General features: G+C 71.5%; 43 protein-coding genes and 2 tRNA genes (1 of these 45 cut by a window edge). 31 read left to right on the forward strand and 14 right to left on the reverse strand.

The annotated features are described in order from the left end of the window. Positions 1–3,063 carry the 3' portion of a BTAD domain-containing putative transcriptional regulator gene (locus ABZ470_RS19720; RefSeq protein ID WP_362912682.1) on the forward strand. It extends 186 nt beyond the left edge of the window, so the window shows 3,063 of its 3,249 coding nt (coding positions 187–3,249); its start codon lies off the left edge, out of view; the stop codon is at positions 3,061–3,063. A 6-nt stretch (positions 3,064–3,069) separates the two neighbouring features. Here ABZ470_RS19720 and ABZ470_RS19725 read toward each other — a convergent pair whose 3' ends face one another. Further along, positions 3,070–3,723 carry a hemerythrin domain-containing protein gene (locus ABZ470_RS19725; protein WP_362912684.1) on the reverse strand — a complete coding sequence of 218 codons (654 nt, stop codon included), beginning with the start codon at positions 3,721–3,723 and terminating at the stop codon, positions 3,070–3,072. A 203-nt stretch (positions 3,724–3,926) separates the two neighbouring features. On the opposite strand from ABZ470_RS19725, the gene ABZ470_RS19730 reads away from it, so the two are divergent. The 8 genes from ABZ470_RS19730 to ABZ470_RS19765 all read left to right on the forward strand — a co-directional run bounded on the left by ABZ470_RS19730 (position 3,927) and on the right by ABZ470_RS19765 (position 8,917). Then, positions 3,927–3,999: transfer RNA gene (locus ABZ470_RS19730), tRNA-Thr, on the forward strand. 200 nt (positions 4,000–4,199) lie between these two features. Continuing rightward, positions 4,200–4,273, forward strand: a tRNA-Met gene (locus tag ABZ470_RS19735). A gap of 73 nt (positions 4,274–4,346) precedes the next feature. Further along, positions 4,347–4,511, forward strand: coding sequence for a 50S ribosomal protein L33 (gene rpmG, locus ABZ470_RS19740; protein WP_036325591.1), 165 nt, complete (start codon positions 4,347–4,349; stop codon positions 4,509–4,511). A 231-nt stretch (positions 4,512–4,742) separates the two neighbouring features. Beyond that, positions 4,743–5,189, forward strand: coding sequence for a MaoC family dehydratase N-terminal domain-containing protein (locus ABZ470_RS19745; RefSeq protein ID WP_352010781.1), 447 nt, complete (start codon positions 4,743–4,745; stop codon positions 5,187–5,189). Further along, positions 5,189–5,617: a MaoC family dehydratase gene (locus tag ABZ470_RS19750; protein WP_352010780.1), complete on the forward strand. Its 429-nt coding sequence runs from the start codon at positions 5,189–5,191 to the stop codon at positions 5,615–5,617. The genes ABZ470_RS19745 and ABZ470_RS19750 overlap by 1 nt, the downstream gene beginning before the upstream one ends. Positions 5,618–5,719: 102 nt before the next feature. After that, positions 5,720–7,009: a hypothetical protein gene (locus ABZ470_RS19755; protein WP_362912686.1), complete on the forward strand. Its 1,290-nt coding sequence runs from the start codon at positions 5,720–5,722 to the stop codon at positions 7,007–7,009. Between the two features lie 52 nt (positions 7,010–7,061). Beyond that, positions 7,062–8,111: a UDP-N-acetylmuramate dehydrogenase gene (locus tag ABZ470_RS19760; protein ID WP_362912688.1), complete on the forward strand. Its 1,050-nt coding sequence runs from the start codon at positions 7,062–7,064 to the stop codon at positions 8,109–8,111. Positions 8,112–8,347: 236 nt separating this feature from the next. Beyond that, positions 8,348–8,917 carry a TMEM165/GDT1 family protein gene (locus ABZ470_RS19765; protein ID WP_352010777.1) on the forward strand — a complete coding sequence of 190 codons (570 nt, stop codon included), beginning with the start codon at positions 8,348–8,350 and terminating at the stop codon, positions 8,915–8,917. Positions 8,918–8,925: 8 nt separating this feature from the next. Here the strand turns inward: ABZ470_RS19765 and ABZ470_RS19770 are convergent, their stop codons facing one another. After that, the gene (locus ABZ470_RS19770; protein ID WP_362912690.1) at positions 8,926–9,192 is read right to left on the reverse strand and encodes a glutaredoxin domain-containing protein; all 267 of its coding nucleotides are present in this window, start codon (positions 9,190–9,192) and stop codon (positions 8,926–8,928) included. Positions 9,193–9,318: 126 nt separating this feature from the next. On the opposite strand from ABZ470_RS19770, the gene ABZ470_RS19775 reads away from it, so the two are divergent. The 5 genes from ABZ470_RS19775 to ABZ470_RS19795 are packed head-to-tail and all read left to right on the forward strand — an operon-like array spanning position 9,319 to position 16,661. Beyond that, positions 9,319–10,938, forward strand: a complete 1,620-nt coding sequence (locus ABZ470_RS19775) for an ABC transporter substrate-binding protein (protein WP_362912692.1) — start codon at positions 9,319–9,321, stop codon at positions 10,936–10,938. Further along, positions 10,935–12,851, forward strand: a complete 1,917-nt coding sequence (locus ABZ470_RS19780) for a prolyl oligopeptidase family serine peptidase (protein WP_362912694.1) — start codon at positions 10,935–10,937, stop codon at positions 12,849–12,851. Before ABZ470_RS19775 ends, ABZ470_RS19780 begins: the two co-directional genes overlap by 4 nt. After that, the gene (locus ABZ470_RS19785; RefSeq protein WP_362912696.1) at positions 12,851–14,008 is read left to right on the forward strand and encodes an ABC transporter permease; all 1,158 of its coding nucleotides are present in this window, start codon (positions 12,851–12,853) and stop codon (positions 14,006–14,008) included. Before ABZ470_RS19780 ends, ABZ470_RS19785 begins: the two co-directional genes overlap by 1 nt. After that, positions 14,005–14,892 carry an ABC transporter permease gene (locus tag ABZ470_RS19790; RefSeq protein WP_362912698.1) on the forward strand — a complete coding sequence of 296 codons (888 nt, stop codon included), beginning with the start codon at positions 14,005–14,007 and terminating at the stop codon, positions 14,890–14,892. The genes ABZ470_RS19785 and ABZ470_RS19790 overlap by 4 nt, the downstream gene beginning before the upstream one ends. 2 nt (positions 14,893–14,894) lie before the next feature. Then, positions 14,895–16,661, forward strand: a complete 1,767-nt coding sequence (locus ABZ470_RS19795; RefSeq protein WP_362912700.1) for an ABC transporter ATP-binding protein — start codon at positions 14,895–14,897, stop codon at positions 16,659–16,661. Positions 16,662–16,682: 21 nt separating this feature from the next. Here ABZ470_RS19795 and ABZ470_RS19800 read toward each other — a convergent pair whose 3' ends face one another. Further along, complete coding sequence (locus ABZ470_RS19800; protein WP_362912702.1) at positions 16,683–16,823, reverse strand: hypothetical protein; 141 nt, start codon at positions 16,821–16,823, stop codon at positions 16,683–16,685. Between the two features lie 331 nt (positions 16,824–17,154). Here ABZ470_RS19800 and ABZ470_RS19805 point away from each other — a divergent pair, with 331 nt between their 5' ends. Together ABZ470_RS19805 and ABZ470_RS19810 are read left to right on the forward strand one after the other, a co-directional pair. Further along, the gene (locus ABZ470_RS19805; protein WP_362912704.1) at positions 17,155–17,574 is read left to right on the forward strand and encodes an SRPBCC family protein; all 420 of its coding nucleotides are present in this window, start codon (positions 17,155–17,157) and stop codon (positions 17,572–17,574) included. Between the two features lie 3 nt (positions 17,575–17,577). Further along, positions 17,578–18,003 (forward strand): MarR family transcriptional regulator, encoded by a 426-nt coding sequence (locus tag ABZ470_RS19810; protein WP_362912707.1) that lies wholly within the window; start codon positions 17,578–17,580, stop codon positions 18,001–18,003. A 132-nt stretch (positions 18,004–18,135) separates the two neighbouring features. Here ABZ470_RS19810 and ABZ470_RS19815 read toward each other — a convergent pair whose 3' ends face one another. Both ABZ470_RS19815 and ABZ470_RS19820 read right to left on the reverse strand, forming a co-directional pair. Continuing rightward, positions 18,136–18,762 (reverse strand): hypothetical protein, encoded by a 627-nt coding sequence (locus tag ABZ470_RS19815; RefSeq protein ID WP_352010767.1) that lies wholly within the window; start codon positions 18,760–18,762, stop codon positions 18,136–18,138. Between the two features lie 170 nt (positions 18,763–18,932). Further along, the gene (locus ABZ470_RS19820) at positions 18,933–19,547 is read right to left on the reverse strand and encodes a hypothetical protein (protein ID WP_362912709.1); all 615 of its coding nucleotides are present in this window, start codon (positions 19,545–19,547) and stop codon (positions 18,933–18,935) included. Between the two features lie 172 nt (positions 19,548–19,719). Here ABZ470_RS19820 and ABZ470_RS19825 point away from each other — a divergent pair, with 172 nt between their 5' ends. Together ABZ470_RS19825 and ABZ470_RS19830 are read left to right on the forward strand one after the other, a co-directional pair. After that, positions 19,720–20,124 (forward strand): RidA family protein, encoded by a 405-nt coding sequence (locus ABZ470_RS19825; RefSeq protein WP_352010765.1) that lies wholly within the window; start codon positions 19,720–19,722, stop codon positions 20,122–20,124. Between the two features lie 109 nt (positions 20,125–20,233). Continuing rightward, complete coding sequence (locus ABZ470_RS19830) at positions 20,234–21,481, forward strand: MFS transporter (RefSeq protein ID WP_362912711.1); 1,248 nt, start codon at positions 20,234–20,236, stop codon at positions 21,479–21,481. Between the two features lie 7 nt (positions 21,482–21,488). Here ABZ470_RS19830 and ABZ470_RS19835 read toward each other — a convergent pair whose 3' ends face one another. From ABZ470_RS19835 to ABZ470_RS19850, 4 genes are all read right to left on the reverse strand, one after another. After that, positions 21,489–22,127, reverse strand: coding sequence for an XRE family transcriptional regulator (locus tag ABZ470_RS19835; protein WP_362912713.1), 639 nt, complete (start codon positions 22,125–22,127; stop codon positions 21,489–21,491). Between the two features lie 47 nt (positions 22,128–22,174). Further along, a complete protein-coding gene (locus ABZ470_RS19840; RefSeq protein ID WP_362912715.1) occupies positions 22,175–25,069 on the reverse strand; it encodes an AAA family ATPase in 2,895 nt (964 codons plus the stop codon). A 116-nt stretch (positions 25,070–25,185) separates the two neighbouring features. Then, positions 25,186–25,359: a hypothetical protein gene (locus ABZ470_RS19845; RefSeq protein ID WP_352010761.1), complete on the reverse strand. Its 174-nt coding sequence runs from the start codon at positions 25,357–25,359 to the stop codon at positions 25,186–25,188. Positions 25,360–25,545: 186 nt separating this feature from the next. Further along, positions 25,546–26,688, reverse strand: a complete 1,143-nt coding sequence (locus tag ABZ470_RS19850; RefSeq protein WP_352010760.1) for an FAD-dependent monooxygenase — start codon at positions 26,686–26,688, stop codon at positions 25,546–25,548. Positions 26,689–26,910: 222 nt separating this feature from the next. Here ABZ470_RS19850 and ABZ470_RS19855 point away from each other — a divergent pair, with 222 nt between their 5' ends. The 5 genes from ABZ470_RS19855 (at position 26,911) to ABZ470_RS19875 (ending at position 32,049) form a co-directional block, all read left to right on the forward strand. Continuing rightward, entirely contained in the window at positions 26,911–28,458 is a 1,548-nt protein-coding gene (locus tag ABZ470_RS19855) for a M4 family metallopeptidase (RefSeq protein ID WP_362912718.1), read from the forward strand. Between the two features lie 166 nt (positions 28,459–28,624). Further along, entirely contained in the window at positions 28,625–29,563 is a 939-nt protein-coding gene (deoC, locus tag ABZ470_RS19860) for a deoxyribose-phosphate aldolase (protein ID WP_352010758.1), read from the forward strand. Positions 29,564–29,566: 3 nt separating this feature from the next. After that, positions 29,567–30,994 (forward strand): aldehyde dehydrogenase family protein, encoded by a 1,428-nt coding sequence (locus tag ABZ470_RS19865; RefSeq protein ID WP_362912720.1) that lies wholly within the window; start codon positions 29,567–29,569, stop codon positions 30,992–30,994. Next, positions 30,987–31,184, forward strand: a complete 198-nt coding sequence (locus tag ABZ470_RS19870; RefSeq protein WP_362912722.1) for a hypothetical protein — start codon at positions 30,987–30,989, stop codon at positions 31,182–31,184. The genes ABZ470_RS19865 and ABZ470_RS19870 overlap by 8 nt, the downstream gene beginning before the upstream one ends. Beyond that, positions 31,177–32,049, forward strand: coding sequence for an aldehyde dehydrogenase family protein (locus ABZ470_RS19875; protein ID WP_362912724.1), 873 nt, complete (start codon positions 31,177–31,179; stop codon positions 32,047–32,049). The genes ABZ470_RS19870 and ABZ470_RS19875 overlap by 8 nt, the downstream gene beginning before the upstream one ends. A gap of 48 nt (positions 32,050–32,097) precedes the next feature. Here ABZ470_RS19875 and ABZ470_RS19880 read toward each other — a convergent pair whose 3' ends face one another. The 5 genes from ABZ470_RS19880 to ABZ470_RS19900 all read right to left on the reverse strand — a co-directional run bounded on the left by ABZ470_RS19880 (position 32,098) and on the right by ABZ470_RS19900 (position 38,282). Continuing rightward, entirely contained in the window at positions 32,098–33,537 is a 1,440-nt protein-coding gene (locus ABZ470_RS19880) for an amidase (RefSeq protein WP_362912726.1), read from the reverse strand. Between the two features lie 47 nt (positions 33,538–33,584). Next, positions 33,585–33,782 carry a hypothetical protein gene (locus tag ABZ470_RS19885; protein ID WP_352010753.1) on the reverse strand — a complete coding sequence of 66 codons (198 nt, stop codon included), beginning with the start codon at positions 33,780–33,782 and terminating at the stop codon, positions 33,585–33,587. Beyond that, entirely contained in the window at positions 33,775–34,626 is an 852-nt protein-coding gene (locus tag ABZ470_RS19890) for an SPFH domain-containing protein (RefSeq protein WP_352010752.1), read from the reverse strand. Before ABZ470_RS19890 ends, ABZ470_RS19885 begins: the two co-directional genes overlap by 8 nt. 233 nt (positions 34,627–34,859) lie before the next feature. After that, positions 34,860–37,358, reverse strand: a complete 2,499-nt coding sequence (gene hrpB, locus ABZ470_RS19895) for an ATP-dependent helicase HrpB (protein WP_362912728.1) — start codon at positions 37,356–37,358, stop codon at positions 34,860–34,862. Positions 37,359–37,442: 84 nt separating this feature from the next. Beyond that, positions 37,443–38,282 carry an undecaprenyl-diphosphate phosphatase gene (locus tag ABZ470_RS19900; RefSeq protein ID WP_362912730.1) on the reverse strand — a complete coding sequence of 280 codons (840 nt, stop codon included), beginning with the start codon at positions 38,280–38,282 and terminating at the stop codon, positions 37,443–37,445. Between the two features lie 149 nt (positions 38,283–38,431). Here ABZ470_RS19900 and ABZ470_RS19905 point away from each other — a divergent pair, with 149 nt between their 5' ends. The 8 genes from ABZ470_RS19905 to ABZ470_RS19940 form a co-directional block, all read left to right on the forward strand. Then, entirely contained in the window at positions 38,432–38,923 is a 492-nt protein-coding gene (locus ABZ470_RS19905; RefSeq protein WP_352010749.1) for a SigE family RNA polymerase sigma factor, read from the forward strand. Beyond that, positions 38,920–40,038 carry a hypothetical protein gene (locus tag ABZ470_RS19910; protein WP_362912732.1) on the forward strand — a complete coding sequence of 373 codons (1,119 nt, stop codon included), beginning with the start codon at positions 38,920–38,922 and terminating at the stop codon, positions 40,036–40,038. Before ABZ470_RS19905 ends, ABZ470_RS19910 begins: the two co-directional genes overlap by 4 nt. A 184-nt stretch (positions 40,039–40,222) precedes the next feature. Beyond that, positions 40,223–41,197, forward strand: a complete 975-nt coding sequence (locus ABZ470_RS19915) for an alpha/beta hydrolase (protein ID WP_352010747.1) — start codon at positions 40,223–40,225, stop codon at positions 41,195–41,197. Positions 41,198–41,448: 251 nt separating this feature from the next. Further along, positions 41,449–41,634 (forward strand): PspC domain-containing protein, encoded by a 186-nt coding sequence (locus ABZ470_RS19920; protein WP_352010746.1) that lies wholly within the window; start codon positions 41,449–41,451, stop codon positions 41,632–41,634. Between the two features lie 16 nt (positions 41,635–41,650). Further along, the gene (gene lipB, locus ABZ470_RS19925) at positions 41,651–42,292 is read left to right on the forward strand and encodes a lipoyl(octanoyl) transferase LipB (protein WP_352010745.1); all 642 of its coding nucleotides are present in this window, start codon (positions 41,651–41,653) and stop codon (positions 42,290–42,292) included. Positions 42,293–42,415: 123 nt separating this feature from the next. Next, positions 42,416–43,237 (forward strand): MEDS domain-containing protein, encoded by an 822-nt coding sequence (locus tag ABZ470_RS19930; RefSeq protein ID WP_352010744.1) that lies wholly within the window; start codon positions 42,416–42,418, stop codon positions 43,235–43,237. Then, complete coding sequence (locus ABZ470_RS19935) at positions 43,234–44,193, forward strand: sensor histidine kinase (protein WP_362782780.1); 960 nt, start codon at positions 43,234–43,236, stop codon at positions 44,191–44,193. The genes ABZ470_RS19930 and ABZ470_RS19935 overlap by 4 nt, the downstream gene beginning before the upstream one ends. A gap of 603 nt (positions 44,194–44,796) precedes the next feature. Then, positions 44,797–45,175 (forward strand): hypothetical protein (locus ABZ470_RS19940; protein ID WP_362912735.1); only part of this gene is annotated, 379 nt, incomplete at its 3' end.

The following is a 45,175-nucleotide window of genomic DNA, read 5'->3' on the forward strand; positions in this document are numbered from 1 at the left end:
GTGTACGTGTCCAACCTGCGGCGGACCCTCGAACCCGACCGGCGGCCCCGTACCCCCGCGACCGTGCTGGTCAGCGCCGCGCCCGGCTACCGGCTGCGACTCGACCCCGAACTGGTCGACGCCTGGGCCTTCGCCGCGACGGTCGAGGAGGCCGCCACGGCGCTCGCCGGGGACGGGGCGGCACGGGCGCTCGACCTGCTGGACCGGGCGCTGGCGCTGTGGCAGGGGCAGGCCTACGCCGAGTTCGCCGACCAGGAATGGGCCGTAGCCGAGGCCGCGCGCCTCGACGACCTGCGGCTGGCCGCCGTCGAACACCGCGCCGAGGCGCTGCTCGCCCTCGGCCGCAACGCCGAGGTACGGCTCGAACAGCACGTCCGCGCCCACCCGCTCAGAGAGAACGCCGTACGGCTGCTCGCCCTGGCCCACTACCGGGCGGGGCGGCAGGCGGACGCGCTGGCCGCGATCAGGAGGGCCCGCGAGACCCTCGCCGAGGAGCTCGGCGTCGATCCCGGCCCCGAACTGCGCGCCCTGGAGAGCGACATCCTCACCCACGCGGCCCGGTTGCGCTCGGCCGTACCGGAACGTCCCCTGCCGTCCCCACGCCCGATGCCGTCCGAGGAACCGGCCGTCGAGATGGTCGGCCGTACGGCGGAGCTGGCCGCGCTCGACGCCGTCGCCGACGGCCGTGGGCCGCGCACGGTCTGGCTGGGCGGGGAGGCGGGCGCGGGCAAGAGCACGCTCGCCAACGCCTTCGCCCGGCGCCTGGCGGGGAGGGGATGGCTGACCGTCACCGGACGGTGCCCGGAGACCGACGGCGGGGCGCCGCCGGCATGGGCGTGGAGCGAGGCCCTGCGCGCCCTGGCCGCCGTCCGCCCGCCCCAGGAGGACCTCGCCGTACGGCTCGCGCCCCTGCTGGCCGACGAGACCCCGGCGACCGGCCGGTTCCGGCTCGCCATGGCGGCCGAGGACTACCTGACGCGCGTCGTGACCGGCGGGACCCGGCTGCTGGTCGTGCTTGAGGACGTCCACCGCGCCGACGCCGAGACACTGCGCCTGCTGCGCCACCTGGCCGTACGGCTCGCGACCGTGGAGATCATGGTGCTGGCCACCTACCGGAGCGCCGAGACGACCGACGACCTTGAGGCGACCTGGGCCGCCCTGGCCGGGCGGGAGACCCACCGGCTCGCCCTGGGCGGCCTGGACGTCGCGGACGTGGCCACACTGCTGCGGGAACGCTCGGGACACGACGTCGATCCGGAGACCGTCCGCGCGGTCGCCGAACGGACCGGGGGCAACCCGCTCTTCGTCTCCGAGACGGCCAGGCTGATCAGCACGGACGGCACGGGAGCCGCCCTGGCCCTGCCACCCGGGGTGCGGGACCTGATCAGGCGCAGGATCGCCAGGCTGCCCGCGACCGCGCGGACCACGCTGCGGGACGCGGCGGTCGTCGGCAGGGACGTGGACGTGGACGTGCTGCTCGCGCTCGAAGGGTGCGACGAGGACACCGTGCTCGAAGGGCTTGAGGCGGGCGTCATGACGGGGCTGCTGACCGAGCCGGCCCCCGGGCGGGTGCGCTTCGCCCACGTCCTGGTCCGCGAGACCCTCTACGAGGACACGCCGGGGCTGCGCCGTACCCGGTTGCACGGCAGGGTCCTCGGGGCGCTCGAACGGGCCAGGCCGGGTGACGTCCTGGCCCTGGGACACCACGCGCTGGCCGCCGCGACCCCGGCCACGGCCGGGCGGGCGGTGCCGTACGTGGTGGCGGCGGCGCGGCGGGCGGCGGACCTGCACGCCCACCGGGAGGCGGGGGCCCTCTACCGGGGCGCGCTCGGCCTCGTCGAGGACGACAGGGAACGACTCGACCTGCTGTGCGGCCTGGTGGGCGCCGAGGCGCACGTGGGCGACGTGCTGGCCGCCAGGGCGGACCGGCGGCGGGCCATCGAGGTGGCGCGGCGGCTCGGGACGGGGCTCACCCGGGCGCTGACCGCCTACGACGCCCCGGTGACCTGGTCCATCCAGCCGGCCCGGCGGGTGGACGAGGAGTTCGTCGCCGCCGTCGAGGAGGCCCTGACCGGCGAGAACGACGACGAGACCCGCTGCAGGCTGCTGGCCACGCTCACCTTCGAGCTCGAAGGGCACCGGGAGGAGGAGTGCGAGGTCCACAGCGCCGAGGCGCTGCGCCTGGCCAGGGAGTCGGGCCGCGCCGAACTGGTCTGCCTGGCGCTCAACGCGCGCTACTTCGTCCTGCTGACGCCGCACCGGCGGGCCGAGCTCGAAGCGGTGGGGCGGGAGCTGGTCGAGCTCGGCGGGCGCGCCGGGCTGCCCGGATACCGGATGCAGGGCCACCACGCGCTCTTCATGGTGAGCCTGGGCCGCAACGACCTGGCCGCCGCCCGTCACCACGCCGACCGGGCGCTCGAACACTCGACCACCGGCCAGCTGGGGCTGGCGCTGAGCGTGCTGGCGATGCTGGACGCCCTGGTCCTGCTGGTCAGGGGCGACTTCGCCGCCGCCGAGCGCTCCTACACGCGTACGGCGGAGCGGATGGCGGCGGCCGGGGGGCCGCAGGCCCTGGCCGTCGGTGTCTTCGGCCGGTTCGTGACCCGCCTGGCCGGTGGGCTGCCCCAGGACGTCGAGGAGATCAGGGCCGTCTACGAGCTGCTCCCGCCCGACACCTCGGAACTGCTGGTCGCGGCGCTGGCCGCCGAGGGGAGGCACGAGGAGGCCAGGGCGGTCTGGGAGCCGTACTGGCGGGCCAGGCAGGACTACTACTGGCTGATCCGGCTGACGCTGCGGGCCCGTAACGCCGTGACCCTGGGCGATCGGGAGGTCGCCCGGCGGTGTTACGAGGACCTGCTGCCGTGGGACGACGAGCTGGCCGGGCTGTCGTCGGGCTCGGTGACCCTGGGGCCGGTCGCACACGTCCTCGGGGACCTCGCGGAGCTCCTCGGCGAGGACGGGGCAGGCCATTACGCCAGGGCCGTACGGGTCGCGGAACGGATCGGTTCCCCGCACTGGGCGCGTGAGGCGGCCCGAGCCCTGGCCTCGGCGCGCGAGACCTGAGAGCGCTCAGCCGTCCGCGAGGGGGCCGTAGATCATCCGCCTGCGGCGGCGGTGGCCGCCGCGCAGCAGGGAGAGCAGCACCGTCAGCACGGGACCCGCCATCCTGCGCAGCCGGACCAGCTCCTCGGGCCTGGCGTACTCCTCGATCCTGGGCAGCTCGGTCCTGATGTCACCGCCCTTGCGGACGGCCTTCTCGACCTTCTCCCAGTCGGCGACGGACACGTACTTCATGATGATCGGGAAGAGCAGCCGTTCCTCCTCCTCGATGTGCTCGTCGAGCATGTCGGCGAGCCTGGTGAGCAGGGCCGCGAGGCGGGAGGCGTCCCCGGCCGAGACGGTCGAGGCGAAGGCGGCGGCCTGGCCGACGACCTCCGCGAGCAGCGGGTCGAGTTCCGAGTGGTCGTCGCTCAGGTCCCGAAGGTCGACCTCGGCCCCCGCGGACCGTTCGATGACGGGCCAGAGCACCTCGTCCTCCGACACGTGATGGTGGTGGATACCCGCGCACAGCCGGGTGACGTAGGCGCCGACGGCCGCCGCGCGGGCCACGTCGGCCGTCTGCCTTCCCTCGGCCAGCTCGGTGGCGAGTACGGACAGGCGGCGGGTCTCCCCTCGCATGGCGCGATGGGTGATCTGGAAACCCAGAAGTTCGGGGGTCGTCACGGCTCTCTCCTCGGTGGTGTGTCTCGTGGTGAGACCACGATGCGAGAGGCCGCTTATGTGGCACTTGGTGACCACTTGGCGTGGGCGCGGGCCCCGGTCCCGTGATGATCCGGATTGATTTCGCATCACGCCGCCGAGCCGTGTATGGTTACACCTGTCCGCAGCGACGAGGCGAAGAAAAGACGCCAAGTCAGAGCGGGCAGGCCCCTTTAGCTCAGTCGGCAGAGCGTCTCCATGGTAAGGAGAAGGTCTACGGTTCGATTCCGTAAAGGGGCTCGACAGCCTCCAGGCCCTGACCAATCGGTTGGGGCTTTCGGCTTGGGTGGACGTTGAGGCCCACCGCAAGACGCTCAAGGACCCGGCGAGTGGACGGGGCATAACCGGGGAAACCCGGAAGATGGCCCTGACCTGCGCAAGTACGCAGTCAGTCCACAGGTCGGGTATCCTTGCGGGGGCCGTCACTCAGATGGCTCCAAGGCGGAGTAGCTCAGTCAGGCAGAGCAAACGGCTCATAATCGTTGTGTCGCCGGTTCAAGTCCGGCCTCCGCTACTACCCTCCCGGTCTCCCTTACGGGGCACCGGTGCGGGTTGTCCCAGTCCCGAACGTAGAAAGGCACTCCCAAGTGGCTGCCACCGACGTTAGGCCGAAGATCACGCTGGCCTGCCAGGAGTGCAAGCACCGCAACTACATCACGCGGAAGAACCGGCGCAACGACCCGGATCGGCTTGAGCTGAAGAAGTACTGCCCCAACTGCAAGACGCACCGGGCGCACCGCGAGACCCGCTAGTTCTCGCGAGGACTCCCGCATCTCTTCGGGAGACGGCTGCCTCGGTAGCACCCGCAAACTCAACGCGAACCGGCGTCCTCTTCGAGAGGGCGCCGGTTTGTCGCGTTCGCACAGCTTTCCTGTCCGGGTGTTGACCATGACCGACAGCCGCGCGGGGGCCGGGGAGGGCTACGGTTTCCTGGTGGCCGTACCGGCGGCCCCCAACCAGCTCGATATCCGTAAAGGAGCACGATGGCTCTGAACCGCGATTTCGTCGGGCGGGCGTCCACGCCCTCTCCGCCCTACGAGGTCAGCCGTGTGAAGATCAGGGAGTTCGCGGCGGCGATCGGGGACGACAACCCGGTCTACCGGGACGCCGAGGCCGCGCGGGCCGTCGGTCACCCGGACGTGATCGCCCCTCCGACCTTCCCCATCGTGTTCAGCCTGGCGGGCGGCTCGATCCTGGCCGACCCGGAGCTGGGGCTCAACTTCGCCATGGTCGTCCACGGTGAGCAGCGTTTCGAGTACCAGCGGCCGATCCACGCCGGCGACGAGCTGGTCACCGTCTCGACGGTGACCGACATCCGCAGCGTGGGCCGCAACGAGCTCATCACCGTCAGGAGCGACGTCTCCACGGTCGAGGGCGAGCCTGTCTGCACGACCTACAACACCATCGTCGAGCGCGGAGGGGCGGGCTGATGGCCGCGACGGTCAAGTACGACGACGTCGAGACGGGGCAGGAGATCCCCGCGGTCGACTACCCGGTCCGCCGCGTCAACCTGGTGATGTACGCCGGGGCCTCCGGCGACTTCAACCCCATCCACTGGAACGAGCGCTTCGCCAAGGCCGTCGGCCTGCCCGACGTCATCGCGCACGGCATGTTCACCATGGCCCAGGGCGGCCGGTTCGTCACCGACTGGGCGGGCGACCCCGGAGCCGTCGTCGACTACGGCGTGCGCTTCTCCTCCATGGTGGTCGTCCCGGACGACGAGCAGGGGGCGGTCATCACGGTCAGCGGCCTCATCGAGCAGAAGCTTGAGGACAAGCGCGTGGTGGTCGCGCTGACCGCCCGTTCCGCCGACTCCAGGGTGCTCTCCAAGGCCCGCGCGGTGGTCCAGCTGGCCTGACGGTACGGCCTCCCCGGGCCCCGGGGTCCGGGGGTGGAGTGTCGTGCCCGGCGGGATTTGTTTCGCCTGATTTCTCCTTCCGTGCGTGGGTAGCGTCCTGGAATGAGCGAAGTACCACCTCACGTGACCGCTCTCGCCGAGCGGTGGGTCAGGGCCAGGACCGGTGACGATCTCGCGGGGGCGGAGACGCTGCGCGGGGAGATCGAGGCCGAGGGCTGGCTCGTCCGCGCGCTCGGCGAGGGTTTCGACCTGGTTCCCCGGCCGTCTTTCGAGGTGTGGCCGACGGTCAGCGCCGTACCGGTACCCGAAAAGCCGATGAATCCGGAGAATGCCGAGGGATCGGTGAAAGCGGGCCGGGTGACCGGCACCGTACCGCTTGAGGAGGGCACCTCGGAGGCCGAGCGGGTGCGGGAGGCCGCGGCACCCGGCGCCCGCCCGGAACGGCTCGGTGACCTGGAGGCCGAACGGGTCGCCGGGACCGAGGCCGCTCCCGCCCAGGAGCCCGAGGGCGTCGAACTCACCGGCAGAGCCGGGAAGAACCGTGGGCCGGGGAACGCCTCCGGAGCCGGTGGCCGCGACAGGACCGGGGAGGACCGCGGGGACCCCGAGCGGATGATCGAATCCCAGCTGCTGTGGGACGCCAGCCTGTCGGTCTCCCGGCTGGACGAGGAGGTCACCCCGGTCGAGCCCGAGGAGCCGGTCGCGCCGCCGAGCGTGACGGTCGCGCTCGTGGTGGACGGCTGGCCGGAGGACCTGCTTGAGTGCGTCAGGGCCGTGGTCGCCCGCACCGAGGCCAGGATCATCGCCCTCGACCTGGGCAACGTCGACGGGGCAGGCGAGGTCCTTGAGGAACTGGTCAAGGAGTACCCCCACCGGGTCGAGGCCTGGCATGTGGCCGAGATCGCGCACTGGCGGGGAGGCACGGCGGGGTGGGGCGAGAGCCGTACGAAACTGCTGAAGCTCGACGGCGCGGACGTGCACGTGGTGATGGAGACCTCCACCATCCTGGACGGCGACGCGATCACCCCCCTGATCAAGGTGCTTGAGGACGACGTGGTCGCGGCAGGCTGGAAGGGCGTCGACCCGGGGGAGGACGGCCACGACTGGCACGAGGCGGGGCCCGGGGAGGTCAAGGGGGTGCTCGGCCACCTGTTCGCCGTACGCCGCGACGCCGCGCTCGCGGCGGGCGGTTTCTCCCGTGACGCGCGTTACTACCGCAACGCCGACCTGGAGTTCTCCCTGCTGCTGCCCGGCACGGTCGTCGCCCTCGACCGGGACCTGCCCGTCCACCAGGAACGGCACCGCGGCTACCACGACGTCGATCCGGCCTACCGGGACAGGGAGTCGCGCAGGACCTACGACCGGGTGCTCGGCCTGCTCCGCTCCACATAGCGGCTCCCCGTAGGCTGGTCGCCGGATTGTCGCACCGGGCGTGGGGAAGCGCATGACTGAGCGGGTCGCAGGGGTACGGCTGGCGCCGTACACGACGTTGGGGCTGGGCGGGGCCGCGAGGGCGTTCGCCGAGGCCGGGTCGGCGGAGGAGATCGTCGAGCTGGTCGCGGCGGCGGACGCGGCGGGGGAGCCGGTGCTCGTGCTCGGTGGCGGCAGCAACCTGGTGGTGGCCGACGAGGGCTTCGACGGCCTGGTGGTGCGGGTGGCGTCCAGGGGTGTGCGGACCGAGGCCGAGGGTGGGAGGGTCCGGGTCACCGCGCAGGCGGGGGAGGACTGGGACGCCCTGGTCGCCCTGACCGTCGCCGAGGGGTGGTCCGGGGTGGAGTGCCTGTCCGGCATTCCCGGGCTGGTCGGCTCGACGCCGATCCAGAACGTCGGCGCCTACGGGCAGGACGTGTCACAGACGATCACCGGGGTGCGGGTCTACGACCGCGGGACGGGCGAGGTCAGGGACATGGACGCGGCGGAGTGCGGCTTCGCCTACCGCGACAGCGCGTTCAAGGAGGAACTCGGCAGGCACGTCGTGCTCTCGGTCACCTACGAGCTGGCCGCCGACGACCTGTCCGGGCCGGTCGCCTACAAGGAGCTGGCCCTCAGGCTGGGTGTCGAGCTGGGGGAGCGGGTGCCGCTCGGGCGGGCCCGTGAGGCCGTGCTCGCCCTGCGCGCGGGCAAGGGCATGGTGCTCGACCCGGCGGACCCGGACACCCACAGCGCGGGCTCGTTCTTCACCAACCCGGTCCTCAGCGCGGCCGAGGCGGCCGAACTCGACCTGCGCGTGCCCGGTTTCCCCCGCTGGGACATGCCCGGGGGCTCCGTCAAGGTCCCCGCGGCCTGGCTGATCGAGAACGCGGGCTTCCCCAAGGGCTACCGGCGCGGCCCGGCACGCATCTCGACCAAGCACACCCTGGCCATGACCAACCCCGAGCTTTCTGCGACCACCGAGGAACTGCTCGACCTGGCCCGCGAGGTGCGCGACGGCGTGCTGGAGAAGTTCGGGGTCACGCTGGTCAACGAGCCCGTGATGGTCGGAACCGGCCTGTGAGGGCATTTGCGGGCGCCTGTTATCGTGGACCGGTAACACCCGAGGGGGAGTAGTCCCAATCGCGTGATCGACATACTGGCGCCACGGCGCCCGGTCGCGCGGGCCTTGAGGCGGAGACGCCGAGGCGGACGAGACCTTCGGCCTGGCAGGCATACATCGATGCCGCCGGGCCGAAGTCGTGCCCGAGACTCCCCGGGTGCCCCTTCCGGCCCGGCCGCGCGCGGAAGGGCAGCTCGTTGGAAGCATTCTGGATCAGTCTCGCCGTGATCTTCGTCGCCGAACTCGGCGACAAGAGCCAGCTCATGGCGATGACCTTCGCGACCAGGTTCAAACCGTGGCCGGTCCTGGCCGGTATCACCCTGGCCACCGCGGTCGTCCACCTCGTCAGCGTCGGCCTGGGCAGGCTGGCCGGTGACCTGATCCCCACCACGGCCATCACGATCGTGGCGGGCCTGGCGTTCCTGGGGTTCGCCGTGTGGACACTGCGCGGGGACGAGCTGACCGACGAGGAGGAGCAGAAGGCCAGCCGTACGACCAGGTCGGCGATCGTGGCGGTGACCGTGGCGTTCTTCCTCGCCGAACTCGGCGACAAGACCATGCTGGCCACCATCACGCTGGCCACGCAGTACGGCTGGTTCGGCACCTGGCTCGGCTCGACGGTCGGCATGGTCGCCGCGGACGCGCTGGCCATCCTGGTCGGCCGCATGCTCGGCAAGCACCTGCCGGAGAAGGTCATCAAGTACGGCGCCGCCGCCGCGTTCGCCGTCTTCGGCGTCGTGCTGCTGGTCGAGCCGCTGTTCGCCTGAGCCGGGGCTCACGGGGCGGCCGGTGCCCCGCCTTCTGCTGACCCGAGCCGTTCGCGGATCTCCCGCAGGCTCGGGTTGACCAGGCCGGTGCCGTCGGGCATGACCACGGTCGGGATGAGCCAGGAGCCACCGCCGATCTCGGTGATGCGCTCGATCGCCCCCGGGGTGTGGTCGACGTCCACCTCCGTGAAGGGGATGCCGGCCCGGGTGAGCTGGGACTTCAGGCGTTGGCAGTGGCCGCACCAGGGGGCGCTGTAAACGGTGAGGGAGTCCATGCATTTCCCATTCGGAAGGTGGGTTTGACCGGGGCGCCGTCGGGCGAATACTCTCCAGAGCCAAGTGGATAGTAATGGTAGACGCAGCAGCTAGACAGGCTGGCTGGTCGCAGAAAGTAGGTCTCCGTGACCGGTCTCCCCGACGTCGCCCTCACCCGGCGTTCCCTCCTGAGATCCCTCGCCATCGTGGGCGGCCTGGCCGCGATCCCCGGTCTCGCCGCCTGCGGCTCGACCCCTCCCCCTCCCGCCGCCGGGAAGACCGACCTGCTCAGGGTCGCGCTGCCCTCCTCGATCGGCTCACTCGACGCGAGCAAGGAGGCGGGCATCATGAACTACGTCGTCGCCCTCCTCTGCCAGGAGGCGCTCGTCGGCGTCGGGCAGGACGGCGGCCTCCAGCCCGCCCTCGCCGAGTCGTGGGAGCGCAAGGACCCGAAGACCTACCTCTACCGGATCCGCTCCGGGGTGACCTTCACCGACGGCACCCCGCTGACCGCCGACGACGTCGTGGCCAGCCTCGACCTGCACGCCAGGAAGGGCTCCACCTCGGCCTACGCCTACGCCTACGCCAACGTGGACGAGATCAAGGCCGACGGCTCCACGGTCACGATCACCCTGAAGGAGCCGGACGCCTCCTTCGCCTGGACCCCCTCCCCGGGCACCCTGCAGATCACGAGCAGGAAGTTCGTCGAGACGACCGGCGAGAACATCGGCACCCCGGCCGGGAAGATCCTCGGCACCGGGCCGTACAAGGTGACCGAGTTCGCGCCCGACTCGCACGTGACGCTGGAGCGCAACGACGCCTGGTGGGGCGGCAAGGTCCCCTACCGGCAGATCAGGCTGGACTTCGTCCCCGAGGAGTCGACCCGGCTGCTGGCCATGCGCGGCGGCTCCGTCGACGTCGCGCTGAACGTCCCCGCCGAGCAGATCGACCAGTGGAAGGCGATCTCCGGCGTCGAGGTCCGCACGGCCAGCGACCGGTCCCTGGTCACCCTGGCCTTCAACACCGCCAAGAAGCCCTGGAACGACGTCCACGTCCGTAAGGCGGTCGCCCACGCCGTGGACCGCGAGGGCATCGTGCGCAGCGTGCTGCGCGGCCACGGCCAGGTCGCGACGACCGTCCCCGACCCGGCCCAGTGGGGCGGCGTGCTCGACGAGGCCCAGGTCAAGGACCTCTACGCGCGCATCCCGCAGTACGGCTTCGACCTCGCCAAGGCCAAGGAGGAGCTGGCTCTCTCCTCGGTGCCGGGTGGCTTCTCCGACGTGCTGACCTACCCAAGCAGCGGCCCCCAGCTCGGCAGGGCGGCCCTCACCCTCGCCGAGAACCTCAAGACCATCGGCATCACGCTGGAGGTCAAGGAGATCCCCCTCGAACAGTGGATCTCCGAGCTGGGCAAGCACGACTCCGGCGTCTACCTCGGGTGGTACTTCGCCACGACCGGTGACCCCTCCGAGTACGTCCAGCAACTGCTCAACGGCGCCTACGCCGGGGAGAACGGCTCCAACATCGCCGAGTACGCCAACGCCGAGGTGACCGGGCTGCTCGACGACGCCAAGAAGAGCACCGACGACGCCGCCAGGGGCAAGCTGCTGGGCGACGCGCTGGTCAGGGCCGCGGCCGACGTTCCCTACCAGCCGCTGTGGTGGGGAGAGGCGGCCACCGCGTTCGGGCCGAAGATCGGCGCCGGGGAGTTCGGCCCCTACTTCTTCGTCGGCCCCTGGGCCGCCAAGCTCACCACCCGCCCATGACCGTCGTGGACCTCTCGCGGGACGCGGGACTGCGGGCGCACGCGGCCCTGGCGACCCTCCGGGTGCCCGACGCCGTCGCGCTGCACCCCGAGGGCACCCGCGTCGCCTGCGTCCTGCCCCCGTCCGAGGCCGAACCCGTCGCCCACGTGCTCGACCTCACCCGTGCGGACGCCGTCCCCACCCCGGTTCCCGAGGTCGCGGGACGCGGGCACGCGCTGACCCGCTGGCTGCCCGACGGGCGGCTGCTGCTCGCCTCGGGCGACGGGCAGGCCCTCGACCACGTCGAGGTCCGCGCGGGCGACGACCTCGTCACCGTCTGGCGGGCCGGGGTCGACGGGGAGATCGAGGACCTGGTCGCCGACGCCGACGGCACCGTCCTCGTACGGCTCGCCGACCCCGGAAGCGAACGCGACGGCAGCCACCTCGGGCTCCGGGTGGCCGACCCGGCCGCCGACCCGTTCGTCAGGACCCCGGGCGGACGGCTGCGGCGGCTCGCCCTGCTCAGGGTCGGGGACCCGGCCCCGAGGCCCGTCCCCACCCCCGGTCTGACCGTCTGGGAGGCCGACTGGCGCGACGGCCTCGCCCTGGCCGTGACCTCGGCGGATGAGACCCCCGGCGGGTACTACCGGCCCGGCCTCGTCCTGATCGACCCGGCCACCGGGGGGACCCGGACCCTGCTGACCACCTCCTGGCAGCTCAGCCGCCCCAGGCTGGCCCCCGGTGGACGCGCCGCCGTCGTGGTCGAGGGGCTGTCCATCGTCTCGGGACGGGTCGTCCACCTCGACCTGGAGAGCGGTACGGTGACCCGGCTGACCACCGTGGACGACGTCACCGACCTGGGCTGGCTCGACGAGCACACCCTGTGGTTCACCGGGTGGTCGGGAACCGGCACGCACGGCGGCACCATGACCGCCGAAGGGCGGGTGCTGAGCCGCTGGACGGCCTGGGGCACCCTCGGCGGGCGCGACGGTCAGCCGTCGCTGTCGCCGGACCGCACCGGCACCCGTGCCGCCGCCGTCTGGGAGACGGCCGGGCGACCGCCGGAGATCGCGCTCTCCGTCCTCACCGAGGGTGCGTGGCACCAGGTCACCGCCCTCAACACCGACCTCGCGCGGCTGGCCGTACGGCAGGAGGAGGTGAGCTGGACCGGGCCCGACGGGCTCACGGTCCAGGGGCTGCTGCTGACCTCGGGGGAGGCGCCGGGGCCGAGGCCGCTGGTGGTGATCGCGCACGGCGGGCCGACCTGGCTGTGGTCGAGCGCCTTCGCCCCCGCCGAGTCCAACCAGCTCGCGCTGCCGCTGGCGCACGCGGGCGCCGCCGTACTGCTGCCCAACCCCCGGGGCAGCAGCGGACGCGGGCAGGACTACGCCCGCCGGGTCATCGGGCACGTCGGCGAGGAGGACCTCGGGGACGTGCTCGCCGGGACCGACCACCTCGTGGCGGCCGGGATCGCCGACCCCGGGCGGATGGCGGTGCTCGGGCTGAGCTACGGCGGCTATCTCAGCGCGTGGGCGGTGACGCGGACCAGGAGGTTCAGGGCGGCGGTCGTGATGTCCGGCGTCGCCGACTGGCTCAGCTTCACCACCGCGAGCAACCTCGCGGGCGGCTTCGACCCGCTGTACCACCGGGGCGCCGACGCGACCACCCCGGAGGGCAGGGAGTTCCTCGCCGCGCGTTCCCCGGTCTGTCACGCCGGAGCCGTGACCACCCCGACGCTGATCCTGCACGGCGCCGAGGACAGAACCACCCCCGCCGGGCAGGCGGACCAGCTCTATCGCGCCTGGTCAGCGGCCGGAGTGAGGACTCAGCTCGTCGTCTACCCTCGGGAGGGCCACGAGCTGACCGAGCCGGGACACCGTCACGACGCGGCCGGCCGCGTGCTCGCCTGGTTGACGGAGAACGGGGTGCTGTGATGGACGGGCGGAGCCGGGACGGCCTCCCGCCGGACGGGGACGACGGCTCTCACGGGGACGTCCGGGAGGCCGCCGTGGGAGGCGGCGCTTACGAGGGCGTCCGGGAGAACGGCTCGCGCGAGGACGCCACGGGGGACGGCTCTCACGGGGGCGTCCGGGAGGCCGCTCCGGGAGAGGGCGGTCACCGTGTCCGGCGTGCCGGGCGGGGCTGGGGCGCCTTTCTGGCGCGCAGGCTGGCGGGGACCGCCGTCGTCGTCGCGCTGGTCTCCGTCGGGGTGTTCGGCCTGCTCTACCTCGCCCCGGGCTCGGTCCAGCAGACCCTGCTCGGCACCCGTCCCGCCACGCCGGAGACCATCGCCGCCATCCAGGCCCGCTACCACCTCGACGACCCGCTGCCGGTGCGGTACCTCACCTGGCTCGGCGGCGTCCTGCGCGGCGACCTCGGCGTCTCCATCAGGACCGGCTCCCCGGTCGCGGACATGATCGGCGAACGGCTGCCGCTCACCTTGGCGCTCACCGGGTACGGCACGCTGCTCGCGGTGCTCGTCGGCGTCCCCCTCGGCGTCGCGGGAGCCGTACGGCGGGGCAGGGCGACCGACCGGTTCACGGTCACGGCCGGAGTGGTAGGGCTGAGCGCCCCGCCGTTCGCCGTGGGACTGCTGCTGCTCGTGGTCTTCGCCGCCTGGCTCGGCTGGTTCCCCGTGTACGGCACCGGCGAGGGCCTGGCCGACCGGATCTGGCATCTGACGCTGCCCGCCGCCGCGCTGGCCGTGGGCGCCGTGGGCATGCTCGTCCGTTTCAGCAGGGCCGCGCTCATCCGCGAACTCGACCAGGACTACGTGGTCTTCGCCAGGGCACGCGGCCTGGGCGGCGCCGGGGTCCTGGCCTACGCGCTGCGCAACTCGCTCGTGCCGATCCTCACCGCCGCCGGGCTGGTCGTGACCGGCATGCTGGCCGGGACCGTACTGGTCGAGGTGACCTTCGCGCTGCCCGGCCTCGGCTCCCTGCTGGTCGACTCGGTCACCTTCAAGGACGTGCCCGTGGTCCAGGCGCTCGCGTTGCTGCTCACCCTGCTCATCGCCGCCGTCAACCTCCTGGTCGACGTCGGCTACTCCCTGGCCGACCCCAGGGTCAGGTTCGGCGGGAGGGCCTCGTGAGGCGCCCGTTCACCGGCCGTCGTCCGCGGGAGGCCGTGGAGGTCCGCAGGAGAGGCGTGGCGCGGCCCGCGTGGCTGCGCGCCCCGGTGAGTGTGGCCGTCGCGCTCCTGGTGCTTGTCCTGGCGGCCGTCGCCGCCGCCTTCTCCCCCTGGATCGTGCCGGACGCCACCGCCCAGGACCTGATGCTGGGCATCAGCGGCCCCGGCCCCGGCCACCCGCTCGGCACCGACGACCTGGGCCGCGACGTGCTGGACCTGCTGGTCGCCGGAGCCCGTACGGCCGTGCCGGGGGCACTGTGCGTGGCCCTCGGCTCGATGGTCGTCGGCAACCTGGCCGGGCTGCCCGCCGGATACCTCGGCGGCTGGGTGGACGCGCTGGTCATGCGCTGGGCCGACCTGGTGTTCTCGCTGCCCGCCCTGCTGGTCGCCATCGTCGTGGCGGGTGTGCTCGGCGGCGGGTACGGCCTGGCCATCGCCGTACTGGTCGTGCTGTTCTCGCCGACCGACACACGGGTGGTGCGCGGAGCCGTACTCGAACAGCGGCACCGTCCCTACGTCGAGGCCGCCCAGATGAAGAACCTCTCCTCCTGGCGGATCATGACGCGGCACGTGTGGCCGAACATCGCGCCCGTCGCACTGGCCAACGTGTTCCTCAACTTCGCCTACGCCCTGGTCTCGCTGGCCTCGCTGTCCTTCCTCGGTCTCGGTGTCGCGGCGGGCTCACCCGACTGGGGGCGGACGCTGTCGGACAACCGCACCCAGTTCCTGGCCAACCCCTGGACGGTGATCGCCCCCGGCCTGGCGATCATCGCCGTCGCCGCCGCGCTCAACATCGTGGGTGACTGGCTCTACGAACGCGTGGACGCGCGGGGAAGGGCGCGCTGAGGATGGCACAAGAGGGTGGGATCACGGTCGAGGGGCTGACCGTACGGCAGCCCGCGACCGGCAGGACCCTGTTGTCCGAGGTCTCCTTCGACGTCGCGCCGGGGGAGTCCCTCGCGATCGTCGGTGAGTCCGGTTCCGGCAAGTCGCTCACGGTCAGGGCGACGCTCGGCCTGCTGCCCAGGGGACTCGACGCCTCCGGCCGGGTGAGCGTCGACGGCGTGCGGGTCGACGACGACCCCCGAACCCGCGCCCGGCAGCGCGGCGGCGTGGTCTCCCTCCTCATGCAGGACCCGTTCACGCTGCTCAACCCGCTGCGCCGGGTGGGGAGGCAGATCGCCGACGGGCTGCCGAAGGGGGCCGACGCCGCGACCGAGGTGCCCAGGCTGCTGGCCGAGGTCGGGCTGCCCGGGGACGTGGCCGGGCGCTACCCGTTCCAGCTGTCCGGCGGTATGCGGCAGCGTGTCGGCCTGGCCGCCGCGCTCGCGGGCGGGCCCCGCGTGCTGGTCGCCGACGAGCCGACGACCGCGCTCGACGCGACCACCCAGCGTGAGGTGCTCGCCCTGGTCCGGCGCATCCAGCGGGACCGGGGCATGGCGTTCGTGCTCATCACCCACGACCTGCGGCTGGCCTTCTCCACCTGCGACCGGGTCATGGTGATGTACGCCGGGCGGATCATGGAGAGCGGTGGGGCGGCGGCCGTACGGGACGAGCAGCTCCACCCCTACACCCGGGCCCTGCTGGCGGCCGAACCGCCCGCCGATCGGCGTCTGGCCGTCATCCCGGCCGTCCCCGGCTCCGTGCCGGCCCACGACGCGGTCGCCGACCGGTGCGCCTTCGCCGCCCGCTGCTCCCTGGCCGTGCCCGGGTGCCTGGCCGTACGGCCCTCGGCTCTGCCGGTACGGCCTGGCCGGGAGTCGGCCTGCCTGCGCGCCGCCGAGCTGCCCGCCAGGCCCGCGCCCGCACCGGGGGTCGCGCCTGGCGCCCCGGTCACGGCCGCCCCGGTGCTCGACCTGCGTGACCTGCGCAGAACCTTCGCCGGATCCGCCCGGCCCGCCCTCGCCGGGGTGAGCCTCACCGTCGCGCCCGGCGAGGTGGTCGGCGTGGTCGGTGAGTCGGGGTCGGGCAAGACCACGCTCGCCCGCTGCGTCGCCGGGCTGGAACGCCCCGACGCGGGCACGGTCCTGCTCGACGGGATCGACTGCTCCGACTACGGCAGGCTGAGCCGTACGGCGGTGCGCCAGGCCCGGCGCACCGCGCAGATGATCTTCCAGGACCCCTATTCGACGCTCAACCCCGCCCGCACGATCGGGGCGACCCTGGCCGAGGCCCTGCGCGCCGACGGCCGCCCGGCCACCCCGGGAGACGTCGCCCGGCTGCTCGAATCGGTCGGCCTGAGCCGCGACACGGCCGGGACGCGCCCCGCCGGGCTGTCCGGCGGCGAACGTCAGCGGGTCGCGATCGCCCGTGCGGTGGCGGGTGAGCCCCGGCTGCTGATCTGCGACGAACCGGTCTCCGCGCTCGACGTCTCGGTGCAGGCGCAGATCCTCGCCCTCCTGGCCGAACTGCGGGAACGGCTGTCCATGGCGATGCTGTTCATCACCCATGACCTGGCGGTCGTCCGTCAGGTCGCCGACCGGCTCTACGTGCTTGAGGCGGGCCGGTGCGTGGAGACGGGCCCCGTCGACCAGGTCCTCGACGCCCCCTCCCACCCCTACACGCGGACGTTGCTGGCCAGCGTCCCCGACGGCTCCCCGGGCTGGCTCGGTTAACGCCGCAGTGGCCTGCCCGGGTCACCCGGGGGTCAGGGCGGCCTCCGCCTCGGCGAACTCCCTCGCCGGGTCCACCATCCTGGTCAGCAGCTCAAGGTCGTCCGGGTCGTAGCGCCGCCTGACCTCGCGCCGGCGTTCGGCGGCGACGCGCAGCGGCGGCACCGCCTCGGCGTACGCGCCGCGCCTTCAGCTTGCCCGCGAACATCGCGGCCGGGCCCCCGCCGCTCCCGGCCGAACGCAGGTACCGGCGTTCTGACTCCTGCCAGTCCTTGTGGTGGCCGAGTTCGGCGTCGTGTCGGTGCCGGTGGTCATGGGCCGCCCTCGGCGGGAACGGCCTGGTGGTGGTCCGTCGGGCCGTGGGTGAGGACGGGCCCGTTGGCCGGGTTCTCGACATTCCTGCACGTGGACGTCGCCTGACGGGTTCGGGAGGGTTTGACGGGTTAGTCGCCGCGAAGATAGTCTGCGCGCATCCTAAATGTCGAAGGGGAGACCCATGTGGGAGTACGAGCACAGCGTCGAGACCACCGCCGCTCCTGAGGCGCTGTGGCGTCGCTGGTCCGACATGGAGACGTGGCCACAGTGGAACGACGGGATCGAGAAGATCGAGGTCGACGGCCCGTTCGCCGTGGGCACGGCGTTCAGGATGACCCCGCCGGGGGAGGACCCCGTCGAGTTGCGCCTGGTGGAGATCGTGCCGGGTGAGGTGTTCACCGACGAGATGGACGCCGGTGGGTTCGTCGTGCGCACCGTGCACCGGCTGGAGCGGCTCGACGCGGGACGGACCCGGGTGACCTACCGTACGGAGATCGTCGGACAGGCCGCGGACGAGGTCGGGCCCCAGCTCGGTCCGGCGATCACCGCGGACTTCCCCGACGTGGTGGCCGCGCTGGTGAAGCGGGCGGAGGAGGGTTAGGCCGTGGTCGCCCATCCGGACGAGAGCCCGGGGTTCCTGCTGTGGCACGTCACGCTGCGCTGGCAGCGGGAGATCGTCGCCGCCCTCGCCCCGCTGGACCTCACCCACGTGCAGTTCGTGCTGCTGGCGACCGCCTGGTGGATGAACTCCCACGGCGAGAGTCCCAACCAGCTCAGCCTGGCCAGACGCGCGGGCACCGACGTGAAGATGACCTCGCAGGTGCTGCGCAGGCTGGAGGACAAGGGCCTCCTCAGGCGGGAGGTCGATCCGGCGGACACCCGGGCCAAGTTGCTGAGGACCACCGACGAGGGCGCCGAACTGGCACGGCGGGCCATCGGCGTCGTGGAGGCCGCCGACGCGGCCTTCTTCGGAGCCACTCCCGACCTGTCCACCCTGCAGGCCCTGATGCGCCCTCTCGCCGATCCCTGAGCCGGGCCGGGTCGAGGGAGCCGCCGGTCCTGGCCGTGTGTTTCCTGGGACCGGCGGCGTTCTCGGTGTTCTTCGCCGGGTGACCGGTGGTCGTGTGGGCGCCGGAGGCGGCCGGGCCCGGGCGGCGAGTGATCAGGACCAGTAGGAGCGGGCCCGTTCCGCGGCGGTGGTGAGGGCCTCGCCGTCGATCTTGGTGAAGGTCAGCGGCACGTCGAACGCGGGCCACTGGACCACGAACTCGAACGGCTCCGGCGGCGGCAGCGGCCACATCCACAGGTTCCAGTGGCCGGTGGCCAGGCGGCCTCCACCGCCTCCGCCGCCTCCGCCGCCCTGACGCAGGACGGGTCCCTTGGGACGCGGCGGCGGCCACTCGTCGGAGTTCGTCCTGCCGTCCACGGTCGTCGCCTTGGAGCCGTCGGGCAGGCGCACGCCGAAGCGCAGGACCTCGTCCTCAAGGAGGCGGCTGGGGCGGGTCCGGTTGCGGCGTCCCTCGAACATCAGGCCACGCCGTTCCCACCAGCTGTCCTCGTCCTCGTCGAGGAGTCGTCGTGCCGCCAGCCGTACGTGGAACTTCACGTTCTCGGGGAAGGCGACGGCACTGGCGAGGACGATCGTGATCGAGTCGCTCTGGAACAGCGTCTGCTCGACGGCCACGGTGCCGCCGAGCAGATCCTTCGGGGGGCCTGCCCACGGGGGCTGATCTCTCTCCTCCGAGGCCAGGTCCCGGCCGAGTCGTGGAGGGGGGGTGAAGAAATCCATGCGGTCAAAGTACGCAACCCCACGGCCCGTCCGGGTGTTTTTTCACCACATAGCACCCCATAAGTGCGGTGTCCCGATCGATACGGCGCACCCATATAGACGGATTTATCCTGAAAAATCCTTTTTCTATACGGCTGGCGCACCCGCGCGGTTCGCCGGCCAGGGGAGGGTCAGGGCCAGTAGGAGTGCGCGCGCCTCGCGGCGGCGACGAGCGGTGCGCCGTCGATCTCGGTGAACGTCAGCGGCACCTCGAAGGCGGGCCACTCGACGGCGACCTCGAACGGCTCCGGCGGCGGCAACGGCCACAACCACAACGGCCAGTGCCCGGTGGCGAAGTCGTCGCTCCCCGATCTGTTGCCCGACCGTCGGCAGTGCAGGACCGGACCGTCCGGACGAGGGGGAGGCCATTCCTCGGCGTCCAGTGCGCCGTCCACGGTCGTCGCCTTCGACCCGTCGGAGAAACGGACGCCGAGCCGCATGACCTCATCCGAGAGGCGGGAGCCGTGATGGCCGTGAAAATCGAACAGCCGGTCGTGGCGGTCCCACCAGACGTCGTCGTTGACTCCCTCCAACCGGCGGAACGCCATTCGCACGTTGAGCGTCACCCCTTCGGGAAAGGCGAGGGCGTCGGTGAGCACGATGGCCAGTGTCTCCGTGCGGAACAGCGTTCGGTCGACGGGCACGACGGCACCGACGAAATCCTCGGGAGGGCCGAGCCAGGGTGGTCTCTTTTCCCGCTTCATCGGTTTCCGCTCGGGAGGCGGCGGCGCGGTGAAGAAATCCATATGGCCACGCTACACAAATCCCATTTCCATGGCCGGGCGGAAAGAATTCCACTTCTCCGGTCCTGGGTCGGCGGATACGGAGGCCCTCACGCCCCGACCCCGTGGTCGTGTGAACGGGAGGGCCTGGCAGAGTTTCGGGTGTTACGGGTGACACAGCACAAGGAACGGGACCATGACATCCATCGAGTTCGGAACGCCCTCGACCCTGCCGCCGACCAACGGCTACAGCCACGTGGCGAGCATTCCCCCTGGTAGCAGGATCGTGTGGACCTCGGGGCAGGTCCCGATCGACGCCGAGGGGACGGTCGCGACGGCGGGTGACTGGGAGGCGCAGACCCGCCAGGTCATGCGGAACGTGGGAGCCGCCCTCGAAGCGGGCGGGGCGACCTGGGACGACGTCTTCAAGTTGACGATCTTCGTGGTGGACACCTCGGCGCTGGCGACCGTGCGGGCCGTACGGGACGAGTTCATCAACCTGGAGCGTCCTCCGACGAGTTCCCTCGTCCAGGTCGCGGGCCTGTTCCGGCCTGACATCCTCATCGAGATCGAAGCCGTGGCCGCCATTTCCGAATCGTAGGGAAACCGCGGTAGGCCGTCTCCGGCGGAAGAAAATCCCTTAGTAAGAAGATTGTTTTTCGATAGCATCGGGACCGCCTCGTTCAGTTTCCATGACACGGAGGTGGACGATGGCGGACGCCCGGGCCGACGGCGCCACCGAGGGAAATCCGCCGGTGGGTGTGCGGACTCCGCGGTTCCGGCGGCTCTGGTGGTCGTGGACGATCTCGTTGTGCGGGGACGGGGTGCGGTTTCTGGCCCTTCCCCTCTATGTCGCGCTGCGCAGCAGGGATCCGCTGGCGACGAGCGCGGTGGCCTTCGCGGAGACGTTGCCGTGGCTGCTGGGCGCGTTGCCCGCCGGGGCCGTCGTGGACCGGTCGCCGCCGCGGACCGTGCTGGTCGCCGCGCACGGGGTGCGGGCCGTACTGACGGCCGTGCTGGTGACGGCCATGGCGGCGGGCGCGGACTCGGTGGCGTTGCTGTGCGTCTTCGCCTTCCTGCTGACGCTCGCCGAGACCTTCGCCGACCCCGCCTCCCAGGTCATGATGGTGCACCTGGCCGGACCGGATGATCTCCAGGAGGCGAACTCCCGCTTCTACGCCGTCAACACGGTGGCCATGACCGTCATCGGTCCCCTCGCCGGTGGCCTGGTGATCGCCGTCAACCCCGTGTTGGCCTTCACCGTCGACGGGCTCAGCTTCGTGGCGGCCGCGCTGCTCGTGGCCACCCTCCCCGCCTTCCCCGCCGACGCCGGGGCGACGGGTACCCGGCTGGTGGCGGGGGTCGGGGAGAGCGTCCGTCTCCTGCTGGGACACCCCGGGCTGCGCACGCTCGCCACCATGGTGATGGTCGCCGGTGTCGCCTCGACCGCCTTCGACACCCTGCTGCCGCTCTACGCCGTCGACAGCCTGGGCATGGGCCCCCGTACGGTCGGGTCGCTGGTCATGGCGTTCGGCGTCGCCACCCTGGCGGGAACCTGGCTGGCCCCGCGCCTGGCCAGGCGGGTCTCCGACGGCCCGGTGATGATCACGGGGATGGTCGTTTCCGGCGGCGGGATCACGCTGGTCGGCCTGGTGGGCACCGTCGCCGCGGCCTGGACGGGTGTGGCGATGATGGGCGCGGGCGTGGGGCTGTGGAACGTGCTCTCCGCGACGCGCCGCCAGCGCCTCACCCCGCCGGGCGCGATGGGCCGCGTCTCTGGCGCCTACCGGATGATGGCCTGGGGCCTCATGCCCGTGGGCAGCGGGCTGGCGGGAGTGCTGGCCGCCGCCACCACGTTGCGGGTTCCCATACTGGTGGCCGGGCTGGCCACGATCCTGACCATCGCCCTGCTCGCCGTTCCCCTGCTCAGGACGGGTCCCGCGCGGGAGACCCCCTGAACGGGGCTCAGTCCTCGGAGAAGGAGATCAGGGTCAGGACGCGGCAAGGGAGGGCGCCGGTGACGTAGAGGTGGTCGGACTCGGAGGCGAACCGCAGGGCGTCCCCCGCGGCCAGGGTGACCGACCACTCCGCCGTCTCGACCGTCACCTCCCCGGAGACCACGTAGGCGTGCTCGACCGACCCCCGGCCGTGTGAGCTCTTGGCACTGCGGGTCCCGGCCGGGATGTCACCCTCGGCCAGTTCGAAACGGCGGCGGTCGGGGGCGGCGAACAGGGTGCGGACCGCGCTGTCACCGACCAGCAGGGGGGCGTTCTCCCCACGCCGGACGACCTCGGGCCCCACCAGGTTGACGCGGGTCAGCTCGCCGAAGGTCAGTTCGAGGGCGGTGGCCAGCCGGGAGAGCACCTCGACCGTGGGGTTGGCGACGCCCCGCTCGACCTGGGAGATCAACGCCTTGCTCACCCCCGTCAGCTCGGCCAGCTCACGGACGCTGAGACCGCGTGCCAGGCGGACACGGCGCAGGTTGGCGGCGATCGCCTCACGCACCCCGGCCGCCTCGGCGGGGGCGTCACGTACGGCGGGAGCCGCGAAGGCGGCCGCGAGAGAACCGGTCACGTCGAAGGCGGCGCCGTTCTCGCTCCGCATGGCTCCCCCTCACATGGCTGCCCGTACGCATCACATGATGCAGGATGTCAGCCGATGAGGGCGAGGCGATGGGCCGCGGCGGCGGCCTCGCCCCTGGTGGAGACACCGAGCTTGCCCAGGATGTTGGAGACGTGCACGCTGACGGTCTTGGCCGAGATGAACAGCTCGGCCGCGATGTCGCGGTTCGACCGTCCCTGGGCGACCAGACGGAGCACCTCCTGCTCACGAGGGGTCAGCGGCGCCGTCGCGGAAGCCGTTGCCGGCGCCGTCGCGGCCGGGACGCCTTCCCCGGTGAGGGAAACCCCGATCCTGCGGGCCAGCGCCTCGATCTCCGCCTGCAGGGGCCGGGCCGACAGCGCGACGGCGATGGGGTGCGCCGTGCGCAGCCGTACGGCGGCGCCCTCACGATCACCCGCGCCCGCCGCCGCCCGCCCCGCGTGGAGCAGCGACTTGGCACGGGGGTGGGGCCGGTCGAGCCGTTCCCAGGTGATGGCGGCGGCGTCGTGGTCACCGTTGACGCTGAGCCGGTAGGCCTCGGCGACCGGGCTGTGCACGCCCATCGTGGCCCCGACCCCCTGGACCTGGGCGCGCAGCGCCGTCGCGCGCTCAGGAGCGATGGGCTCGGCGGCCTCGGCGACCGCGGCCAGCAGGGAGAGCACCCGCCAGCCGAGCATGGGCTTGCTGGTGATCTGCGCCTCCCCGACCACCCGTTCGGCGACGTCGAGCGCGGCCAGGGGTTCGCCGTCCAGCAGGTGCAGGCCGATCCTGAGCCGGGAGTTGGCCGAACGCTCCTGGGTGAACTCGTCCAGGACGGTGAACGCCTCGACCTCGTTCAGCACGGACCTGACCACCTCGGTCTCACCCCGGGCGACCGCCACGTCGGCCCTGATGCGGCGCAGGTGGTGGCGGGTGCGCAGGGTGGGGTCCATGGTGAGCGCCTGCTCGGCGAGCTGGGCGGCCTCCTCGAACCGGCCGAGCGACTCAAGGGCCTCGGCCCGGTTGTTGGCCAGGAACGTCCCCGAGACGCGGTAACGGCCGTACTTCCTGGCCAGTTGCTCGCCTTCGAGCGCCAGCTCGACCGCCTCGGCGGAGCGGCCCATGTTGTTGAGGGCGTCCACGGTGTTGCTGAGCGCCCGCAGGACGATACGGCCGGAGGCCTTGCGCAGGCCGATGGCCTGGGCGGTCTCGTTGATGGCGACCGTCTCCTCAAGCCGGCCTTCGATGGAGGGGCCGAGGGCCAGGTTGAGCAGCAGGTCGGCTTCGAGGCACTCGTCGTTGTGCTCGCGGGCGATGCGCAGCGCCTCCTCGGTGAGCGCGGTCCCCTCCGTCACCTCACCGCTGAAGATCAGGTAGGACCCCAGCTTGGACAGCACCACGGCGCGTTCCGGACTCGGGTCGGGGACCAGGCGCGCCGCGTAGCGGAAGTGGTCGAGAGCTCCCGGCCTGCGCTTCGACATCTTGAACTGGGCAAGCCGTACGAGGAGCTCGGCGACCCGGCCTGGCTGGGTCTGCTCGTCGAGTTCGTCCAGCGCGGCCTTGACGAACTTCATGCCGCGGTCGATCTCACCGCAGGAGTGGGCGGCCTCGGAGGCCTCTTCGAGGACCGTCGTGTGGTCGACGCCGATGCGCGAGGAGGCGTCGGGAACCTTGTTCCACAGCGTGAGCACCCGTTCGAGCAGCTGCATCTTCTCGTTGTAGGCGAAGGTCCTGGACGCCTTGGCCGCGGCCTCCCAGGCCGAGATGAGGGCCCACAGGTCGTCACGGGCGGAGTACCAGTGGTGGGCGATCTCGATGGCGGCCCGGCCCATGGGGACCAGGGTGCGGTCCCTGCCGATCTCCTCGGCGAATCGGGCGTGCAGCCGTACGTGCTCGCCGGGCAGCAGCTCGTCGTGTACGGCTTCGCGGATCAGGGCGTGCCGGAAGGCGTAGGCGCGGCCGTCGGCGACCTGGAGCACGTTGGCCGCGATGGCGGGCCGCAGGGTGTCCTCAAGATCGACGTCGGACAGGCCGCTGACGGCGGCCAGCAGGTCGTGGCCGACCCGGATGCCGCCCGCGGCGGCGATGCGCAGCAGCCGCTGGGTCTCGTCGGGCAGCTGTTCGACGGCGCCGAGGATCAGGTCGTGCAAGGAGTCGGGGTAGGAGGAGTCGACGCCGCATTCGAGCAGCGCCTCGACGAACAGGGGGATGCCCTCGCTGCGTTCGAAGACCTGTCCGACCTGGGAGAACTCCGGGGTCGTGCCGAGGATGCCGGCCATCTGGGCGGCGACCTCGTCACGGGTGAGCCTGGGCAGCTCCAGCCTGGCGACCCCCTCGACCCGGCCGAGCTCGGCCAGGACGGGACGGAGCGGGTGCTGGCGGTGCAACTCGTCCGAGCGGTAGGTCATGACCATCAGGACCGGGGCGGTACGGAGGTTCCGGCTGAGGAAGGCGATCAGGTCACGGCTCGACCGGTCGGCCCAGTGGATGTCCTCGATGACCAGGATCACCGGGTTGCGCTCGGCCAGCCGTTCCAGAAGGGTGAGGATCTGCTCGAAGAGCCGCCCCCTCGCGGTGTCGGTCTCGACCTCACCGCTCGGCTCGCCGAACTCGGGCAGCAGTCTGGCGAGGTCGCGCGCCCCGCCGACCGGCAGCAGCGCCGCGACCTCCTCGGCACTCGTCTCACGCACGAGCTGGCGGATCGCCGCGGTGAACGGCGCGTAGGCCAGGCCCTCCGTCGACAGTTCGACGCAGCCGCCGATGAGCACGTGAGCCCCCCGGCTCGCGGCGCGCTCGGCGAAGAACCCGATCAACCGTGACTTGCCGACCCCCGCCTCGCCCCCGAGCAGCACCGTCGCGGCCGCGGTGCTCCGGGCCTGCTCGAACGACTCGGACAAAGCGGCGAGTTCTATCTCCCGCCCTACGAAGACGGGGCTTGCCGCCCGACCCACCATGTCTTCCAGCATGTCATGCCTTATACGAACTCTTCTTCCCATTTATCTCTCGGCGGAAGAGGTGACGACCTACGGGGGGTGGAGGGCCCGGCCGGGTGAATACCGGTGGCCGGGCCCTCGTGACGTGGTCATGCGGAAGCGGGCTTGCGGAACAGACCCCTGCGGCGCTCACCGGAGGACTGTCGCTTCTGCTCCGCCTCCTGCCGCCGGGTGGCCTCACGGGCGCGGCGGTACTCGACGGCCTCTCTGCGAAGGTCGGCGGCGCGCTGCTCGATCAGCTGGTGGTGGAACTCGGGAGCCATTTCGGCTTCCTCCTCACGGGGCGACTGCCCCCGGTGGTGCGATTTCCTTACACCTTCGAGACTCCTCCTAAGGCCCCCGTCGCCACATCGGACGGATGCCTTATCTCCACGGCCCCGGCGGTCGGGGGCATACCTAGGCCGGGGCGGGGCCGCCTTAGGCCCCCACGGGTTCGGCCCCGCAGAGGCCTATCCCGCGCGCAGGGAGCGCTTCAGCCGGGCGGCGGCGGCCACGGCGGGCCACAGGCGGGTGGCGAGGTTCCGCGCCAGGATGCCGCCCCGCGTCGCGGGCACCATGAGCGCCGACGCCTGCCCGACGGCCCGCTGCCTGGGCTCGACCAGGCGCCGGTGGGTGGCCTCGTACCGGCGGAAGGCCGCCTGGGGGTCGTCCGGACTCGCGGCGAGCTTCTCGGCGAGGGTGAACGCCCCGGCCATGGCCATGGTGGAGCCGTCTCCGAACAGGGAGACGCAGGACGCGGCGTCACCGAGGAGGACGACCCGGCCGTTCCACCAGCGCGGCAGGCTCACCCGGCTCACCGAGTCGAAGTAGAGGTCGTCGGCGGCGCGCACCCGCTCCAGGAGTTCGGGCACGCGCCAGGAGACGTCCGCGTACGCGCGTGTCAGCAGCCGCTTGTGCTGCTCGACGTCGCGGTGGTCGAAGCCGGGTTCCGCCGGGCTGCGGTACAGGAAGAACGCGCCGCTGGGCGTGGAGCTGACGGCGACCGCCTTGCCGGGGACGTTGTGCATGAGGATGTCCCGGTCAGGCCCGGACCGGCCGGGGAACGGCAGCGTCGCGACGTAGAGACCCATGTGGCGCATGAGTCCGTCCCCCGTGCCGAACGTCAGCCGACGGGTCAGCGAATGCAGGCCGTCGGCGCCGATCACCACGTCGAAGCGGCGGGGCCCGGCGCGCTCGAAGGTGACCTCGACCCCGCGCCCGTCACGGTCGAGGGTCACGACGGAGTCGTCGAAGAGGAACTCGGCGTGGTCGCGGCTCGCCTCGTACAGGATCGCCGCGAGATCACCGCGCGGTACCTCGACCTCGTCCGGCTGCTGGAAGGCGCGCATGTCCATCCGGCCGACCCGCCTGCCCGCCGCGTCGACGAAGGTGAGGCCCGTCGTGCCGGTGGCGGCCTCGCGCAGCCGGGACAGGACGCCCATCCGTTCCGCGACGCGTACGGCGGGGCCTCTGACGTCCACCGGGTTCCCGCTGGAGCGCGGCGTTCCGGCGCGTTCGACGACGGTGACCTGGAAGCCGTGCCTGGCCAGCCAGTAGGCCGCCGTCGGCCCGCCGACACCGGCTCCGGAGATCAGGACTGTCCGCTCGGTCATGACACCTCACTAACCGGATGAAACTCCTCCGCCTAACCGGTCGTGCATGGGAATCGATGTCAGCATCGCCGTTCCGGGATTTCCGATCAAGAGCGAGGCTTCCTGAGAAAGCATCCATACGTCGGAAATATGGATGTTTATGGGGTTCTTCCGGGTTGTTTCCGGTGCCATGTTTGAGGCAGCCCGGCCGGCTGTGGCTCCTGACCGAAGGAGTCTTCAAGGATGAACCCCAGAACGAAGTTGGGCGCCGTCGTGGCCGTGGCCGTGATGGGGGTGTCCGGGCTGACGGGAAGCGCCGGAGCCTCCCCGGGAACACCGGACCAGCGCGCGGTCGCCGGCGCGGACAGGAGCATCCGCGAGCACGCGGAGGAACTCCGTCTCGCGCCGGGAGACGCCCTCACCCCTCCCACGATCACCTCGGGGCCGGGCGGCCTGCGTTACCTGCTCTACCGGCGGACCCACCACGGGCTGCCGGTGCACGGCGGTGAGGTGATCGTCGCCACCGACAGGACGGGCACCGTGGTCAACGCCGTCGTCACCGGCCAGCGGGCCACGCTGAACCTCGGCGCGGCGGGCGTGACGCCACGGGTGAGCGCCGCGGAGGCCGCCGCCAAGGCCCTCGGCGAGACCGCGGGGACGGGGGAGAAGGCCGGCACGCCCAGATTGCTGATCCATGCGACGACCGACCACCCCAGGCTGACCTGGGAGGTCGTCGTCACAGGAGGGACGCAGGCGGCTCCCGTCTCACGGCGTGTCTTCGTGGACGCCCTCGACGGGACCGTCGTCGAGTCCGTCGACCAGATCGCCCACGGCCTCGGCAACAGCCGCTTCAACGGCAACCCGGTGACCATCCGGACCCTTGGGTCCGGAGGACGCTATTCCATGATCGACCCCGACCGCCTCCATCTACAGTGCGGGGGCCTGTCGGGCACCGCCTACACCAAGTCGACCGACAACTGGGGCAACGGGCAGGGCACCAACCTGGAGACGGCCTGTGTCGACGTCCTGTTCGGAGCGCAGAAGTTCTCGGACATGCTCAAACAGTGGCTGAACCGCAACGGTGTCAACGGCGCGGGAAATAGCTATCCGGCACGGGTCGGGCTGAACGAGGTCGACAGCCACTGGAACGGCAGCACAGTCTCTTTCGGCCACAACCGGGCGAACCGCGAGCAACTCGTCTCGCTGGACATGGTCGCCCACGAGTACGGCCACGCCGTCTTCGAGACCGTGGGAGTCGGCGGACCCCCGATAGACGACGAGGAGAAAGCGCTGGCCGAGTCGACCGGGGACATCTTCGGCGCGCTGAACGAGCACTACGTCAACCACCCGGTCGCCCTGGACGAGCCGGACTACCTGGTCGGTGAGGAGGTGAACATGGTCGGCACCGGCCCGATCCGTTACATGTTCAACCCGTCCCTCGCGGGCGACCCGAACTGCTACCCGGTGCCCTGGAACGTCGATCCGCACAGGGCGGCGGGGCCGCAGAACCACTGGTTCTACCTGCTGGCCGAGGGCACCAACCCGGTGGGCAAGCCGACGAGCCCGGTCTGCGGGGGTCCCTCGACGCTGACCGGCATCGGGATCGTCAAGGCCGGGCAGATCTTCTACTCGGGGCTGAGGCTCAGGACATACCCCTGGACGCACGGCAGGAGCAGACAGGCCACCGTTTACGCGGCCAAGATGCTCTTCGGCTGCGCGGAGGTGACCGCGACCAAGGCGGCGTGGACCGCCGTCAACGTCGGCCCGCAGCCCGGTGAGGCCACCTGCTGACCCCTGGGCGGGCGGGGTTTTTTCAGCCCCGCCCGCCCCCTCAGGGGGAAGATCCATCCGATTTCCCGAAGGAATCGGCGAATGTTGACGAAAACCGGTGCCGTGACTGGCCGACACCCGGTTTGGAACTGAAGACACCAGTCGGCATGCTGGAGAGGTGTCGACTATGACTCCTTCGCTCGCCGACGTGGCCTCGTCCAACGTCGCGTTGCGAAACCTCCTCCACGGCCTACCCGGTGTCGACCGTGTGGGCGCCGACCAGCGAGCCGCGACGCTCGGCACCCGATCGATCAAGACCACGTCCAAGGCGCTGGCCATCGACCTCGCCATCCGCATGGTGGACCTGACCACCCTCGAAGGGGCCGACACGCCGGGCAAGGTGCGCGCGATGTGCGCCAAGGCGGTCCGCCCCGATCCCGGTGACCCCTCGGTGCCGAAGGTGGCCGCGGTGTGCGTCTACCCCGACCTGGTCCCCCGCGCGGTCGAGGCGCTCGCCGGTTCCGGGGTGCGGGTCGCCAGCGTCGCCACCGCCTTCCCCAGCGGCCGTTCCTCCCTGGACGTCAAGGTCGCCGAGACGGCCTTCGCGGTCGCGGCGGGCGCCGACGAGATCGACATGGTGATCGACAGAGGCGCCTTCCTGTCCGGCGACTACCTCAAGGTCTTCGAGGAGATAGCCGCGGTCAAGGCGGCGTGCGGTACGGCGCACCTGAAGGTGATCCTGGAGACCGGCGAGCTGGTGACCTACGACAACGTACGGCGCGCGGCCTGGCTGGCCATGCTGGCCGGAGGCGACTTCGTCAAGACCTCGACGGGCAAGGTGCAGCCCGCCGCGACCCTGCCGGTGACGCTGGTGATGCTTGAGGCGGTCCGCGACTTCCTGGCCGTCACGGGCCGCAAGGTCGGGGTGAAGCCCGCGGGCGGCATCAAGACCACCAAGGACGCGATCAAGATGCTGGTGCTCGTCAACGAGACCGTCGGCGACGGCTGGCTCGACCCCGCCTGGTTCCGGCTCGGCGCCTCAAGCGTGCTCAACGACCTGCTGATGCAGCGTCAGAAGCTGGCCACGGGCCGCTACGCCGGTCCCGACTACTTCACCCTGGACTGATCGATGTTCGAATACGCACCGGCCCCCGAATCCCGCGCCGTCGTCGACATCAGGCCCTCCTACCGGCTGTTCGTCGGCGGCGAGTGGGTCGACTCCCAGGGCGGCACCGCGCACAAGACCGTCAACCCCGCCTCCGAAGAGGTCCTGTCCGAGGTCGTGTGGGCCACCGAGACCGACGTGGACAGGGCGGTCGGCGCCGCACGCAAGGCCTTCGGCGCCTGGTCGGCGATGCCGGGCTCCGAACGGGCAAAGTACCTGTTCAGGATCGCCCGCATCATCCAGGAACGCTCGCGTGAGCTGGCCGTACTGGAGACGCTCGACAACGGCAAGCCGATCCGCGAGTCCCGTGACGTGGACCTGCCGCTGGTGGCGGCGCACTTCTTCTACTACGCGGGCTGGGCCGACAAGCTCGGGCACGCGGGGTACGGTTCCGACCCCAGGCCGCTGGGCGTCGCGGGCCAGATCATCCCGTGGAACTTCCCGCTGCTCATGCTGGCCTGGAAGATCGCCCCCGCGCTGGCCTGCGGGAACACGGTCGTGCTGAAGCCCGCCGAGACGACCCCGCTGACCGCGCTGCTGTTCGCCGAGATCTGTCAGCAGGCCGACCTGCCGCCGGGCGTGGTCAACATCGTGACCGGCGCGGGCGAGACCGGCGCGGCCCTGGTCGACCACCCCGACGTGAACAAGATCGCCTTCACCGGTTCGACCGAGGTGGGGCGCCGGATCGCCAGGTCCGCCGCGAGCTCCGGCAAACGGCTCACCCTTGAGCTCGGAGGCAAGGCCGCCAACATCGTCTTCGACGACGCCGCGCTGGACCAGGCCGTCGAGGGCGTCGTCAACGGCATCTTCTTCAACCAGGGGCACGTGTGCTGCGCGGGCTCCCGCCTGCTGGTCCAGGAGTCGGTCGCCGAGGAACTGCTCACGGCACTGAAGCGGCGCCTGAGCACACTGCGCCTGGGCGACCCGCTGGACAAGAACACCGACATCGGCGCGATCAACTCCGCCGCCCAGCTCGCCAGGATCCGTGAGCTGTCCGACGCCGGGGAGGCAGAGGGGGCCGAACGCTGGTCCCCGGTGTGCCCGCTGCCGGAACGGGGCTTCTGGTTCCCGCCGACGATCTTCACCGGGGTGGCGCAGTCGCACCGGATCGCGCGAGAGGAGGTCTTCGGGCCTGTGCTGTCCGTGCTGACCTTCCGTACGCCCGCCGAGGCCGTGGAGAAGGCGAACAACACCCCCTACGGCCTGTCCGCGGGGGTGTGGACCGAGAAGGGCTCACGCATCCTGTGGATGGCGGACCGGCTGCGCGCCGGCGTCGTGTGGGCCAACACCTTCAACCGGTTCGACCCGACCTCGCCGTTCGGCGGTTACAAGGAGTCGGGATACGGCAGAGAGGGCGGACGACACGGGCTGGAGGCGTATCTCGATGTGTGACCACCGCGAGTCCCGGCGCCGTCGCCGCCGTGGCCAGGCGACCAGGGGACACGGCTTCGCCAGGGCGGGCCGTCCCGCGCTGCGCGGCTGGTTCGCCCACCGGTGCGGGGTGAGCCGCTGCGGTCAGGTCTTCGTGCCCGCCCGGCTCTCGCAGCAGGAGAGCACGTGGAGAGGGCGGGGCGATGAGTAAGACCGATCCCGTACGGCTGGCCGTACGCAAGACCTACAAGCTGTACATCGGCGGGGCGTTCCCGCGCTCGGAGAGCGGAAGGTCCTATCCGGTGACCTCCTCCAAGGGCGACTTCCTGGCCAACGCCGCGAAGGCGTCCCGCAAGGACGCCCGGGACGCGGTCTCCGCGGCCCGCAAGGCCTTCCCCGGCTGGTCGGGCGCGACGCCGTACAACCGGGGTCAGATCCTGTACCGGGTGGCCGAGATGCTCGAAGGGCGCCGGGCGCAGTTCGTCGCGGAGCTGGTCGCGGCGGGCGCGGGCCGGGCAGAGGCGGGCAGGAACGTGGACGCGGCCGTCGACCGGCTGGTCTGGTACGCCGGATGGTCCGACAAGATCACCGCGGTGGCGGGGGCGGCCAACCCGGTCGCCGGGCCGTACTTCAACCTCTCCACGCCCGAGCCGACCGGGGTCGTCGCGGTCGTCGCGCCCGAGGACCCGCTGCTCGGCCTCGTCTCGGTCGTCGCCCCGGTGATCGTCACCGGCAACACCTGCGTCGTGGTCGCCGGTGAGCGGGCGCCGCTGCCCGCCGTCACGCTGGCGGAGGTGCTGGCCACCTCCGACCTGCCGGGCGGGGTGGTCAACGTGCTGACCGGCTCGACGGCGGAGATCGCGCCCTGGCTGGCCTCGCACATGGACGTCAACGCCCTCGACCTCACCGGCGTCGCGGACGCGGAGCTGGCGGTCACGTGCGAGGAGGCCGCGGCGGAGAACCTCAAGCGGGTCCTGCGCCCGGTGCCCGTGACCGACTGGTACGCCGACCCAGGAACCCGGCGGATGACCACCTTCCTGGAGACCAAGACGGTCTGGCACCCGACCGGCGTGTGACCGCCCCGGTCCGTGGCGGAACCCTCCGCCACGGACCGGCGGACCCCTTCACGAAGGGGCGTGGCGGAGCCAGGGGTGGGCGGCCTCCAACTGCTGGGCCAGGCCGAGCAGGCGGGCCTCACCTCCCGGCGGGGCGACGAGCTGCACGCCGATGGGCATGCCCGTCGAGTGCCAGCCGTACGGCACGCTCATGGCGGGCCAGCCGGCCATGTTCCAGGCGCCGGTCGCCGGGGCGTAGGTCAGGTTGACGCGGGTGTTGTCCAGCAGCCCCCGGCGGCCCCAGCGTTCGGCGGGGGGAGGGGAGGCGGCGAGCGTCGGGGTGATGAGCACGTCGGCCTTGCCGAACCAGTGGTCGGCGCCCCGGGCGCGCCAGCGTTCCCTACCTCGCGAACCGTCCTTGCCGATCCTGGCCAGCAGCCTGCCCGCCCTGGCCAGTGCCCGGGTACGGCGCTCAAGTCTGCGGGAGTCGAGTCCCCGGGTCTCGCGCAGGGCACAGGCGAACCAGGCGGCGATCGTGGCGCTGCCCAGCCAGCTCGGCAGCCGCGTCTCGTGCTCGACCACGGTGTGCCCGGCGGCGGCCAGGGTGTGGCCCGCCTCGACGACCGCCCGCTGCAGCTCGGGGTCGATCGCGAAGCCCGGCGGCACCGGCAGGCGGGCCACGCCGATCCGCAGTCCCGAGGGGCGCGGCGGGATCGGCGCGCCACGTCCTCCGTCGCTCCACAGCGCCCCGTCGTCGGCAGAGGAGCCGGGAGAGCCGGGGGAGCCGGACGTGCGGTGGGAGGTGGTCGGCAGGGCCAGGGACATGTCGCCCGCCATCACCGCCAGCGCCAGCGCCAGGTCGGTCACGGTCGTGGCCAGCGGGCCGTTCTCCGCCATGCTGTACCAGTCGTGCTCCGGGGGTGGGACGACCTTCTGGCCGGGCTTGATGGCGACGATCCCGCAGCAGGCGGCGGGGACGCGCAGGGAGCCGAGGCCGTCGGTTCCGTGGGCCAGCGGGACCATCCCGGCGGCGACCGCCGCGGCGCTGCCGCCGGAGGAGCCGCCGGGGGTGCGCCGGGGATCCCACGGGTTGCGGGTGACGGCGTAGACGCTGTCGCAGAAACCGGCCAGGCACAGTTCGGGCACGTTGGTGATCCCGACGACCACCGCCCCCGCCGCCCTGAGCCTGGCCACCACCGGGTGGTCCTCGGCCGCCGCGACGGAGGAGGTGGCCGCGGAGCCGTTCCGCATGGACTCGCCCCTGACCGCGACGACGTCCTTGATCGCGACGGGCACGCCCGCGAGCGGCAGCGTGGCCAGGTCCTCGCGTTCCTGCAGGGCCCGCGCCTCGGCGAGCGCCCGTTCCGTGCGGACCCTGCGGAAGGCCCCGATCCGTCCGTCGCGTTCGGCGATCACCCGGAGGTGGTCCTCGACGACCGAGGGGGCGGTGACCTCCCCCCGGCGTACGGCCTCGGCTATCTCGGCTGCGGACCTTCCCACCCAGGACATGAACCGAGTGTTATCCGGCAAGTGCGCCAGGGGAAGCGCATCACATCTCAATCAGATGACTTGTCCGGCTCATCGGCGTTATCCGCCCCGGCGCGCCGCAGATCGCGGCCCGCCCCCTTGAGCGCCAGGCGCAGCGCGTACTCCAGTTGGGCGTTGACGCTCCGCAGATCGTCGGCCGCCCACTTGGCGATCGCCTCGTAGACGGCCGGATCGAGTCTGAGCAGGACTTTTTTCCGCTCAGGCATACAGGCTGCCGGCGTTGACCACCGGCTGGGTAGCCCGGTCGCCGCACAGGACGACCAGGAGGTTGGACACCATCTGGGCCTTTCGCTCCTCGTCGAGCTCCACGACGCCCTCCTCGGCCAGCCGGTTGAGTGCAAGCTGGACCATACCAACGGCGCCGGAGACGATGTGCGTGCGAGCCGCGACCACCTGGGCGGCCTGCTGGCGGACCAGCATGGCCTGGGCGATCTCGGGGGCGTAGGCCAGGTGGGTGATGCGGGCCTCAAGCACCTCGACCCCGGCCAGTTCGGTGCGGTCGACCAGTTCGGTGGTCAGCTCGGCGGCCACCTCGGCGCCGTCGCGCAGGCTGGTGCCGCTGCCCTCGTGGGAGTCGTAGGGGTGGCTGGTGGCCAGGTGCCGCACGGCCGCCTCCGACTGGATCGCGATGTACTCCTCGTAGTCGTCCACGGAGAAGGCCGCCTTGGCGGTGTCGGTCACCCGGTAGACGACGACGGCCGCGATCTCGACGGGGCTGCCGTCGGCGTCGTTCACCTTGAGCTTGGCCGTCTCGAAGTTGCGCACCCGCAGGGTGATGCGGCGCCTGGTGGTGAAGGGAAGCACCCACTGCAGGCCCGCGTCGTTGACCGAGCCGACGTAGCGGCCGAGGAACTGCACGACCTGGGCCTCGTTGGGGTTGACCACGACGAAGCCGCTGCCCAGGACGACCAGGGTCAGCACCGCCACGACCCCGGCCACGATCTTGACGACGTCGCCGCCGGAGAACGCGATCCCGGCCAGGACGGCGAGGAGGACCAGAAGTCCGAGGAGAACGGCGAAACCGTTGATCCGGAAGGCACGTCGTTCCATGTGCTCCACCTTTGCTATCGGAGTGATATCACTAAGATAGCGCGTGATCATCGATGTGTGAACCGGAATTCGGCACGCTCGGTGACGGAGAGGACGGCCAGGGACTCTTCGCCCAGCGTGTGGCCGGTACGGCGGGCGGCCCGGGGCGCTTCACCCGGCGCTGAGGGCCCGGGGGCGAGGGCCGCGATGAGGGTCCGCGGTGGGGATCTGTGGTGAGGGGCGGTGGTGAGGGGTCAGCGCCGGGGGTTGGTTCGGCGGGTGGCCGTCGCGGACAGCGGGTCCTCGGGCCACGGATGCCGGGGATAGCGCCCGCGCAGCTCCGCCCTGACCGAGCGGTAGCCGTCGCCGCGCCAGAACGAGGCCAGGTCGTCGGTGACCGCGGCGGGCCGCCCGGCGGGGGAGAGCAGGTGGACGACCGGCGCGACCCCCGCGATCCTGGGCGCCTCGTCCCAGCCGAACAACTCCTGGAGCTTGACGGCCAGCACCGGCCGCTCACCCGAGTAGTCGACCCTGATCCGCGACCCGCTGGGCACCTCGACCCGCTCGGGGGCGGTCTCGTCGAGGCGCGCGCTCCACGGAACCAGCCGGCCCAGGGAGCCGGCCACGTCCAGCCGTTCGAGGTCGGCCCTGCGACGGGCCCGCGACAGTTCGGGCTCAAGCCACAGATCGACCGCGTCGAGCAGGGCGTCGTCGTCCACCGCGGGCCACGGCTCACCCAGCGCCCGGTGGCAGAAGGCCAGCCGTTCCCGCAGGGCGACGGCCTCGGGGGTCCAGCGCAGGATCGACAGACCCTCGGCGCGCAGGCCGGACAGGAGCGCGGGCCTGACGTCGGCGTCGGGCAACGGGACCGAGGACAGCTCGACGGCGCCCAGGCGTTCGACCCGGCGAGCCGAGACGTCACCGCGCCGCTCACCCGGCGGGACCCGCCACACCACCTCCTCCGCACGGTCGTACAGAGGGGAGGCGGCCAGCCTGGCGGTCTCCTCGTCGATCACCACGGCCTGCCTGACCCGGGCGGCGGCCGACCCTGCGGGCCGGTCGGCGACCGCGACCGCGAGCCACGGCGCGCTCCCCAGCCGCGACCCGGAGGGCAGTTCGGCGGCCGTCCCCGAGGCCATCAGATAGGAGCCGCCCCGGCGCCTGGCCACCCGCTCCGGATAGGCCAGCGCCACCACCAGCCCGGCCACCGCGTCGTCCCCCATGCCCGAAGGGGAGGCGCGACCCGCGTCGCGGGCCAGCCGCCGCGCCTCCTGACGCCAGCGGGCGGCGAAACCGTCCCCGCCCCGCCGTACGGCACGCCAGAACGCCACCAGGTCGTCCCCCGCGTCCCCCGGCAGCCGCTCGGACAGCAGCGCCACCACCTCGGCCGCCTCCGGCCCCACGTCCAGCAGGGCCCTGGCCAGTCGGGGATGGACCCCCACCCCGGCCATCTCCCGCCCCCTCGGTGTGACACGGCCCCCGGGGGAGTCGAGGGCGCCGAGCGCGTGCAGGGTACGGCGGGCCGCCTCCATCGCGGCGGCCGGAGGGGGATCCAGCAACGCCAGACCGCTCGCGGAAGGGTCCCCCCAGCAGGCCGCCTGTAGGGCGAAACCCGTCAGATCGGCCAGTGCGATCTCGGGCGCGGAGTGCTCGGGCAGCCGCTCGTGCTCGACCGGCGACCAGCACCGGTAGACCACCCCGGGGGCCTCGCGCCCCGCCCGGCCCGCGCGCTGGGTCGCCGAGGCCCGGGAGAGCCGCACGGTGGTCAGCGAGCCGAGCCCCCTGGCGTGGTCGGTCCTCGGCTCCCTGGCCAGCCCGGAGTCCACGACGATCCGGACCCCGGGAACGGTCAGGCTCGACTCGGCGACCGAGGTGGCCAGCACCACCCGCCTGCGCGTGCCCGGCGAGAGCACGGCCTCCTGGACCCGGGCCGGGGCCTGGCCGTGCACCTGGAGCACCTCGACGTCCCCGAGGGGATGCGCGGCCACCCTGGCGATCTCCCCGACCCCCGGCAGGAAGCACAGCACGTCCCCCTCGTGCTCGGCCAGCGCCCGCCGTACGACGGCGGCGACATGGGCCAGGAAGGCCGGATCGACCCGCAGGCCGTGCGGGGGAGCGACCGTGGCGGGGGCGGGCGCCCAGACCGGGGTGACCGGGTGCGCGACGCCCTCGGCCCGCACGACCGGCGCGGGCGGCCCGTCCTGGCCGAGCAGCGCCGCCAGCGGAGCCGCGTCCGCCGTCGCCGAGGCCGCCACGATCCGCAGGTCGGGCCTGAGCGCGGACCTGACGTCCAGCAGGAAGGCCAGGGCGGTGTCGGCGTCCAGGTGACGTTCGTGACACTCGTCGAGCAGCACCACGTCCACACCGCCGAGTTCGGGGTCACGCTGGAGCCGCCGCAGCAGCACACCCGTGGTGACGACCTCGACGACCGTCTCGGGCCCCGCCCGCCGCTCCCCCCGTACGGCGAAGCCGACCGGCCCGCCGACCTCGGACCCGAGCAGCCACGCCATCCGCCGCGCCGCGGCCCGCACCGCCATCCTGCGCGGCTCCGCCACGATCACCCTGCGCGGCTCCGTCGCGACGAACGGCCGGACCGGCGGGTCACCGACCAGCCCGGCCAGCGCGAGCGGGACGAGCGTGGTCTTCCCTGTCCCCGGCGGCGCGGTCAGCACGGCCGTGCCGTACTCGTCGAGGGCGGCGGACAGCTCGGGCAGGGCGTGTCGGACGGGGAGGGCGGACCAGTCGGGGCGCACGGGGAACTACCGGGATCTCACGGGGTTCTCGTGAGGCTCCGCCGGGGACCTCACGAAGGGCTCTGCCGGGGTTCTCACGGGGCCTCAGGACATGGGGTCGAGGACGCCCGTGCTCACCAGGGCGATGATGACCAGGCCCAGGATGATCCGGTAGATCACGAAGCCGGTGAACCTGTGGGTGCTGATGTACTTCAGGAACCACGCGACCGCCGCGTAGCCGACGACGAACGAGATCACGGTGGCCAGGATCGTCGGCCCCCAGTCGGGGCTGTCGGCCTCACCGATCTTGAACAGTTCCAGCACGCCCGCGCCGAGCACCGCCGGGATGGCCAGCAGGAAGGAGTACTTCGCGGCCTCCTCCCTGCGGTAGTCGAGCAGCAGACCCGCGCTGACCGTGCCGCCGGAGCGGGAGACGCCGGGGATGAGGGCCAGCGACTGGGCGAAGCCGTAGATCAGGGCGTGCGGGAAGCTGAGGTGGCGCTGCAGGGTCAGCTTGTTGCGGGCCGTACGGTCGGCGAACCAGAGGATCACGGCGAAGACGATCAGGGTCGTGGCGATCAGCCGCAGGTCGCGGAAGACGGTCTCGATGCTGTCCTTGAACAGCAGGCCGAGCACGACGATCGGCAGCGTGCCGACGATGATGTACCAGCCCATCCTGGCGGCGTGGTGGGAGCGCAGGTCAGGCGTCCACAGGGACCTGACCCAGGTGGAGATGATCTCCCAGATCTCCTTGCGGAAGTAGATGACGACCGCCGCCTCGGTACCGATCTGGATCACGGCGGTGAACGCCGCGCCGGGATCGGTCCAACCGAACAACGCGGAGACGACTCTGATGTGGGCGCTTGAGGAGATCGGCAGAAACTCCGTCAACCCCTGAACGAGGCCGAGGACCACCGCTTCGAACCAGCCGATCAACTTGGGCACCTTCCGTCCCGGAGTACGTGCGTGACGTAGGCGAGGCTAGCGGAGCCGGGCACCTGACGTGACCCGGTCATTCGGCCGATACGCCGGTGTCATCCGAATCCGTGGGCCAACCGGTAGTCCTCCATGAGGACGTCACTCTGGAGGACAAGATGACCGAGTTCACGGAGTACGTCGCGCAACGTCATGAACGGTTGCGAAGAACGGCGTACCTCCTCACCAGAGACTGGGCGATCGCCGAGGACCTGGTGCAGACGGCGCTGGCCAGGGCATGGCTCGCCTGGCGCCGGATCGACGGCGACCCCGATCCGTACGTGTACCGGATCATCGCCAACACCCATGCCTCCTGGTGGCGGCGACGCTGGCGGGGCGAGGTCCCGACGGAGGTGATGCCCGACCGGGACGACGGACGGGACTTCACCCGGGAGATCGGCGACCGGGACGCGCTGTGGACGGCGATCGGCACGCTGTCGGGGCGTCAGCGCGCCGTGGTCGTCCTGCACTACTTCGAGGAGATGACCCTGGCCCAGGTCGCCGGCGTGCTCGGCTGCTCGGTCGGGGCGGTCAAGAGCCAACTCGGCAGGGCACTCGCCCGGCTGCGGGTCGACCAGGGGGTTCGGACGATGACGGGAGCACAGCGATGAGCCACACCGAGCACGACCTGAGGGAACTGCTCGCCGAACGCAGCACGGGCGGCCACGGGGGCGGCGCCCGGCTTGAGGACATCCTCACCGAGGGCAGGAGGATCAGACGGCGCAGGTGGGCCACGGTGGGAACGGTCGCCGCCGTGACCGCCGCCGCGCTCGTCCTGACGCCGACCCTGCTGTCCGGCGGCACACGGGACGGCGGCACGCGGGGCGGCGGCAGCATCATGGCCCAGGTGGGCGAACCGATCAAACAGGTGGGCGAAGAGGGAGTACGGCTGGCGGGCGTCCGCTCGGAGGAGACGGGGAAGGCGGAGCGGCTCTCGTTCGTCCCGAAGAGCGAAAAGACCTCCTACCGCGTCAACTGCGCCCACGCGAGCCGGGTGTTCGTGCACTACGGCGACCGGGTGGACGTGGGCACCTGCGGGGAGAACGAGCGGGGACAGGAGTGGACGGCGTTCGGCAGCCTCGACGGGCTCACCGCCGGGGTCCCCGTCACGGTCGAGGTGTTCACCGTCCCCACCACGGTCGAGGACACCCCCAAGGATCCCTCTCCCGAGGAGCAGTCTCCCCAGGGGTACGACCGGGCGCTCGCGGACGCCGTTCGTGGCCCCGCCCTGTGGGAGATCGCGATCCACGACCAGGGGGTCTCCACCGCCTCCTGCTCGCCGGACATCTGCCTGGACAACGGAGCCCGCCTCGCGACCCAGGGCGAGTTCAACCTCGGGGGCCTGCCCAACAGCCACCAGGTCGCGGGCGGTCACCTCACCCAGATCAACGAGAAGCACGCCTTCCAGGGCGCGGTGGAGGGCAAGGGCCGGGTGTACGTCCGCTGCGAGGGAGAGGATCTGCACGCTCTCATCTGGGCGGACAAGGCCGACAGGACCGGGGTCCTCGCCAGGTCCGCACCCTGCGGCGCCAAGCCCGTCATGTGGGAGTTCTTCGCCAACGGTTCGGCGGAGGTCACGGTCGCCGTCGTACGGCGCGACCGGCTGCCGCGCGGGGGTGACCTCGGCTCCGACCTGCAGGCCGCCTCGGGGGAGGCCGACCGCCTGCTGTCCGGGCTCAGGCCCGAGGCGGGGTCCTGGCACGTCGCCCTGCAGCAGCTGGACTAGCCGGCGTCGAAGTGGGCGTTCGACGGCCGGGCGCTCCGGCCCCTGTCCGCCTTCCAGAGGCGGACAGGGACCGGACCAGGAAATCGTATATAAAAATCGTATATCGAAGAGGGGCCAGGTGAAGGGGGAGAAAAGGGCGATTTAGGCTGTCCCTGCCTGCCGTTCCACAACGACCGAGGTCCCCATGACGACTGTCTCCCCCGTCCCCTTCGACCCCGAGCTCGGACAACTGCTCGCCGCGATGCGCGGCGACAGCCCGCCCCAGCCGTTGAACGCCGAGACGCTGGCCGCCTCCCGGGCCGGGCTTGAGGCCATGGCCCAGCCCGCCGCGGTGGTCATCGGCGACCGGCCCGTCGAGGCCGAGGAACGCACGATCCCGGGCAGGCCGGGAGCCCCCGACCTGGCCGTCACCATCCTGCGGCCCAAGGAGCGCGTGCCCGGCGCACCGGGCCTGTACAACATGCACGGTGGCGGCCTGGTCATGGGCGACCGGCACATGGACACCCCCCGCCTGGTCGACATGGTGGTCGAGTTCGGCTTCGTCGTGGTCAACGTCGAGTACCGCCTCGCGCCGGAGAACCCCGGAACCGGGCCTGCCGAGGACTGCTACGCCGGCCTGCTCTGGACGGCCGACCACGCCGAGGAACTCGGCTACGACCCGGAGCGCCTGATCGTCATGGGCGGCAGCGCCGGAGGCAACCTGGCCGCCGCCATGTCGCTGATGGCCCGCGACCGCAAGGGTCCCAAGCTGGCCGGGCAGCTGCTGCTGGTCCCCATGCTCGACGACCGCAACGAGTCCGTCTCGACCCACCAGTACGACGGGATCGGCACCTGGGACAGGGCCGCCAACCTCTTCGCCTGGAAGTCGGTCCTCGGCGACGGGGTCGGCGGCCCCGACGTCTCGCCGTACGCCGCTCCCGCCAGGGCGACGGACCTGTCCGGCCTGCCCCCGGCGTACATCGAGCTGGGCTCGGCCGAGCTGTTCCGCGACGAGTCGGTCGAGTACGCCAGCCGTATCTGGGCGGCGGGCGGCGAGGCCGAACTGCACGTGTGGAACGGCGGCTTCCACGGCTTCGAGATGTACTTCCCGGACAGCGGGCTCGGCCGTGACGCGCTGCGGACCCGCGACACCTGGGTACGCAGGATCCTCGGCCGCTGAGGTTCCCACCCGGACGTGACCCACAAGGGCCGTGACCCACAAAGGCCGTGATCCATGCGGGCCGTGACCCGCCTGGGTCGCGGCCCGTCCATGTCGCCGACCGTTCGGCCGCCGGTTCGCCCTGGGTGCCGGTTCGCCTTGGGTGCCCGCCCGTCGAACCCTGTCAGGGTTTTCTCAGGGTCGGCGAGGGAACGGGGGTTCTCCCGCCACTCGTTGAACCAGACGAACAGACCACGACACGGGGAGAAGAAGTGCACCGTTCGAGAAACCACAAGATCATCGCTGGAGTCTGCGGCGGCATCGCGGAGAGCCTCGGCTGGTCACCCACCGTCGTACGGATCCTCTGGCTGCTGCTCTCCCTGCTGCCCGGCCCCATGTGGGTCGCCTACGTCCTGATGTGGATCTTCCTCCCCAAGGCGCCGGCGACTCGCTACTGACAACTAATCTGGGGGCATGAGGGAACGGCCGCTGACACTGCTGCAGGACGACCTGGTCGACTACGAGAAGGCGATGGAACGGATGACCGACCTGGTCGGTCAGCGGCAGCGCGACGAGCGCTCCGACACGCTCTGGTTGCTCAGCCACCCGCAGGTCTACACCGCGGGCAGACGAACCCTGCAGCAGCATCTGCCCGACCCCTCCCACGGCATTCCCGTCGTCAACACGGGCAGGGGCGGCCAGCTCACCTACCACGGCCCCGGACAGCTCGTCGGCTACCTGATCGTCAAGCTGGGCGACGACGAGGGGATCGTCGACTACGTCCGTGAGGTGGAGCTCAGGCTGGTGCGGGCGCTCGACGCGCTCGACGTCCCGGCCGAGCGCCGCGACACCCCGCCCGGCTCGCCGCTGCTCACCGGCGTCTGGACGAAGCGAACCGGGCGGAAGATCGTCTCGATCGGCATGCGGCAGAGCCGTGGCGTGACCAGTCACGGCTTCGCCCTCAACGTCGACGGCGACCTGACCCCGTGGGGCTGGGCGGTGGCCTGCGGCATGCCCGAGGTGGACATGACCTCCCTGGACAGGGAGATCACCTCGACGACGGGCGTCATGGACCGGGTCAGGGCCGCGGTCGCGGCGGCCTTCGAGGCGAGCTGACCCCTTCCCCCGGCCTTCACGACCGCCTGGCCGTACGGTTCCGGCGGGCTTCGTGGGGCAGTCGGCTGATCCAGGCGCAGTAGGCTACGCCGGGGTGACGCGGCGAGAGCGGGGTGGTTCGCGGTGCGGAAGTCAGGCACTACGCCGACACTCGACCTGGTCGACGTCGGCGAGCACGTGTGCTGGATCGTCGAGCCCCACCAGGGATACGCGGCCGTGACCTCGGCCTTCCTGGCCGACGGTGAGCTGTTCGGCGACAAGGTCGTCATCGTCGGCTCGCCCCTCGACCCCATCGCCTCCGCGGAGGTCCCCAGGGACGCCACCCTCGTCGACCCCCGCTCCGTCCTGGGCGACGGCCCGACCCCCGACCTCGGCCCGATGCTCGGTCTCGTACGGCGCGAGGCCGACATGGCGGGACGACAGGGATATCGAGCCCTGCGCGTACTGGCCGTGATGGATCAGCTCGTCCCACCCGAGATCGGGATCGAGGCGCTGATCGACCACGAACTGCGCCTCGACCGGTTGGTGGCCGACCACGAGGCCATCATGGTCTGCGCGTACGGCCACGACAGCTTCGGCGCCGCGACCCTTGACCATGTGGCGTGTGTGCACCCCAGCGAACTGGGTACCGGACGCGCGGGACCGTCGTTTCGGATGTTCAGCTCGGGGCCCGGAGACTGGGCCGTGTGCGGAGTCGTCGACTCCGACGGAGCCGCGGCGTTCGGTGCCGCCCTGGCCGCCGCGACGGCGCTCTCACCGACATTACGGCTCCATCTCGACGAGCTGGAGCTGATGGACGCCGCCGGAATGCGCGCGCTCGTCGAGGCCGCCGCTGACACCTCGGTCCACCGGATCACGATCGAGGGCGCGAATCCGACAGTGAGGTCGTGCTGGGAGATGCTCGGCTACGGCAACTGCGAGATACGCGTGGAGCTGACGCCATGACTACCGAGACCACCGGTGTGATGGACACGGCCGGCCTGCGCCATGAGCTCTACACCTACTCCGGGGAGGAGCAGTTCCTCGCCGGGGTCCGCTCCTTCATCGACGACGCCCTAGCGGCAGGGGAGATCGTCCTGATCTCCGTACCCGAGGACCGCGAACGGATGCTGCGCGAGGAGTTGCCCGGCACCGACCCCGGCGTGGTGTTCATGGACACCGAGGCGCTCGGCCGCAACCCCGCCAGGCTCATCCCCGCCTGGCAGCGCTGGATCGGCGAACGGACGGCGGAGGGCAGACCGGTGCGCGGCATCGGCGAGACCGACTGGCACGGCCGGGGCGGCGCGGAGATCGAGGAGCTTCGCTACCACGAATGGCTGCTGAACCTCGCCTTCACCGGTTCCCCCGCCTGGTGGCTGCTGTGCCCCTATGACACCGCGACGATCGACCCCGAGACGATGCGGGCGATCAGCCGCTGTCATCCGTACACGTTGACGGACGACGGTTCGCGGCCCTCCTCCGACTACGTCAGGGAACCGTTCTCCTGGGCGGAGCTCGAACCCGCCTGCGACCCGTACGAGGAGTTCCCCTACGCCAGGGGGGACCTCGCGGCCGTCAGGGAGAAGGTGATCGCCTGCGCCGCGCCGCACGGGCTGACGGGAGACCGGCTGCGGGAGACCCTCGTCGCGGTGACCGAGGTCGCGGGCAACAGCATCGCGCACGGCGGCGGCCACGGGACTCTGCGCACGTGGGTGCAGCAGGGGTCGCTGATCTGCGAGTTCCGTGACGCGGGGGTGATGAGCGACCCCATGATCGGCCGCATGGCGCCCTCCCCGCGTTCGCTGCGCGGCCGGGGGATGTGGCTGGTGCACCAGATCTGCGACCTGGTGCAGGTCCGCTCGGCCCCGGAGACGGGCACGATCATCCGCCTGCACGTCACCCTTCCCGGTGTCCTTCCCTGAAGCGTGTGGTTGGGCGTCTTCCTTCGAACAGCGTGGACAGCGGTGTGATCCCGTAGGGGCGCAGTGCGTCGGCCGATTCGGCGGTGGAGGCGAACCCCAGCGTCTCGGCCAGGGTTTCGAGCGCATCCGGTCATCATGCGCTGCCGCGAACGCGCCCAAGACCCGCGCGACGATCCTGGGAAGAGGGCCGGGTCGGCGGGGACGTATCTGCTCGGCCCGCAGGGCCCGGCGCGGGGCCAGTCGGCGGCCGAGGTCGGAGGCCGGTGCGATCGGTGGCGGAATGGTGGCACCGGGAGCCTCATCCTTCGCTCGGTTCCCTGCGATCGAGACGTGCCCCCGAAGGCGAGGCGCCTCCCGCATGCCGTTTTATCCATATTGCTTATCGTGGGTTGTGAGACCTGGGCTGTCCCATCTCCGCGCTTTATGACCCCGCGCCTTTGTATAACTTGTGCGCCGAAACATAGCCTATGCGCCGAAATTGAGTAGTGGAATACTTGCGCCCATCTGGTCGAACCCGACCAGGATCAAAACGAGGACAAAGGCGAGGCTGACCGCGCCCTTTAGTGCCCTGATGACTCGTCTTGAGCGGAGAAGGAGATCTCCATGTCGGGTTCAGGAAAAGCGACACCAGCCGTGTGGCGCTGGACGGCGATATTCGGGGCCTTGATAGGCATGATTATGGTCGGCGCTCTGCTCCCGGCCACCGCCTCCGCGCAAGCGGACGGCCTTCCGGCGCTGACCTTTAACGCAGGGCTACGACCTGCCGCCCCTGCCAACGTGGCCGACACCGGCTCCCGAATCACGCAGGCCGGTGCCGACGCCGCCCTGGCCGTTCACAACCGGAACGGGAAGGCGGACCTCGCCGCGTCCTGGAACAGCGGCGATACGCTGTCCACTGCGGTTTATCTCTCTGATGGCTCGCGGTTTCCGGGGTGGAGTCAGTGGAGCAACCGTGATGGCGGTTGGATTGACGCGCCCAGCC

This window comes from Streptosporangium sp. NPDC020072, from assembly GCF_040631445.1.
GTDB lineage: Bacteria > Actinomycetota > Actinomycetes > Streptosporangiales > Streptosporangiaceae > Streptosporangium.

What these genes read in the sequence shown, in the direction of transcription:
- ABZ470_RS19745 (WP_352010781.1), top strand. Translation starts at nt 4,743, where the DNA reads ATGGCTCTGAACCGCGATTTCGTCGGGCGGGCGTCCACGCCCTCTCCG.
- ABZ470_RS19750 (WP_352010780.1), top strand. Translation starts at nt 5,189, where the DNA reads ATGGCCGCGACGGTCAAGTACGACGACGTCGAGACGGGGCAGGAGATC.
- ABZ470_RS19755 (WP_362912686.1), top strand. Translation starts at nt 5,720, where the DNA reads ATGAGCGAAGTACCACCTCACGTGACCGCTCTCGCCGAGCGGTGGGTC.
- ABZ470_RS19760 (WP_362912688.1), top strand. Translation starts at nt 7,062, where the DNA reads ATGACTGAGCGGGTCGCAGGGGTACGGCTGGCGCCGTACACGACGTTG.
- ABZ470_RS19770 (WP_362912690.1), bottom strand. Translation starts at nt 9,192, where the DNA reads ATGGACTCCCTCACCGTTTACAGCGCCCCCTGGTGCGGCCACTGCCAA.
- ABZ470_RS19780 (WP_362912694.1), top strand. Translation starts at nt 10,935, where the DNA reads ATGACCGTCGTGGACCTCTCGCGGGACGCGGGACTGCGGGCGCACGCG.
- ABZ470_RS19785 (WP_362912696.1), top strand. Translation starts at nt 12,851, where the DNA reads ATGGACGGGCGGAGCCGGGACGGCCTCCCGCCGGACGGGGACGACGGC.
- ABZ470_RS19795 (WP_362912700.1), top strand. Translation starts at nt 14,895, where the DNA reads ATGGCACAAGAGGGTGGGATCACGGTCGAGGGGCTGACCGTACGGCAG.
- ABZ470_RS19805 (WP_362912704.1), top strand. Translation starts at nt 17,155, where the DNA reads ATGTGGGAGTACGAGCACAGCGTCGAGACCACCGCCGCTCCTGAGGCG.
- ABZ470_RS19815 (WP_352010767.1), bottom strand. Translation starts at nt 18,762, where the DNA reads ATGGATTTCTTCACCCCCCCTCCACGACTCGGCCGGGACCTGGCCTCG.
- ABZ470_RS19820 (WP_362912709.1), bottom strand. Translation starts at nt 19,547, where the DNA reads ATGGATTTCTTCACCGCGCCGCCGCCTCCCGAGCGGAAACCGATGAAG.
- ABZ470_RS19825 (WP_352010765.1), top strand. Translation starts at nt 19,720, where the DNA reads ATGACATCCATCGAGTTCGGAACGCCCTCGACCCTGCCGCCGACCAAC.
- ABZ470_RS19830 (WP_362912711.1), top strand. Translation starts at nt 20,234, where the DNA reads ATGGCGGACGCCCGGGCCGACGGCGCCACCGAGGGAAATCCGCCGGTG.
- ABZ470_RS19835 (WP_362912713.1), bottom strand. Translation starts at nt 22,127, where the DNA reads ATGCGGAGCGAGAACGGCGCCGCCTTCGACGTGACCGGTTCTCTCGCG.
- ABZ470_RS19840 (WP_362912715.1), bottom strand. Translation starts at nt 25,069, where the DNA reads ATGCTGGAAGACATGGTGGGTCGGGCGGCAAGCCCCGTCTTCGTAGGG.
- ABZ470_RS19845 (WP_352010761.1), bottom strand. Translation starts at nt 25,359, where the DNA reads ATGGCTCCCGAGTTCCACCACCAGCTGATCGAGCAGCGCGCCGCCGAC.
- ABZ470_RS19850 (WP_352010760.1), bottom strand. Translation starts at nt 26,688, where the DNA reads ATGACCGAGCGGACAGTCCTGATCTCCGGAGCCGGTGTCGGCGGGCCG.
- ABZ470_RS19855 (WP_362912718.1), top strand. Translation starts at nt 26,911, where the DNA reads ATGAACCCCAGAACGAAGTTGGGCGCCGTCGTGGCCGTGGCCGTGATG.
- deoC (WP_352010758.1), top strand. Translation starts at nt 28,625, where the DNA reads ATGACTCCTTCGCTCGCCGACGTGGCCTCGTCCAACGTCGCGTTGCGA.
- ABZ470_RS19865 (WP_362912720.1), top strand. Translation starts at nt 29,567, where the DNA reads ATGTTCGAATACGCACCGGCCCCCGAATCCCGCGCCGTCGTCGACATC.
- ABZ470_RS19870 (WP_362912722.1), top strand. Translation starts at nt 30,987, where the DNA reads ATGTGTGACCACCGCGAGTCCCGGCGCCGTCGCCGCCGTGGCCAGGCG.
- ABZ470_RS19875 (WP_362912724.1), top strand. Translation starts at nt 31,177, where the DNA reads ATGAGTAAGACCGATCCCGTACGGCTGGCCGTACGCAAGACCTACAAG.
- ABZ470_RS19880 (WP_362912726.1), bottom strand. Translation starts at nt 33,537, where the DNA reads ATGTCCTGGGTGGGAAGGTCCGCAGCCGAGATAGCCGAGGCCGTACGC.
- ABZ470_RS19885 (WP_352010753.1), bottom strand. Translation starts at nt 33,782, where the DNA reads ATGCCTGAGCGGAAAAAAGTCCTGCTCAGACTCGATCCGGCCGTCTAC.
- ABZ470_RS19890 (WP_352010752.1), bottom strand. Translation starts at nt 34,626, where the DNA reads ATGGAACGACGTGCCTTCCGGATCAACGGTTTCGCCGTTCTCCTCGGA.
- ABZ470_RS19905 (WP_352010749.1), top strand. Translation starts at nt 38,432, where the DNA reads ATGACCGAGTTCACGGAGTACGTCGCGCAACGTCATGAACGGTTGCGA.
- ABZ470_RS19910 (WP_362912732.1), top strand. Translation starts at nt 38,920, where the DNA reads ATGAGCCACACCGAGCACGACCTGAGGGAACTGCTCGCCGAACGCAGC.
- ABZ470_RS19915 (WP_352010747.1), top strand. Translation starts at nt 40,223, where the DNA reads ATGACGACTGTCTCCCCCGTCCCCTTCGACCCCGAGCTCGGACAACTG.
- lipB (WP_352010745.1), top strand. Translation starts at nt 41,651, where the DNA reads ATGAGGGAACGGCCGCTGACACTGCTGCAGGACGACCTGGTCGACTAC.
- ABZ470_RS19935 (WP_362782780.1), top strand. Translation starts at nt 43,234, where the DNA reads ATGACTACCGAGACCACCGGTGTGATGGACACGGCCGGCCTGCGCCAT.